Raw genomic sequence first — 52,682 nt, 5'->3', positions numbered from 1 at the left:
GATCGCGGCCGCTGCGATGAAGGCGTTCGAGGCCGACGGCATTACCGTGCAGCAGTTCAATGAGCCCGCCGGCGGCCAGGTGGTGTTTCATCTCCACATGCACGTGATGCCGCGCCACGACGGCGTGGCCATGCTGCCGCCCGCCAGCCGCAAGGAAGACGTCAAGGTCCTGGAAGAGAACGCGGCCAAGCTGATCGCGGCGCTGAAGGCGGGCTAGATATCAGCCCTGTAGCCCGGATGGAGCGAAGCGCAATCCGGGACCTTCCCCGCATTCCGCTGCGCTCCATGCGGGCTACGATCGCCGCCCCTCACTCCGTTTGAAAATCCCCTGCTTGCGGCGCGGCCAGCGGCGTGAATTCGCAACGATCTGGCTTGATGTCGATCAGCGGCGTGTTGTCGATGCAGTCGAGCCCGCGCACCAGAATGGCATTGCCCTCGATGCCGACGAGCTTGACGATCGAGGTGCCGATCGGGTTGGGCCGGACCGGTGAGCGCAGCGAAAACGTGCCGCGGGTCTTCTCGTTGTTCTTCGGGCTTTGCAGGACGATGTCGCGGCGCGACTTGTCGAGCCAGTAGAGCACTTCGAGATTGCTGTAGAAATCGACGCCCTTGATGGCCGGCACGAACGGCTCGAAGATCTCGAGCCGGCACACCGGGCCGTCCTGACGCCCCTGTCGCGGCGTCTCCATCCGCGAGGTCCAGGGCGTGCGGATGCGGCCGATGAAGACGAGGCCGGCATCCTCCGTCGACGGCAACTCGATGGCGATCTCACCCTCGCGGAGCTCGTTTTCGCGAACCATATTTCCCGTTCCTTGCTGTTCGGCGGTGGTTTTAGCCTAACCACCACTTGCCGGCCAGCATGAAGACTTCGCCTGTGACCACGCCCGCGAAGATCGAGCGGCGGGTCAGCAGGAAGGCGATTAGGCCTGCGGCGACCGCGCCATAGCGCAAGACGTCCGGCACGCTGGCGAGCGCCCCCGGCGGCTCCACCACGATCTGGGCGATGACGCCTGCCAGGATGGCGGTGGCGACCGCCCTCACCCAGACCAGCAGCTCCGAGCCCTCGTCGATGCCGCCGCCGAACCACAGGCCCAGCATGCGCCATATCTGGTTGGGAACAACGCCGGCAACGAACAGCACGACGAGTGCGTGCCAGTCGCCGATGAGCTGCGCAAAGCTCATGCGCGCACCTCCCGCCACCAATGCACGCCATAAGCGATCGTGCCGGCCAGCAAACCGCTGACGAGGATGTCGAGCCCGGAGTTCATCTTCGCGGCCAGCGGATAGAGCAGAGCCCCGAGCGTCAGCGCGACGACGTCGGCGACCTCGCGGCTGTTGCGCGCGGTCGAGAACAGGAACGACAGCGGCGTCAGCATCAGGATCGCGGCGCCTAGCGTCTGCGTCAGGTTGGCGGCAAGGAAATATCCGACCGTGTTGGCGGTGAGACACACGGAGACCAGACCAAAACCAAGTCCGTTGACGAAGGCGATGCGCCGCTCGCGCGGCACCTGCGGCAGGAAGCGATGGCATTCGACCCACAGCGTCACCGCCGTAAGATGCGCGGCGAAGAACAGCTCGCGCCGCTTGGTCGTCGGCGTGCGCATCAGGGGCAGCACCGAGACCACCATGGGAAACAGCCGGATCGCGCTGACGGTGACCGCGATCGCCGATTGGATGATGGTCGCGCCGGAGCCGAGCGTGGTGATCAAAATGATCTGCGCGGGGCCCGCCCAGACGAACAGCGTCGAGCAGAGCGCCCAGAGCAGGCTGAAATGGGTGTCATGGGCGAGCGCGCCGATGCCGAGATAGGTCGCGAACAGGACGAGCGTGAGGATCGTCTGCGTGATCGAACGCAGTCCCCACGCAAACGCGCGCCAGGAACTTTGCCATTGAGGGGAATCGAGCGGAGGAAGCGCCACGGGAGTCTTTGGCCGGATTGCGGAATCGTGCCCGCATAACGGGCAATGCCGTGGCTGGCGTCAAGGAAGCGCGCGGCGGGGCTGGCATGCGCGCGCGGGCAGACGCGCCTACCCGCTCACACCCCGGTTCTTCAGCACGAAGCAGGCACCTCCGGCTTTGCGGATGCGGTTGCACAGATCATCCGCCTCACTCCTCGTGTCCGCGCCGATGCGCACCTGGTAGAACGCGCGCGTACCGCGGCTGCGCATTACCGAGCTTAGCAAGCTCGGATCACGGTCGCCGATCACAGCGGTCAGCCGCGTGACGGCGCGGGAATACATCGCCAGCGCCCTGTTGCGGTCGAAGCCGGCAGCGAGCTGTACGCCCCAGACCTTTGCGGCAGCGAGCTCGACATGCTGTTCGAGCTCGGCGACGAAGGCATTCGGCGCGCGCTTGAGAAGCGCCATGAGATCGCGGCAGCTCGTCGGCGGCGATCTCGGCGGCCCTTTGCCGGTGCTACCGGCCTTGGCCCAGGCATCGACGCTCGTGCCGGTGATGGCATAGACGTAGTTGCGGGTCTGCTCCGGCATGCCGCCGGTGCCGGCGAGCCATTCCTGCACCCGGCGCGGCCCGGCGTTATAGGCGGCTGCGGCCAGGCCGAGATTGCCGAACTGGTTGCGCAGCTCGTTCAAGAACTCCGCCGACTTCGGCAGCGCCTGTACCGGATTGAAGGGATTGAGCAGCCCGCGCTCGCTCGCGGTGCCCGGCATGAACTGCGCGATCCCCTGCGCATGCTCGCCGCTGCGCGTCATGGGCCCCACGGCATCGGCCTGGAATCGGCTTTCCTGCCAGATCACGCGGGCGAAGAATTCCAGCGGCAGATTGCCATCCCGTGCGGCGGCCTCGACGATCAGGCAGATCGATTCCCGCGTGTCGCTCTCGCGCGCAGCGGCCGGCGTCGCCGGTGGCATCGCAAGCTCCTCGACGCTGGGGACGGCGATATTGGTCTTCGCGGGCGAGCTGTCCCACGCCGCCACCCGTGTCGCCGAGACGAGCAGTGCTGCAATGATGAGTGACGCAATTCGCGTCAGCCGTGCCCAAGCATCGCTGTGGCGCGCTCCGGCGCGGCATGCAACAAGATGATCTGCCATGTTGTGGCATCGTGTCATGGTTCGACGAGTTGCCAATATATGCTGTTTGACCCGCTTCTCCCAATGCGTTGCCCCGCCCCAGGGATCCGCGCGATCCTTGTCCTCCTAGCCCTCGTCCTGTCCGCCGCGCCGGCCATGGCGCAAGTCAACTGGCGGATGACCACGGAATATCCGCAAAGCAACATTTCCGGGATCGGGCTCACCAGTTTCGCCGATCGTGTCGCGGCGCGCACAAACGGTTTCGTGACCGTAGCTAACGCTTTCGACAACGAGCTCAAGATCAACTCGGGCGAAATGCCGCGCGCCGCGCTGGATGGTCGCATCGCCGGCGGCGACGCCTTCGCCGGCGCGCTCTCGGGCCTCGACCCGGTGCTCGGATTGTCCACCCTGCCCTTCCTGGTGCAGTCGGTCGACCTCACCCGCGCCGCCAATCTGCGGGCGCGCCCGCTCTATGAGAAGGCGCTCGCGGCGCGCGGCCTCAAGCTGCTCTACGTCACGATCTGGCCGGCCACGGGCCTTTGGTCGGACCATGCGCTGGAAGGCGCCGACGCCCTGCCGAAACTGAATTTGCGGGCCTACGACGCCAACTCCGGCGAGATCATGCGCGCGGCCGGCGCGAACGCACAGTTCCTGCCGATGGACGCGGCGCTCGCTGGCCTCAGGGAGCACCGGCTGAATGCGTTCCTCACCTCCGGCGACGGCGGCGCGGGACGCAAGCTCTGGGACTTCCTGCCCTACTTTACAGCGATCAACTACGCGATGCCGGTCTCGATCGCCTTCGTCCGAAGCGACGCATTTGCCGAACTGTCCGAGCCGATGCAGCGCGAGGTACTGGCCGCGGCGGCCGAGACCGAGCAAAGCCAATTCGCGCTATTGACCCATCGCACCCTCGAAAACTATGCGCGCATGCGCGACAACGGCGTCCGCATCGCCGAGCCGGCGCCGGCGTCCCTCGTCGCCGCGCTTCAGAAAGCGGCAACGCCCGCGATCGCCACCTGGGAGACGCAGGCAGGCGCCGATGCGACGGCGATCGTCGAATGGGCGAGACAGCAATAGGGCGAGACGTGGCGGCCGCCGGCATGCCACTGCGGTGCTGCGTTGACATGTCCGCCAGTCCCGCCTTTCACGCGCTTCTCGGTCCTATGTCGTGGCGGGCTTTTCAGCGCTGATTGCGCGGTCCAGGGCATCGATCAGCGTTTGAAGCTCGACGAACTTGTTTCGTGCTCGCTCGGCATTGTCACGATCAAAGGGAGCGGCCAGCACCTTCGCATGCGTATCCCTGTCCTCGATCATGCGATCGCGGGCCTTCTTCAATATGTCCAGTCGCTCGTTCATCCGTGCTCTCCGCCAATATCTGCTCGACCGCGACCAAATTCAGTCGAAACCGGCCGGAAGCTCGCCCTTTCGGAACAACACCGTAGGCTCATCGTCATAGTCACCCATCTCGGGATCGCCGCTGGACGAGAACGCGACGACGCCGAGTTTGCTCAAGGCCAGTCTCTCCGCCGTGCGCAGTGCGCCGCTTTCCGACTTGCAGACGATGGGGGAGTCGGCCTTCAGATTGCCACCCCTGCCGGCGTTGAACGCCTGCACGACGTAGGTTGTTTCGCGGACCATGACGGATCCCTCAGCAACCGCGACAGATATTCTTGAGTTTCGCCGCGGTGCGGGCTTCTTCCTCAAGGAACGGATCTTTATAGGGGGCTCGAGATACGTCCGTTTCTGACGCGGCGGGCTTCTTTGCTTGCGGCGGAAACGCAGCGTCGTAACAGGCGAGCCGTCCGCTCGTGCTTTCGATCGCGCGGCAGTCCGGCTCTTTCGCGACTGCGCCTTGCACGAATGTGCCAAGCGCCAATGCGACAATAAGCATTTTCATGCGGGTATCTTTCCTCGCGAAGGACCAGGCGCGCCGTTTGACGCCCCCCGCGCTCCTCATGCCTCGAACTGATCGAACTCGTCAGACAGCAGGACCCGGCCCTGCGGCGTGCATATCCGCACGTCGATATAGCCTTCCTGCAACAACTCCCTCGCCTTCTTCAGAGCGGCGGTCGCCGTGGTGCGGGCCAGGCTGACATAGCCGCTTTGATCGCGTCCGCTCACCAGATATTGGAGCGGCGTCCTATCCATGCAGAAAAGCCGCAGCAGCCACCAGGAGCAACAGAAACAGCGGGACGATCACCGGCGGCACGATCCAGTCGGCCAGATTAAATCGCGGCATGCACGCTCCTCCTCGTTCGGCGGGAGCGCTAGTGACCCTCAGTCACCGATAGATGCCATGGGAAGGGCGGTGATCGCAGAACTTTACGCTTATGCCCTGCCAATAGCGAGCTTTAAAACGGTACGCGACATCGACGCGGCGGCGTTGCCTTGAGGAGCGGCGTCGTTTAGGTCAAACAACGGCGGTATCAACACGGGCACGGCTGGCATGGCTACAATCTTCTTCGATCTCGACGGTACGCTGACCAACCCGAAGCCCGGGATCACCCGCTCGATCCAATACGCGCTGGAGCGGCTCGACCTTACCGTGCCGAGCGAGGACGAGCTGACCTGGTGCATCGGGCCGCCCCTGCACGCCAGCCTGAAGAAGCTCACCGGAAGCGACGAGCTCGCCGACCGTGCGCTACTGCTTTATCGCGAGCGATTTGCCGATATCGGCCTGTTCGAGAACGAGGCCTATGCCGGCATCATCGACACGCTGACGATGATCGCCGCAACCAGCCAGCGCATGTTCGTCGCCACCAGCAAGCCCGCGGTCTACGCCACCCGCATCGTCGATCATTTCAGCCTGAAACCGTATTTCGAGCGCGTGTTCGGCTCCGAGCTCGACGGCACGCGTGTCGACAAGCGCGAACTGCTGCGCTATGCGCTCGACGAAACGAAGGTCGATCCCTGCAGCGCGATCATGATCGGCGACCGCAGCCACGACGTGATCGGCGCCCGCACCAACGGCATGACCGCGATCGGCGTGCTCTATGGTTATGGCAGCGAGGCCGAGCTGCGGGATGCCGGCGCGCATCACATCTGCGCCGCGCATCCCGAGTTGCTCGGCCACTGCGCAGCCTAGGCGCTGACGGTCTCGACCGCCGCCAGCATGCCGGTCTTCGAATGGCAGTTCAGATATTCGAAGAACTGCTCGTCCGCGGCCGCCACCGTGACCTCGTGATAGAGCCGCAGCTTTGCCGACGGCCCGAGCGTCGACAGGTATTTCATCGCCGCGCCGAATATCTTGACATGGGTCGGATGCGACTCCGCCCAGCGCTCCAATGCGGCAAGGCTCCTCCACCAGCTCTGGCCGTAGGACTTTTCGCTCACGCTGCCGTCGGCGGAGAGCACCTGCATGTAACGGTTGGCGTAGCATCCGATCGCTAGCCCGTCGTCGCGCAGGAAATCCATACCCTCGCGCAGCACCGGCTCGACGTCGTCGAGGTAAAGCTTTCGCTCCGATGCCTCCGTATCGCTCCAGTCCTGCCCGGAGCGGATCAGGCAGAGATTGTCGTGCGCCTTCACCCGCAGCCGCGCGCCGTCGCGGATCAATTCCGGCGCGCCGCCCGGCGTCATCGGATCGGTCTGCGACAGCGGAATGCGATCGCGCATGCCGCCCCAATAGGCGTGCTCCTGCACCTCGCCGCTCATGTCGCCGGCGACTGCGGCCACGCCCTCGGGCCGGTCGAGCGAGGAGAACAGCGTCTCGTGCCGGGCGACCGTGGGACGCAGCACCTCGATGAAGGTGCCGATGCCCTCGCGCCGGTTCTCGGTCCAGGCTGCGCGCGCGGGTTCAAACCAGGTGTCGAAGCGCGCGATGTCGTCCCAATAGGCAACCGACACGACGGTCTCATAACCGGCGCGGTCGACGTAGCGGGCGCGATCCCAATGCGAAGGCCCGCCGTCGGCAGCAAACCGCGCCGCGATCTCGGCGAGTGCCGCCGTCGCAGCCGCCGGCGCCGCGCCGCGATACTGCACACCGAAATAGGCCATCACAACGCGGCTCACGGCGGGCTTGTAGCGCGCCACGAACGACGGATATGGCGGCTGGTAGTCGTCCGGCACGCGCTTGTGGCGCGTGCGCTGGGTCTCGAGATGCAGAGGAATTGCGGATTCCATGATCGTTCCCTCCCCTTGATCCCGGCGATCAGCTCGCCGCCGCCGCGATATCCGTGGGCTCAATGGTGTCGACCGGCAGCGCGAACTGCTCGACGCGCTGGTATCGCTTCTTGTTGAGCAGGAGCCGCGTCACGTCGGGCCGCGAATAATGCCCGGCGGGATCGGCAGCGTTCTTGGCAACACCGATGGCACCGAGATCGATCTCGGCCATCAGCAGACCCTCCTGGTCCGGCGCCAGCTTGTCACCGATCTGGCTGCCGTCGGGGCCGTAGATCGCGGCGAATCCGCCGCCGACATGCAGCAACGCATTCTTGTCGGGCCGGTCGCAGAGCTCGTCGATCATGGCCTGCGAGACCGTCGCGCATGGCGCGAGCACGAAGCAGGAGCCCTCCACCGCATAGACGCGCGAGGCGGCATTGTTGACCTCGGCGCCGAGCGCCGGCGCGAAGGGATCGTAGAGCGAGAAGCTCGGCCAAGCCGCAACATGCACCTGCTCGTTCTGGGCGTACATCGCGTATTTCGACAGTGGCTGGAGATGCTCCCAGCAGCACAATGCGCCGATGCGGCCAATGTCGGCTCTTGCATGGACGGCGAGATCGCTGCCGTCACCCTCGCCATAGACCGTGCGCTCGGCATGGGTCGGCCGCAGCTTGCGGCGCTTTGCGATGGTATCGCCGTCCGGCCCGATCAGCCATTGCGCCAGATAGAGACTGCCGCCGTCGCGCTCGGACAGGCCGAGCACGGCGGTGAGCTTTGCCCTGCGTACGGCGTCGCGCAGCCGCTCGGCCTGCGGACTGTCATAGGACAGCGAGTTGTCGAAGTAGCGCTGCACGAAGCCGCGGCCGATCGCCCAGGCCGGCGAGTCCATCCAGATATGCCAGGGGTAGCCGGGGATGAAGGCCTCGGGAAAGGCGATCAGCTTGGCGCCCTTCTCGGCGGCGTCCCTGATCAGCGCGATCGACTTGTCGATCGATGCGTCGAGATCCAGCCAGGCCGGCGCCGCCTGCACCACCGCGACCTTGTATTTCGGATGTTCGAAGCCCATTGCCGCCTCCATTGCCGGTTGATCGGAAGCCACGTCCGATGCAGTCTATTTGGCCAAGCCACCCGGCCGGGCGCTCGACCGCAGTGGAACAAAAACTCGACTGGCCGGGATCGCCGACGGGTACGGGACTTGCCTTCGGTCTGGCTGGATCTGCGCCAACATGCGGTTTTGCTGGATGTGACAGGGAGGCTTGCCGATGCCAATCCAGTTCACGACAGACGGCAGCCCTGGCTACCGGCGGCTGGCGCTGTGGCAGGACATCGTCTGCGACGTTTTCGTCGGGCTCGACTGCAAGTCCGACCTCGGCCGCGCCTTTCGCGGCTCGGTCACGCAGGCCCCGCTCGGCAGGGCCGTGTGCTCCGAGGTCTGCTCCGACCGCCAGCACGTATTCCGGACGCCATCCCGCATCGCGCGTTCGGATCAGGATTTTGTCCTGGTTGCGCTCGGCAATCGCGGCGATGGAGGCGTGGTGCAGGACGGCCGCGAGACCGTGATCCATCCCGGTGAGTTCGCGCTCTACGACACGACGCGTCCCTATGAGCTGAAGTTCAACCACGCCTTCACGCAGACCATCTTCAAGGTGCCCCGCGAAATGCTGCAACGCCGGCTTGGCGCCACCGAGACGCTCACCGCGATGTCGTTCGGCGCCGATGTGCCGCTCGAACGGCTCGCCTATGATTTCATCTTCAGGCTTTGCCAGAGCGCGGACCGACTTGCCCCGGACAACGCTGCGGCGCTGTCGGAGCAGGCCGTCGATCTGCTCGCGATGGCGCTGAGCGAACGGCTCGGCAAGACATCGCTGCCATCTTCCACCCACCGCTCCGCCCTGCTCTATCGCCTGAAGGCCCACATCCGCGCTCACCTGGCCGATCCCGACCTCTCGCTGTCGGAGGCCGCGGCTGCCCTCGGCATCTCGCCGCGATATGTGAACGATCTCCTTGCCGACGAGGATACCTCGTTCCAGCGCCATGTGCTTGCCGAGCGTCTCGCCCAATGCCGGCGTGACCTCGCCTCGCCCGTGCTGGCCCATCGCCATGTCAGCGAGATCGCCTTCGCCTGGGGCTTCAACGACCTCTCGCATTTCGGCCGCGTTTTCCGCGAGCATTTCGGAATGTCGCCGCGCGACTTCAGGCAGAGCCAGTTGCGGCACTGAGATCCAGCCAGCCATCACCTCGAGCCTTCGCTGCAGGCGAAGGCAAGGCTCGTCAATTCCAGATTGCCTTGTCCGGCTGCGCGCATCAGGCTGGCGTGCATGAGGACTCACGCCACCATAAGCGGATCGGAGCTGTTGCTGGGTGTGATCGCGATCAGGCTCGCGGTGCTGGTCCTGGTGGGCTGGGGCCTGACGCTGCTGCCGCGGCAGGCGCGTGACGGCGAAGCCGCCTGCTTCCCCTCGCCCGCAACCAGGGTCGAGGCTCAGTCATCGGTGAAGACGCCAGGCGCGCGCGTTGCCGATGCAGCATTCGATGACATGCGTCTGCACGACTAGGCCATTCCCGAGCAAGGCCGGTATGTGAGCGCGTGATAGGACGCGGCCCGCGCTTGCATTACCATCGCACCCCAAGGCCGCATCGATCAACCAGCGGCCAGCCGAGGAGCATATCGATGGAATACCGACGCTTGGGCCGATCCGGCCTCATGGTGCCCGCTTTGAGCCTGGGAACGGGCACCTTCGGCGGCGTCGGCCGCCTTGCTGCGTGGGGTACGACGGACGCGGCCGAGGCGCGGCGCCTTCTGGATATCTGCCTTGATGCCGGGGTGTCGATGTTCGACACTGCCAACGTCTATTCGCTCGGCGAATCCGAGCGCGTCCTCGGCGAGGCCATCAAGGGTCGCCGCGACAAGGTTCTGATCTCGACCAAGGCCACCTTCCGCTTCGGCGATGGGCCCAACGACATCGGCTCGTCACGGCAGCATCTGCTCGCGGCCATCGACGGTTCGCTGAGCCGGCTCGGCACCGATTACATCGACCTGTTCCAGCTTCACGGCTTCGACGCGTTCACCCCGCCTGAAGAGGTGCTTGCGACTCTCGACGTGCTCGTGCGCGCCGGCAAGATCCGCTATGTCGGCGTCTCCAACTTTTCGGGCTGGCACCTGATGAAGTCGCTCTCGGTTGCCGACAAGCATGGCTTCCCACGCTATGTCGCCAACCAGACCTACTATTCCCTGATCGGGCGCGACTACGAATGGGAGCTGATGCCGCTCGGCGTGGACCAGGGGCTGGGCGCAGTGGTCTGGTCACCGCTCGGATGGGGGCGCCTCACCGGAAAGATCCGACGGGGTCAACCGAAGCCCGAGGTCAGTCGCCTGCCCAAGACCGCCGATTTCGGCCCGCCCGTGCCCGATGAGCACGTCTATCGCGTCGTCGAGGCGATCGACGAGGTCGCCAAGGAGACGGGCAAGAGCGTCTCGCAGATTGCGCTCAACTGGCTGCTCCAGCGTCCGACGGTCTCGACGCTGATCATCGGCGCGCGCAACGAGACGCAGCTGCGCGAAAATCTCGGCGCGGTCGGCTGGACATTGACCAAGGACCAGATCGCAAAGCTCGATGCCGCGAGCAAGGTGACCTTGCCCTACCCGTACTGGCACCAGCGCGGCACCTTCTCCGACCGCAATCCGCCGGCGGTGTAGAGACGGTCAATTGCCCGACCGCTCGGCTCCCCGAGCCCTCGCAAAAGCGGTCCCGACCCGTTTTCCTGTGCCGGAAGGCCTGCTTCCGGCACAGGAACTGTCTGGGTCCTGCCGGGTTGCGATCCATCCTGCAATTTCCTAATCCGGGGATGAATCACGGCTCCAATCAGGCGCGCCTCCATCATGTCGTCTGCACCGATCGAGCATGCCGACGGCCTGCCGCAGCCGCAGCGCAACCAGGCGGTGCTGACGATTGCGCTCGGCATCATCATGGCGGTCGTCGACAGCGCCATCGCCAACGTGGCGCTGCCGACGATCGCAGCCGACCTCGATGCGAGCCCGGCCTTCTCGATCTGGATCGTCAATGGCTACCAGCTCGCGATCACGATCTCGCTGCTGCCGCTGGCTTCGCTCGGCGAGATCGTCGGCTATCGCCGCGTGTATCTGGCCGGGCTCGTACTGTTTACGCTCGCATCCGCCTTCTGCGCGCTGGCGCATACGCTGCCCTTGCTCACGATCGCGCGCATCATCCAGGGTTTTGGCGCCGCCGGCATCATGAGCGTCAACGCGGCACTGGTGCGCTTCACCTACCCACGGAGCCAGCTCGGTCGCGGCATCGGGATCAACGCGCTCGTCGTCGCCTTCTCGGCCGCGGTCGGCCCGACGCTCGCCGCGGGCATCCTGGCGGTCGGAACCTGGCCCTGGCTATTCGCCATCAACGTCCCGCTCGGTGCAGTGACGCTGGTGCTCGGCCTGCGCAGCCTGCCGCACACAAAACCCGCCGGCCGTTCCTTCGACTGGCAGAGCGCAGGCCTGTCCGCGATCACCTTCGGCATCGGCATCGCGGCCGTCGACAGCGTCGGTCATGGCGAGGCCGCCATCACCTGTCTCGTTCAATTCGCCATCGCCATCGTCGCAGGCGCGCTGCTGATCTACCGCGAAACCCACATGACCTCGCCGCTGCTGCCGGTCGACCTGTTGCGCATCCCGGTGTTCGCGCTGTCGATCGCCACCTCGATCGCCTCTTTCTGCGGACAGATGCTGGCCTTCGTCGCGATCCCCTTCTACCTCCAGAGCCGCTTCGGCTATTCCGCCGTGCATATGGGGCTCCTGATCACGCCGTGGCCGATCGCGGTGGCGTTCGCGGCCCCGCTCGCCGGCCGCCTGGTCGAGCATTATCCGGCCGGCCTGCTCGGCGGCATCGGGCTCACGCTGTTTGCCTGCGGCCTCGGCGCACTCGCCTTCCTGCCTGCAAGCCCGACGCCGGTCGACGTGATCTGGCGGATGGCGCTGGCGGGGGCCGGCTTCGGCCTGTTCCAGACCCCCAACAACCGCACCATGATCGCGGCCGCCCCGCGCGAGCGCGCCGGCGGCGCCAGCGGCATGCTGGGCACGGCGCGCCTTCTCGGCCAGACCACCGGCGCGGCGCTGGTGGCGCTGCTGCTCGGCCGCTATCCGACCGAGGGAACCAGGATCGCGCTCCTTGTCGCCGTCGGATTTGCGCTGTGCGGTGCAGTGCTGAGCATGCTGCGGCTGTCGCCCGCGGGAGCGCGCGGCGCCGAACACGTCCGGGTACAGGACGACCAGCGCCTGCGCGGCGAATAGCTCTCGTCCAGGTCAGCCGTCCTCACGCGCAACTTGTGCGTGGCTTAACTATCTGGAGCAATGCCTCCCGCTCCGGTTGCGCTTCATTGACGCGGGGAATAAGGGGCATTTCATGCGTTCATTTGGAATTGTGGCGCTCAGCGTCATGCTGGGCGGCTGCGCGTCTGTCACGCGTGGCACGACCGAAAACATCAGCATCTCATCGACACCGTCGGGCGTGGAAGCCGTCGTCAGCGGTATGGAAGTTCCGACCACCTGCACGACGCCGTGCTCCGTGGTCGTCAAGCGGAACGCCGACATTTCGATCACCTTCCAGAAGGAAGGCTATGAACCGCAGATCGTGCCGCTCAGCCGGGACATACCGACCTCCGGGGCCGCCGGCTTCGCCGGAAATCTTTTGCTCGGCGGTGTCGTCGGCATGGGCGTCGATGCTGCCACCGGGCGGCAACCGATCACAAGCCGAATCCTGTCATCGTGACCATGCAGCCGTCAGCTCCCGCCCGCGCACGGCCACCCGCGCCGAAGAAGCCGCGGCCGCCGGCGACGCCCGCACCCGACACCGGCACCTAGCGCCTCGCAACTGCCACGCAAACAAAAAGGCCGGCTTTTCAGCCGGCCTTTTCAATTCATATCGCTCGCAATCAAGCCTTGACCAGCGGGCCCTTCGAGGTCGGCCCCTTCGAGCCGCCGGAGCCGCCACCGCCCGGCTTGGACTTGCCCGGCGGACGCTTGCGGGCGCCGGGCAGCTTCTCCTGCTTCGGCGTGATCGGACCGTCGAGGAACTCGAACCCGATCTTGTCCTTGGTCTCGTCGGCCTCGTCCTTGACCAGGACAACGCGGACGTGGCCGCCACCCTTGAGCTTGCCGAACAGCACCTCGTCAGCCAGCGGCTTCTTGATGTGCTCCTGGATGACGCGGGCCATGGGCCGTGCGCCCATCTGCTCGTCGTAACCATGCTGGACCAGCCAGGTCTTGGCGGGCTCGGACAGTTCGATGGTGACGTCGCGATCGCCGAGCTGAGCCTCCAGCTGAAGCACGAACTTCTCCACGACCGTACCGATCACCTCGACGCTCAGATGGCCGAACGAGACGATGGCATCGAGACGGTTGCGGAATTCCGGCGCGAACTGCCGGTTGATCGCCTCGTGGTCGTCGCCTTCCCGCTTCGAGCGCGTGAAGCCGAACGCCTGCTTGGCGAGATCCGAAGCACCCGCGTTCGTGGTCATGATCAGGATCACGTTGCGGAAGTTGACCTGCTTGCCGTTATGATCGGTGAGCCGGCCGTGATCCATGATCTGGAGCAGCACGTTGTAGAGGTCGGGATGCGCCTTCTCGATTTCGTCGAGCAGCACCACGCAATGCGGATGCTGGTCGACGCCGTCGGTGAGCAGACCGCCCTGATCGAAGCCGACATAGCCGGGAGGCGCGCCGATCAGGCGCGACACGGTGTGCCGCTCCATGTATTCGGACATGTCGAAGCGCAACAGCTCGACGCCGAGCGACGCCGCGAGCTGCTTTGCCACCTCGGTCTTGCCGACGCCGGTCGGACCCGAGAACAAATAGCAGCCGATCGGCTTCTCCGGCTCGCGCAGGCCGGCACGCGCCAGCTTGATCGAAGCGGCCAGCGACTCGATCGCCTTGTCCTGGCCGAACACAGTGCGCTTCAGGGTCTGCTCGAGATGCTTAAGCACCTCGGCATCGTCCTTCGAGACGCTCTTCGGCGGGATCCGCGCCATCGACGCGATCGTGGTCTCGATCTCCTTGATGCCGATGGTCTTCTTGCGCTTGTTCTCGGCCACCAGCATCTGCGCCGCGCCTGACTCGTCGATCACGTCGATCGCCTTGTCCGGCAGCTTGCGGTCGTGGATGTAGCGCGAGGAGAGCTGCACCGCGGCCTCGATCGCCTCGTTGGTGTACTTCAGCCGATGGTAGTCCTCGAAGTAAGGCTTGAGACCTTTGAGGATCGCGATCGCGTCCTCGACCGTCGGCTCGTTGATGTCGATCTTCTGGAAGCGCCGCACCAGCGCGCGGTCCTTCTCGAAGTGCTGGCGGTATTCCTTGTAGGTGGTCGAGCCCATGCAGCGGATCGTGCCCGAGGCAAGCGCCGGCTTGAGCAGGTTCGACGCATCCATCGCCCCGCCCGACGTCGCACCCGCACCGATCACGGTGTGGATCTCGTCAATGAACAGGATGGCGTTGGGATGCGCTTCGAGCTCCTTCAGCACCTGCTTCAGGCGCTCCTCGAAGTCGCCACGATAGCGCGTGCCCGCGAGCAGCGTGCCCATGTCGAGCGAGAACACGGTCGCAGCCGCAAGAACCTCCGGCACCTCGCTGTCGACGATGCGCTTGGCGAGGCCCTCCGCGATCGCGGTCTTGCCGACACCGGCCTCGCCCACGAACAGCGGGTTGTTCTTCTGCCGGCGGCACAGCACCTGGATCGCGCGGTTGATCTCGGAATTGCGTCCGATCACCGGATCGATCTTGCCGTCGCGCGCCTTCTTGTTGAGGTTGACGCAATAGGTCTCGAGCGCTTCGCCCTTCTTCTTGGCGTCCTCGGTACCCTTTGCCTCGGTCTCCTCGTCGACGCCGCGCACCGGCCGCGCCTCGGAGACGCCCGGCCGCTTGGCGATGCCATGGCTGATGTAGTTGACGGCGTCATAGCGCGTCATGTCCTGCTCCTGCAGGAAATACGCAGCATGGCTCTCGCGCTCGGCGAAGATCGCGATCAGCACGTTGGCGCCGGTCACCTCTTCGCGGCCGGACGATTGCACGTGGATCACCGCGCGCTGGATCACGCGCTGGAAACCGGCGGTCGGCTTGGCGTCGTCGGCGCCATCCGTCACCAGATTCTCGAATTCGGTTTCAAGGTAGTTGACGAGGCTCGTGCGGAGCTTGTCGAGATCGACGCTACAGGCGCGCATGACGGCGGCTGCATCGGAGTCGTCGATCAGGGAGAGCAAGAGATGCTCGAGCGTCGCGTATTGGTGATGACGCTCGTTTGCGATCGCCAGCGCACGATGCAGGGATTGTTCAAGGCTTTGGGAAAAAGTCGGCATTCGCGTCCTCTATGGCCCCCACCATCATGATCGCCATCGCCCGGTCAGGCAACAACAACCTTTGTCACATATAGTTATACAAGACCGCGGCGAAAGACCGGTTCCGCGACTCAAATGGGCATTACGCGCCCACGGCATGCTCGATGCAAAACCCGTTCCGATTTGGGCAGAACTACCCATTTGGGCAGGATTGACGCCGCTGATTTTCGCGGGATCACGCAGCAGGATGTGCTGCCGTCACATACCGCACGAACAGAACCGATCTAAATAACTCTGGATGTGAACGCGCAGTTATTTCTTTTCCATCACGCATTGCAGCGGATGCTGGTGCTTGCGGGCGAAGTCCATCACCTGCGTCACCTTGGTCTCGGCGATCTCGTAGGTGAATACGCCGCACTCGCCGATGCCGTGATGATGGACATGCAGCATGATCTTGGTCGCGGCCTCGATGTCCTTCTGGAAGAACTTCTCCAGCACATGGACGACGAATTCCATCGGCGTGTAGTCGTCGTTCAGGATCAGCACACGATACAGGTTCGGCCGTTTGGTCTTTGGCTTGACCTTGGTGATGACAGACGTATTCGGCCCCGTCGGTCCGCCCGAACGGTTCTCGTCATTGCTCATACGAGGAGCGTGGGCAGCGGCTTGCGCGGACAGGTCTAGTCTGAAAGTCAGGTGCGGCATGGCTCAGGCGTTCAAATTCCCCACGGAAGCGAGTGACGGTCAGCCGCGCGGCCCCGCCCTTCGGAGCTTTGCACGGGCGCGCCGCCTTGTTGGATCACCGCTTCCAACCGGTCCGGTCAAGCCCGGCTCGATTGTAGGGAATATGGGCCCGCCCCCGGCTCGCCGCAAGCGTGCAACGGTCTGACCAATATGGTCGAGGCAGTCCCGATTCCCGGTCCGGCGATCCTGACCAAGGTTAGTCAATCCGGACCGATTTGACAAAAGTTTCGGCCGGCACCGTTTAGAACATCTTCACCAGGAACCCGGCCGTTAAGCGGCAGCGGCGGTTTCGCGGGATACCTCCGGTTTTCTACGGTGTCCAATCGAGCTGCCGTTCAATCGCGTGGCGCCTGGTGCGCATGCGCGTCACCATGCTGCTCGACAAGGCCGGCTCTATCGCCCAGGACGGCAAGATGTCGGCGATGCAGACGGCCGCGAAGAACCTGGTCGACCAGCTCAGTGGCCTAGTGCTCCCGCCGACGGTCTCAATGTGCAGAACCACTGGTGGTACAGCAATGCCTCGCAGATCGACACGCGGCGGAAGAAGCTGCGCGACGACACCGAGGCGGCGAGCATTGCGCGAGCGGCATCGACACGTTCTGTCCGGTGATGCCGGCGAGTCAGACCGTGTGGGGTTGACGTACGTCGCTGTCGAAGCTGCGCGTGGCGCGCTGAACCGGATCTCTGTCGCGACAACAAAAAAACCCGGCTGAACCAGCCGGGCTTTTCGATTCCAGGAGTTCCAGAGGACGTTAGTTGGCAGCCGGGGTGAACTTCGAAACGATGGTCTCGACCGGCTTGAACGCCTGCTTGGCGAGGTCGCTGTAAAGGCCGGCGATCTTCTGCGATTCCGCAACGAAGGTCTCGTAGCTGGAACGGGCGAAGTCGGTCTGCGCTTCCACGGCCTTGTCCAGCGACTTCACGCCGGAAAGCTTCTCAACGAAGGACTTGGTGTCTTCAAACGACTTCTTGGTGTAGTCGCCATACGCGCTGGCGATCGCCTGGAGGCCATGCTGCATCGAGGTCGCGGAAGCAACGCACTGCTCGAACTGCTCTTTCCCGTAGCTCTGAAAGTCTTCAACCTTGAACATCTCGGAATCCTTTTTCCCTGGCTTTGGTCCGGAAGCCCCGGCTCCCTGACTCCGCCCAAAAATAGTGCAGCGCACAAAAAAGTCAAGAATCTTGTGCGCCGCACAAAATTAGATGCAAATCGCTGAAATTCCCGGGGTTTCCCGCAATGGTTCCTTAAGCTTTTGGAAACCGCGGACCCCTACCCTGATTCCCTGGACGTGTTCAGCTTCCGCGAATGGTCAAAAGCCGTTCGAGAACATCACCTTAGCCAGAACAGCGGCTCAGGCCCAACGTTTCCCGCAGCGAACACCAGCGGAGGGACAGCCTGGGCAGGTAATGATCCCAGGTCCTGTGGGCACAATTTCGCCTCACGGGCCGGTGATCAAGTCAGAAACGGGGACGGGGTTTCATGCTTCGTAAAAACTTGTCTTCCTCGCGCTTGGCGCGGGTTGGCGTTTTCGGGCTTCTTACGGTCACCGCCGTAGTGATCTTCACCACCGATGCTGCCGAGGCACGGCGTCACCGGCGCAATTACGCGCACCACCGGGTGCAGCGCGATGTGTCCGAGAGCTCCAGCCCGAAATTCGCATCGATCATCGTCGACGGCAATTCCGGCTCCGTGCTGCAGGCAACGAGCCCCGACGGAATCCGCCACCCCGCCTCGCTCACCAAGATCATGACGCTCTATCTGCTGTTCGAGCGCCTGGAGTCCGGCAGGATGAAGCTCGACACCGAGATGCCGGTGTCGCAGCACGCCGCCGATCAGGATCCGACCAAGCTGAACCTGCGTGCCGGCCAGACCATCCGCGTCGAGGACGCGATCAAGGGTCTCGTCACCCGCTCCGCCAATGACGCAGCTGTGGTAATCGCGGAAGCGATCGCCGGCGACGAGGACGACTTCGCCACGATGATGACGCGCAAGGCGCGCTCGCTCGGCATGTCCAAGACGGTCTACCGCAACGCCAACGGCCTTCCCAACGACGAGCAGGTCACGACCGCGCGCGACCAGGCCACGCTCGGCCGCGCCATCCAGGAGCGCTTCCCGCGCTACTACCGTTATTTCGCGACCTCGACGTTCAATTGGCGCGGACAGTCGATCCGCAACCATAACCACCTGCTCGGCAGCGTCGAGGGCGTCGACGGCATCAAGACCGGCTACACCCGCGCCTCCGGCTTCAACCTCGTGACCTCGATGCGCCGCGGCAACCGCCACCTGATCGGCGTGGTGCTCGGCGGCCGCAGCGGCGGCTCGCGCGACGCCATCATGCGCAACCTGCTCGCGGAGAACCTCGAGAAGGGCGCAACCACCCACACCGTCGTCGCCGTCACCGAGCGCAACGGCGCAGACGCCAATACCGATGTCGCCGATGCATCGGAGACCCCGGCCCGTCCGCAGGTCCAGCAGGCTGCGGCCGCCCCTGCCCCCGAAACGGCCCCGCAGCGCCTCGCCTCGCGCCTCTCTGCGCTGGCGGCTGCGACCGCCGCGATGCCGCCGGCTCAAGCGAGGCCGGACACCAGCAAGCCCGAGGTTCGGCCGACTGAATCCAGGATCGAGCCCGCGCCGCTCACCAATGGCGTGATCTCGAGCCAGCCGCTCTCCATCATCCCCGGCTCGTCCGAGCCCATGAAGCCGGTTCGGGTGAAGACGGTTCAGGTCAAGGCCGGCACCGTGAAGGTCGCCTCCGCCGCCCCGGCCCAGGTCGCACCGCAGGTCACGAGCACGGTTGCGGCCCGCTCCGACGTCGCGGAGACCTCCGGCGCCGTCGTCGCCCGCGCCGATCTCATCAACAAGCCCGAGATGGCGAGCCAGCCGGAAGCGCCGAAGGCCGAGCTCGCCCGCACCGAGATGCCCCGTCAGCCGGCGGGCTTCGGCACCGGCAATGGCATCCTCGGCGTGCTGCCCGCCGCAACGGCCGCCGCGCCCACTCCGGCTGCTGCGAAGCTCGCTTCAGCCGATCCGGTGCCGCAGCCGATCCAGATGAGCGCCACCACCAAGCCGGTCGTCACCCATAGCGGCTGGATCGTCCAGGTCGGCGCACTCGAGAGCGAGAACGAAGCCCAGCAGCGCATCGACGCCGCGCGCAGCTCGGCCCGCGGCCTGCTCAGCAAGGCCGACCCGTTCACCGAACCGGTCCTCGCCAAGGACAATCGCAAGCTTTACCGGGCCCGCTTCGCCGGGCTCGAGCGGGACCAGGCCGAAGCCGTCTGCCGCGCCCTGAAGCGCGCCGACATCTCCTGCATCACCGTCCGCAACTGATCTGTCGTACCGCTCCAATCAAAATGCCCGCGCCTTGCGCGGGCATTTTTGTTTGGGGGATGCGGCGATGCCAGTTCCGCGACAACCTCTCGTCAAGGATTTACGGTTAAAACTTTACTCAAGGGATCGACCACGCCGACAAAGGCGGGCATCGGGCGACGGCAAACAGAGCAAGCGGAGCTTACGCGGTACGGGCGTTTGTAGCGTAGTGCCGGAGTTAGCCGTTATGCGTGCGAAGCAGAGTATCCTTGGCCTCGTTCACACGGGCAGCGAGATACGTCGAGCCCCCCTGGTCGGGATGGAGTTTCTTCATCAGGGACTTGTGCGCCCGGCTGATGTCGTCGCGCCCCGCGCCCGGCTGCAGGCCAAGGATCTGATAGGCTTCCTCCGCCGTCATTTTGCCGCTCGGCGCCGTGCGGCGCTGCCGCCCTGCCGCATCGCCCTGCGCGTTCTGACGCCAAGCGGGAAACCGGCGGTCCAGATAGCTTTCAAGTAGGGCCACGCTCTCGGCGTCGAACGCCGGAGCCATCGCCAGCAGGCCAGCGAGATCGAACTCGTCGAGATTGCGCCCGGCGTGAGGACCGGCGACGATCTGGCCGGCGAGCTGACCCGAATCGTGGTCGAGCCGCATGTCCAGGAATTGCGAGCGTACGCGCGAGGCCTGTCCGGCCGGGCGCGTTGCGCCGCCGCCGAATAGCCCGCCGATATTGCCGAAGCCGGCATTCGCCAGCGGCGTCCAGCCCAGAAGCCCGGCGCCGAAAATCCCGAGCGGGATCGCCACCGCCAGCTCGCCCCGCAGGCCAGTGAACGCCGCGACCGCGAGCGCCACCACGCCGCCGCCGAACTTGATGGTGCGCGCCAGCACCGCCGGATTGGCGGAGCGGAACATCTGGAGCAGCAGATAAAGAGTGATAACGGCGATGGCGCCGGCGATCAGTGTCATGGCCGGAATATAGTCGCCCTCACGGCAAAATGCATGGCGTCCGTCTCCGACGCGGGCCGCTACTTCATCTGCCCGATCAGCTTGGCCGCACCGCTCGCACTCTTGGCGAGCTTCAACAGCGCCTCGCGTCCGCCGGCGGCATAAGCCGCGGCCGCGCGCAGCAGCTCGCGAAGCTGCGCCGCCGCGCCGGGATCGAACCGACACCAGGCCCCGCCGGTCAGCCGCGCGATCTCGCGAAAGGCCTGCTCGGCCACGGCGTCGGCGCCTTCCTGAAACACGAACACGGGGACCTTGAGCATGCCGAGCTCGCCGGCCTTGACGCAGAGCTCGTCGACCTTCTCCTCCATGGCATCGCCGACGAAGACGACCGCACGCACGCCCGAAGCGACCGCCTCGCGCCGCACGTCGCTCAGCACCTTGCCGATCTGGGTGTCGCCGCCGCGACAGTCGATCTTGCTCATCAGCGTCGCCAGCTTGGCGCTGTCGGAGATCCAGCCCGTGGCGCGACACTCGTTCAAGCCGCGATAGTAGACGAGCCGGATGTCGAGGCTGCCGATCGCTGCGGCCTCGCGGAACATGTCCGCCTGGAGCGCGCAGGCCATGTCCCAGGTCGGCTGCCGGCTCATCGTCGCATCCAGCGCGAAAATCAGCCGCCCCTTCGCGCCGGGGGCATGCGGCGACAGCGCACGCGCCTTGGCGACGAACGCGGCAATGTCCTCCGCGGTGCTGGCTTGAGGCAGCGTGCCGCCGGTTTGGCTCGAGACGGCATCACGGCCACGCGGTTTGACGGGTTCGCCGGACATCCCTGCTCGCTTCTTGCGTGAGCGGCTAATGTGGATAGCGCCTGCGGCCCGGTCAATGTGCAAAGCCTCCGCGGACGGATGCCGACGGAGGCTTTGCGGGTCGTGCAGACGATCGGAGCGGTGTCGGTGTCGGCTGGCGTCGGTGTCAGCTCTTGGCAGGCGCCATCAGAGCAACCGGACCGGGCTCCAGGATATTGGGCGGGGCCGAGCGCGTATCGACGGGCGCCACGGCGCTGTCGCCGTCGCTCAGGAACTTGTCGAGCATGCTCTGGATCGAGTTCTTGGCCGCATCCGGACCGGTGTCGCGCATGTCGTTGTGCTGGAATTCGGTCTTCACGACCTGGATGCCGGCCTTCTCGCATTCCTCGTCGGTCGGGATGACACCCGCGTCGGTCTTGAACTGCGGATCCTGCGAACGGAACGACAGGATCTTGAACTTGCCGGCGGTGACGAAGGGCACGCGCAGATTGTCGAGCGTGACGACCTTCTTGACCTCATCCGGATACTGCTTGGCGAAATACATCGTGATGTCGCCGCCCATGGAGTGGCCGACCATCGTCACCCTGTCGTAGTCGGCGTTAGGCTGAATCTTCTTCATCTCCTGCATGGCGAGATGGATGTTGGCAACGCCGCGCAGGATCTGCGGCAACCGGCCGACATAGAGCTCACCGGGCTTGGTCACCATGGGAGGATCGGTCGGCAAATCATGCTGCGGGCTTACGACCATATAGCCGCGCGCCGCGAAGATGTTGGCGAGGAAGCCGTACTCGGTATTCTTGACGGTGTTGCCGTGGTTGATCACGGCAACCGGCAGCGTGATCATGCCGGCATTGGCCTGCATTTCCTTGTCGCGGCGAACCGCGATATCGACAGGCACGGGACGGTTGTCGCGCGAGGCGTCGTAGAAGGTGACGGTCTCGTGCTTGATCGCCCACTTGCTCGCCGTAACATAGGCGACGCCGCAGAGGGCACTGACCGAAACCAGAACGGCAATTCCACGCTTCATTTTCGTCCTCAGCCTCAGGCTCTTGCGGCCTGAATCCCTGTTGAAAATCGTGTTCTTCCGGGGCTCTTCGGCCCCTGGTCGCCTATTCCCTAATATATGTCACAGCCGCGTGACAGGAAGCTTAAATATTGTGAACCTTCAGCCCTTTCATTGTGCGGCGCACGCGTTTCTTGGGCATCCCGTTCTCAGGCGGCTACGTCAGGTGGCAGGCTACCATCCGACGCAACCGGTCTCGATTGGCTTCTTTTCACGGTAAACACAGGGTGAAAACGGCCAAGCCCGCACTCAGTTCCGGCGGGAACCGGCAGCTTCAATCGGCCGGAAGTAGCGATATACCGCCGCCTCAGGCGCCGAGGATGTCGTGGACTTCGAGCGGTTTGTCGACCTGGCTGAACCACTCGGCGCGATTTGCCGCACGGCGGCGGCCGCGTTCGTCGAGCGGCAGCTTGAGCTGGCGAAGCAGGCCCGTCACCTCTTCCCGCGCGGTGAGATGGCCAAGGTTGGGCCGCATACCGAGTGTGGCCTCGTCGATCTCATCGAGAGCGGTCAGGCCGCGCGGAAAAAATTCGCGATAGACGACGCGCTCGGCGAAGCCGTCGACGTAGCGAAAGCCGAGCCGTAGCGACAAATCCTTGAGGCCCTCGGCGACGAGCTGCTTGTTGCGGGAGCCGAGCATCGACAGGCGGTTGCGCACGACGATCCAATCGGTGCTGGAGCCGTCGAGCTGGCGCCGCTTGCGCCTGACATCCCGCACCATCTCGGCATAGTGGCTCTCGCCCGTCACTGCGTAGTTGGCGGGATCGACGGTGCCGAGCACGTCGAAATCGAGGAAGCTGTCGTTGATCGGCGTGACCAGCGTGTCGGCCATCGAGTGCGCCAGGCGCATCAGATAGCTGTCGGTGCCCGGCGTATCGATGACGATGAAGTCGAAATTGCTCTCGACCGCCGAGACCGCCTCCATGAACTGCAGGAACTCGGAATTCTCGTTCTCGGCGATCTGCATGGTCTCGCCGAGCTTGATGCAGCGATGCACCGGCAGCTCGAGGCCGAGGCCGGTGCGGCGCGCCCAGGCGGAACGGTTGCCGATGTAGCGGGTAAAGCTCTGCTGACGGCAGTCGAGGTCGATAGTGGCGACGCGCTGGCCGGCCTTCAACAGCGCGACCGCGATGTGCAGGCCGGTGGTCGACTTGCCGGAGCCGCCTTTTTCGTTGCCGAGCACGACGACATGCGCCGAGCCGGATTGGCCTTGGCTAGCCTGCACAAGCATAGCGATCCTCAACACCCCTGATGAATATCTTCGAGTTGGCCGCGTCTGCGGTCAAGTGAAATGCGTGACAGCAAATGCAAATCGCAGCGCGCCGTGTTCGAAATGAATCACGGCGCCATCTCGCCTGTGATTCAGCCATGCCGCGACATCGTGCGCGGCCTCGCGCGGGATGCTGTGCCGCATCCGAATGCATGGCGTCCACGATCGGCGCTTGTTAAGGTTAGCCGGCCGGGCGCCGGGACGCGCCCGCTTCCCATTCCCAACCCTGTCGAGTCCTGATGTCACGAAGCCCCTTGATCGCCCGCACGGTCCCCGCCTTGCGACGCGCCGTCGACAATCTTCGCAAGCGAAAGGCCACGATCGCGCTGGTCCCGACCATGGGGGCCCTCCATGACGGGCATGTGTCGCTGGTGCGCCTCGCCAAGCGGCGCGCGAGTCGCGTCGTGGTGTCGATCTTCGTCAACCCGACCCAGTTCGCCCCGACCGAGGACTTTGGTGCCTATCCGCGCACCTGGAAGTCCGATCTCGCCAAGCTCGCCGCCGAGGACGTCGACATCGTCTGGCACCCCGGCGCCGAGGCGATGTATCCGGAAGGCTTTGCCACCCGCATCGTGCCGGAGGGGCCGGCGCTGGCCGGCCTCGAGGACCGCTTCAGGCCGCACTTCTTCGGCGGCGTCGCCACCGTCGTCGGCAAGCTGTTCACGCAGTGCCGGCCGGATGTCGCGATCTTCGGCGAGAAGGACTTTCAGCAGTTGCGGGTGGTGACGCAGATGGCGCGCGACCTCGACCTCGGCGTCAAGGTGACCGGCTCCCGCACCGTGCGCGAGCGCGACGGGCTCGCGATGTCTTCGCGCAACGTCTATCTTTCGCCGGAGGAGCGGCAGACCGCGACCACGCTTTACCGCGCCATGAAGGACAGCGCCGGGCGCATCCGTGCCGGCGAAGCGATCGCATCCGCGATGGCGCGCGGCGCCGGGATGATCACGGCGGCCGGCTTTGTGCTCGACTATTTCGAGGCGCGCCATGCCGAGACGCTCGCGCCAGTCACCTCGCGCAAGGACGGCCCGTTGCGGATCCTGGTGGCGGCCAAGCTCGGCACGACCCGGCTGATCGACAATATCGCGGTGTAACCGGCAGGGTCGATCTTGCGCGTTCCCTCGCCCGCATGGATGATCGGCGCGAGGAAACGAGCCGGCCGGCAGGGGCATGTCATTCATCCGCACGATGATCGTGAACGGCGTGCTGGCGCTTGTCGCCGCGACTGCCGCCCAGGCACAACAGCGCCCGCCGATCGGCCTGTACGGGTCGCCGCCCGATGCGATGATCTTCTACGTCGCCCACGGCGCGGCCGGGGCCTGCGGACCGGGCTGCTCCGACTGGATCGCCGCCGAGGGCACGGTGCAATGGGACAGCTACAAGCGGCTGATCGCGATTCTCGATCGCCAGGCGGGACACAAGCTGCCGCTCGTCATCCATAGCTGGGGCGGCTCCAACCTCAATGTTGCGGTCAGCATGGGCCGCATCCTGCGCGACCGCGGCCTGGATGCCACCGCCGGCGCGACCGAGGTCGAGGCCTGCGCCGGCAAGCCGGAGGCCGATTGTTTTGCGCTGAAGCGCCCGGGCGGGCCGCTCGATGCCAAGGTGTCCTTGCCGGATCCGGCGTGCGATTTCGCGTGCGTCCTCATGCTCGCCGGCGGGGTGCATCGCAGCCTCCCGCAAGGTGCGACAGTGGTGCTGGCCGGCCGCTCCATCCGCAATCGCCGCGCGCCCAACGTGGCGCCCGAACAGCGCGAGAGCCTGACGGCGATCTTTGGCGAGCAGTATCGCAAGTACCTACACGAGATGGGCGTCGAGCCCGAACTGGTCGACATCATCGACGCCATCGGCGAAGGCGGACGTCCGGTCGTGATGCCGCCCTCCGACTGGGCGCGGCTGCACATCGTCACGCCGCCATGAGCGGCCGCGTCAGAGCAGTCCGAGATCGCGCAGTTCGCGCCGCATCGGCTCCGGCATCGCCGCGATCGAGCCGGCGGCCGACTTGCCGAGATCGGGCGGCACGGAATCATCGCTGAGATAGCGCCAGCCCTGGAACGGCCGCATCGGCCGCGGCGACACCGTGATCACCTTCGGCTGCATCACGATCCGGCAACGGCCGATGCCGTCCTTGTCGCGGAACGGCTCGATGCCGATGATCTTTTCACGCGCGGCGATCTCGCCCTTGATCACCCAGTAGAGCGATCCGCCCGCCAGGATCTCGGCGTCGCGCTTGGGCACCATGCGGGTGATGTGGATGTGATGTTGCGGCAGACCCTTCTTCTTGGCGGTCTGCATCCGTTCGGCGACCCACCCCTTCAATTCCTTGACGGAGTCGCAGCCGACGGCGAGCTTGATCAGATGTAGCGGCATGCCCCCAGCATTAGCCGGGCAGCCACGCATTTGGAATGCCGAACTATTCGTTATCCGCAGCTGCAGGAGCCGGGGCCGGAGCCGGCGGGGCGAGCGGAACCGGTGCTGCGGCCGGCGCACGCGCGGCCTTCGGTGCCGGCGGCTTCTTCGCAGCCGGCGCCGCTGGAGCAGCGGCCTGCGCCGAGGTCGGAGCGGACGCGCGCGGCGCCGCGGCTGCGCCTCCGACGGGTGTCGCCTGTCGCACCGCCGCCGTGGGCGGCTCCGGATTCATGATGCTCACCGGCGGCGTCGATGACGCGCTCGGGAACTCCGCATTGGTCGGCCTGCCCGTCGGCATCGATGGCGGCATCCCGGCAAGCGCCGCGGTGGCCGGCATCGCCGGGGCCGTTGCGGGCGCGTTCCAGCCCGGCGAATAGCGTGCGACCAGCGTGTCGTAGAGATGGGAATCCATGTTGGCGGCGACCCGCTGCTGATCGGTCAGCGAGCGGAAGGCGGGGCAGTCGAACTGTGTGCAGCCGTCGCGCGCAACCAGCACCTGCGCGACGAGGCCGTAGCGGTCGCGCTCTAGCGCCTTGCGCAGCACCTTCATGTCCAGCGTCAGGCTCCTCTCGGCGGTCGCGGCATCGCCGAGCGCGGTGAGCCGGTCGATCCGTGCGGCGGTGTAGGAGACGGCCGCAGCCGCTGCGTCAGGCGAGCCGAACAGCGCCTTCTCGCAACCAATCGCCACGGCATTGCCGGCGAGATCGTCGAGACAGGACAGCGCCGGCAGGCTGGCGACGACCGCGCTCTGCGCGCGCGCCTCGCCCGGCGGCGCCTCCTCCGCCGGACCATAGACGCGCACGGTGGCAGCCACGGCGATGGCAATGGAAAGCAGCGTGATGACAGTCAGCGCGCCGTTGGCAACCGATCTTTCGGCGCGCACCAGCGTAATCAGGAGAATCAGGCCGAGGAAGCCGGCGGCTACCAGGATCATCCACATCGGAAAGGCCTGCGGGCGCGAGATTTGGTCGAACGAAGTGGCCCATGCCCAGTTCATGCGCGACGCCCCCTCACGCGAGCAAAGAGCGAATGGTCAAAGCGAGCCCCCGCGAGTCGGCAACTGCCCCCGGTTCACCATGTCGAGGCGAAGGGGGCCTTTTGACGGCGAGCGAAGCGAATTCCTTCGCGATGTCAACGCGCGGCACCGTCATCCGTCAGGATTGGGCGAGCTGGCTTTCCTTGGCGACGCGCTCGAACGCTTCAGTCGAACTCTTGATGCGGTACTGGCAGTCGTCGCCATCCGTCGGCAGCAGGCGGATGATCTCGTATGAGCCACTCGCAGCCGGGCGCGCGACGTTGCTGGCAGTGAACAGTACGCGCGTTCCCACGGGGAATTTATGCTTCAACGCCCATCTCCATGACTCAAACAGCGCCGGCCGTGCCCAGGGTCCCACTGCGTCGGACCGGCTGAAAACCCGGCGTGACATATAGCACGCAATGCGGCGTTTTGGCCAGCGGTATACAGGCATGGCAAATAGGCCGATCCGGCAGTATTTTCAGGACGATAGTGCGGGAACTCGTGGGTGGAGGATACCGCTGGAACGGGGTCCCTCAGGCGGCGCGGGGCAGATGCCCCTCCGGGCTTGCCTGGTCCACGGCCTTGGGCAGTTCCTGGTCCAGAATCTGGCCGAGCTGGTCGACCGGGATGTTGTAGCGCGCCGCGAGCTGCCGAACCGTGTCGCTGCCGAGCACCGCGCGGAGCTGGTCAGCCGAGATCGGCAGGTTCTGGCCGTTGCCGAGCCAGGATTTGACCTGGTCACCGAAGCCGGACTGCTGGAGCTTCGCGACGATCGCGCTGAGGCCGCCCTGATTGTTGCTGCCAAGCACCTCGTTCAGCACCGCCGGCAGGACCGCGGCGCCGAGCTGGCCGAGCGCGCTGCGAAGCGCCGGGTTGTTTTCCAGCGAGTCCAGAATTCCCATGACCGTACCCTCTCCCAAGCGGTCCTTCCGCCGCGATTGAGCGCCGCCAGCCTGCACATCGTCAAGCGGCGCCCGATCACGTTCGCGGGTCAGACGTTCTCGAATTTCTCGATGACGAGCGTTTCGGCGATCCCGTCGCGGGTCCATTCCTGGAACGCCGGCAACGCCATCATCGTGTCCATGTAGGCCCTGGTCTCCGGCGTGACCTCGATCGCGTAGGTGCGGAAACGGTGCACGACCGGGGCGTACATCGCATCCGCCGCACCGAAGCGGCCGAACAGGAACGGTCCCTTGGCACCGTAGCGCGCCCGGCACTCCCGCCAGATCTCCTGCACGCGGGCGATGTTGGCCCTGGCGTCCGCCGACAGCGTCACGGCGCCCACGGGGCGGTGCAGGTTCATACCGCATTCGTTGCGCAAGGCCATGAAGCCGGAATGCATCTCGGCGCACACCGAACGGGCGTGCGCGCGGGCGGCCACATCGTTCGGCCACAGCTTCGCGTCCGGATAGCGCTCGGCGAGGTACTCGATGATGCTGAGCGAATCCCACACCGTGATGTCGCCGTCGACCAGCACCGGCACCTTGCCGGCGCGGCTGAAGGACAGGATCTGATCCTTGTCCGCGGGATTATCCGTGTAGAGCGGAATGACGGTCTCGACGAACGGGATGTCATTGGCGCGCAGTGCGAGCCATGGCCGCATCGACCACGACGAGTAGTTCTTGTTTCCGATCGCGAGCTTGAGCGCTGCCATGTCGCTGGTCCTTCCCTAGGTCCTTTGGATGCGGCTGCTTTTAGCGCCATCGCCTGCTGCCAATCAATCGTTGCCGCACCCGGCCGCGCATGGCAATCGTTGCGATCTTCGCGAGGAGTGAGACATGGGCAGGCATTGGGTCGACATCACCGCGGTCGGCTTCTTCATCATCGAATGGCTGGTCTATGCCCTGACGCTGGAGCACTCGGCCTATGGCCGCGACAGCCTGTCGGCGCGCATGAACCGCTATCGCGAGGTCTGGGTCCGCCGCCTGCTCGACCGCGACACCCGTATGGTCGACATGCAGATCATGGCCTCGCTCCAGAACGGCACCGCCTTCTTCGCTTCCACCAGCCTGTTCGCGCTCGGCGGCGCGCTGGCGCTGCTGCATGCCACCAACGACGCCATCACCATCCTCGCCAAGCTGCCGATCGATCTCAGCCCCTCGCCCGCGCTGTGGGAGCTGAAATGCGTCGGCCTCGTGCTGATCTGCGTCTACGCCTTCTTCAAATTCGCCTGGGCCTATCGCCTGTTCAACTATGTCGCGATCCTGTTCGGCGGCATGCCGCCGGCTGACCGGCGCGACACGCCCGAGGCCGAGGCCCACGTCATCCGCACCTCGCGCCTGTTCGAATCCGCCGGCCGCCACTTCAACCGCGGCCAGCGCGCCTTCTTCTTCGCACTCGGCTATCTCGGCTGGTTCGTCAGCCCCTGGGTGCTGTTCGTGACCACGGCGGCGGTGGTGATCGTGACCTGGCGAAGGCAGTTCGCATCGAGCGCATGGGCAGCGATGGCGCCGGAGGAGACGGATGGTGCGGAGACGCGGACGCGCGGTTATTGAGGCATCTGCTGCGCGCGAGCGAAGGGAGGCACGCGTTTTCTCCACACCGTCACTGCGAGCGCAGCGAAGCACTCCAGAATCTTTTTACGGTGACGGTCTGGATTGCTTCGCTATGTTGGCAATGACGACACGACTGGCTCCGTCATCCCAAGACGCGAGGCTCGCCCACTCGGCGATATCCCGGCCTACTTCCTGCGCATCGTCCCGGACCGGCAATCGAATCTGGCCACGGGCCGATCCATCTGCCAGAGCTCCACGTCGCGACCGTCGACGAGCCGCTCCGCGGAGCTGATCGCGGCTTCATCATCGATGCAATCCATGTGGATCATTCTGATGGGACGATCGTGTAGTCCCACGATCAATGCACGGTAAGCGGACATTCTTGTCTCCAGGTAAGGCGCGATAGCACGCGCGGGCCGGAAGAATGGCGCTGACGGCATTTGAATGCGATGGGGAGTGCATCGTCTGTTTATAAGCGCGGCATAAGTTGTCGGCAGCGCGCGGCCGAGGCCGGTCCTATGCCGATCCTATGCCGATCCTATGCAACCGCGATCGCGCCAATCTCGAAATCATACAGCATCCAGCACCATATCCGCTCCGTCGCGCAAGCTCGCGCGGCGTAGCGAACTGGTGAAATGATGTCGAATTCAGGGGTCAGCGACAGGATCATCGATCCGATGATGGCCATCGCGAACTGCTCGACGCGGCAACGCATCGTCGTGGTCGGCGCAAAGAGCATGGAATTGGTGATTGAGCTGCATCGTCGCGGTTATCTGCTGGCAGCGGCGGCAGGCAATTGCGGCCGGCCGGCAGGTCAATATGAAGTCGCGCTCGTGGATTGGCGGCGACGCACGCTTCACGCACTCGATGCGACAGTGGATTGGCTCGACGATTTCCTGAGCCCCCGCGCCGTGCTGGTGATCTGGCTCGACGCGCAGAAGGCAGCTGCGAAGGACACTCTTCGTGCCGCAGTAACGAAGCGCGGCTTCGTCGTCCTGCAGGGCGCCGAGCATCCATGTGGCAGCGTGCTTCTGGCACGGCGCTCCGAGGCCATCCCCCTTCGGCAGGCCGCGTGAACATCCCCCGGAACTCATGGATTCGATCCGATGCCAAAATCGAAAATTCGACGCGCCGTCATTCGCGAGTGGATGGCTCTCGCACCGGCGCAGCGACGCTCCGCCGAGCAGGCCGGCGCGTTTGCACGGCGCAGCATCGAAAGACATAGCTTGCCACGCAGCCGGAGAACGCCGCAGGCCGTGATCATGGCATGGCTGATGCCGCGAACCGGGAGGCCTTAGCTCGCAGGATGGGTAGACTGGAGCGAGCCGCCTATCCTCCGCCAAAATCCCGCGGTGAGAACGGCAGGTCTAATATCTTCCATTCGCCATACTTGTCGGCCGGCAGCATCTTGTAGGGCTGGCAGGCCTGCAGCGCTGCGGTCGCGGACTTCACGATGGCCACCCCCTTCGCGGATGGCGGAGCTTCGATCAGGATCGGCGGGCGCGCCAGCGTGCCGTCGGTGGCGAACACCGTGCGCAGCTTGATGTTGACGTTGTCGGTCGGGTCGACGCCGGCCGGCAGTTTGGCGCAGCTCTTCAGGTGGCGACGCAGCGCGGCGATGACCTCGGGTGGCAGCTTGGCTGCGATCGAATCCTTGGCATCGCCGCCATCGTCCTTGGGGGCGTCTTTCGGCAGCTCCAGCGGCAATTCCGGCGGCAGACCCAGCATGACGCCGTACTTGACCGTCACGTCAGGCTCCGGCGCCTGATAGGCCGGCGGCGCGGCCTGTGGCTGCTGCATCGCTTGCGGCGGCGGCTGTTGCGACGGCGGCTGCGGCATCGCCTGGGGCGGCGGTTGTTGCTGGGGTTGCGGAGGCGGCTGTTGCGACGGCTGCGGCTGTTGAGGCTGCGGCTGCACATTGGCCTCCCGCTGCTTCGGTGCCTGTGAGGGTTGCGGCTGCTTCTGCTGCGGTTCAGGCGAGGCCTGCGGTGACGGCGATGGCGCCGCGGCCTGCTGCTTGGTCGCAGGCTTCGGCGCGGCCTCCGCCTTGTCCTTGTCGGTGAAATCCAGCTTCGGCAGTTTCAGGTCCGGCAGCGGCTCCGGCGGCTTCTCCTTCGCCTGCTCCTGAGCCTTGTCCTCGGCCTTGGCCTCCTCCTCCTTCACCTGCTCCGGTGTGACGATGTCCACCGAAACAGTCTCGGGCGCCGCGGCGTGAAACGGATGGACTTCGCTGATCAGGATGATCAGCGCCACCAGCGTCAGATGCGCGACCGCCGACGCTGCAATGTCCGTCCGTATGATCTTCCGCAGTTCCATCGATCGATCTTGGGTTGCCACGCCGGTCCTAGCATACAGCGGCCCCCTCTCAATCCCATTTTGGCGCGAAGCCGAAATCGGTCAGGCGGCCCTTGGGATTTGCCAGCGCGGCGATCTGGGCCATCTCGTCGTCCGAGAGCTCGAAATCGAAAATATCGATGTTTTCCGACGGACGTTCGACGCGCGAGGTGCGCGGGATCGCAGCGACATTCTGTTGCACCAGCCAGCGCAGGCAGATTTGTGCCGGCGTCTTGCGATGCGCGCGGCCGAGCCCGGCGAGCGTCTGGTCGGCCTTGACGCGTCCCCTGGCGATCGGGCTGTAGGCGACCAGCGCGAGGCCATGCTGGTCGCAGGCTGCCCTCACCTTCGTCTGGTCGAGATAAGGATGATATTCGACCTGGTTGCAGACGAGCGGCTCCGGCGAGAGCGCCACCGCCTGCTCGATCAGCGCCACGGTGAAATTGGAAACGCCGATGTGGCGGGTCAGGCCCATGCGCTTGGCGTGCGACAGCGCACCCAGCGTCTCCTCCAGCGGCACGTGCGAATTGGGCCAGTGCAACAGCAGGAGATCGACGGAGGAGAGCCGCATGCGGGCCAGGCTCTCCTTGACCGAGCGTTCGAGATCATGAGGCGCGAAATGGTTGGTCCAGACCTTTGTCGTGAGGAAGATGTCGTCGCGACGCACGCCGGAGCCGCGCAGGCCATCGCCGACCTCGCGCTCATTGTCGTAGACCTGCGCAGTGTCGATGTGGCGATACCCGAGCCGCAGCGCCTGCTCGACCACGCGGCCGCAAGCGCGCCCGCTCAGCTCCCAGGTCCCGAGCCCGATCGCCGGTATCCTTGCGCCATTGGCCTCGACGAACAGCATGAGGAATCCTCTCTGTTGCGATCGCCTCAAAACATCATCCGGCGCTATTATGGACCCGGCCCGTGACAGTGCCAACGGACGACGCCGGCGCCGGACCGGATATTCAGGGCAATGCTAACGGGAGGTTCGCGCCCGACCTCGACGTCAGGCTTTGGCGAGCGCCCGGAACACGGTGTCCGGCGCATGCGCGATCACGGCGAGCAGCGCGCGGGCGGGTCCTCGCGGGGCGCGCTTGCCCTGCTCCCAGTTGCGGATCGTCTCGACGGGAACGCCGAGCTTGGCGGCGAACTCCATCTGGGTGAGGCAGGCGCGACGGCGCAGAGCGCGCACCGCAAGCGAGCTGGCATCTTCGCCAGGGGCGGCATTGGCCGCCGGCTGGACCGGCAATGGCTGGACTGGAAACGGCTGGACCGGAAGCTCCTGCCCATCCCGCAACTCGACGACCCGTCCGTCCGCCTTCAGCCGCAACCGCATGTTCATTCCCCCAAGCACGGGCAATGATGCAGCAGGTCGCTTAAGTTCGGATTAAAGATGATGGTGGGCGAAGACGGTCTCGTGCCTCGGACGCAGCGCAGCGCGCAGCGGTGTGCTGCTGAGCCGGGGCCCATTTCGCCACCACGTGCCGTGCTGCTTTCTGGGTCCCGGTTCTGCGCAGCAACGCGAAGGGCGTTGCAGCGCGCCCGGGACACGCGAGGACATAGCGCGCCTTACCTCAACCCGAACCACAGCGTCGCGATGCCGAGGAAGGAGAAGAAGCCGACGACGTCGGTCACCGTCGTGACGAACGTGCCTGACGCGACCGCCGGATCGGCCCTGACACGTTCGAGCGCCATCGGGATCAGGATGCCGCCGAGCGCGCCGGCGACGAGGTTGCAGATGATCGCAAGCCCGATGACGATGCCGAGGCCCGGGATCTTGAACCAGGCCACCGCCGCGATGCCCGTGATCAAGGCGAAGGCAAGGCCGTTGACGAGCCCGACCAGGCCTTCGCGCATCACCACGCGCCAGGCGTTGGAGGAGCCGAGCTCGCGCGTCGCAAGCGCGCGCACCGCGACCGTCATGGTCTGGGTCGCGGCATTGCCGCCCTGGCTCGCGACGATCGGCGCCAGCACCGCGAGCGCGACCATCTTCTCGAGCTGCCCCTCGAACAGGCCGAGCACCGAGGATGCAAGAAAGGCGGTGGCGAGATTGACCAGCAGCCAGTTGAACCGCGCCCGCGCAATGGTGAACACGGTATCGGAGAGCTCTTCGTCGCTGTTGACGCCACCGAGCGCCTTGAGGTCCTCGTCCGCCTCCTCCTCGATCACGTCGACGACGTCGTCGACGGTGATGACGCCGACCAGGCGATCCTGGGTGTCGAGCACCGGTGCCGCGACGAGATTGTACTTGCCGAACATGCGCGCCACCTCCTCCTGGTCCTCCAGGACGGAGACGCGGCGGCGATCCTCGTCGGTCAGCTCGGCAAGCGCCACCGGGCGGCGGGCGCGGAGCAGGACGTCGAGCGAGACCGCACCCTGCCAGTGCTGGTCCTTGTCCACGACGTAGATCTCGTAGAAGCGGTCGGGCAGATCCGGCGTCTCGCGCATGTAGTCGATCGCCTGCCCGACGGTGAAATCCTGCGGCACCGCGATGAACTCGGTCTGCATCCGGCGGCCGGCGGAATTTTCGGGATAAAGCAGGCTGCGCTCGAGCGCGACGCGCTCCTGCAACGGCAGCTTCTCGAGGATCTCCTCCTGCTCCGCCTCGTCGAGGGTTTCCAGCAGCTCGACCGCGTCGTCGGATTCGAGCTCGCGGACGCCTTCCGCAACGGTCTCCGGCGGCAGCTCCTCGAGGATCTCCTCGCGCACGCCCTCGTCGAGCTCGTTCAGTGCCGAGAAGTCGAAGTCGCGCCCGGTCAGCTCGACCAGGCGAACGCGGTGGTCGGGCGCGAGAGCTCCGATCAGATCGCCGAGATCCGCCTCGTGCAGCTCGGCAACGCAGGCGCGCAGCGCGGCGCTGTCGCCGGCCTCGATCGCATGGGCAATCTCCTCGACGAATTCGTGACGAATTTCGCCGTCTTCATTGCGCATCGGAACGTGGTCGAGTACCGAGGCCTCGGCGGATGGGGCACCGTCCATATGTTCATCCATGGCGCGCCTCGCCGTTTGACAGGTTGGAACGAGTGGTCTGAGCTGACGGTCAGGCAATACCCACAAGCGAACTGCGAGCGCAATGGCAAAGATGCTTCGGCTGAAATGGATGTCGATCTCGGCGGGAGCGGTCTTCGCGAGCCTCATCGGCATCGCCTCGTCGGAGGCCGCGGACTGCCCGCGCAAGGACGCGCTCGGCACCTCGCGCGTTCTGAGCGTCGACGCCAAGACCACGCCGCGCGTGGGCCTCAAGAGCTTTCCGCAGACGCTGCCGCTCGCCGATCACGAGGTCGTCCTGACCTTCGACGATGGCCCGCATCCGCCGACGACGTCGAAGGTGCTGGCGGCGCTGGCGCAGGAATGCGTGCGCGCCACCTTCTTCCTGATCGGCCTGCACGCCTCCGAACATCCTGACATGGTCAAGCGCATCGCGCGCGAGGGCCACACCATCGGCCACCACACCTGGTCGCACCCCTTCATGGCGCGGATCCCGTTCGAGAAGGCGAAGAGCGAGATCGACCGCGGCATCGCAGCCGACGAGATGGCGCTCAAAGGCGTGTCGACGACGACGCCCTCGACGCCGTTCTTCCGCTTCCCCTATTTCGAGGGGACGCCAGCGCAGCTCGACCTGCTCCAGTCACGCGGCATCGTCGTGTTCGGGGCCGACCTCTGGGCCAGCGACTGGAACGAGATGACGCCGGAGCAGGAATTGAAGCTCGTCACCGAGCGCCTCGCCGCCGCCGGCAAGGGCATCATCCTCTTCCACGACCCCAAGGCACGCACGGCCGCGATCATGCCGGCCTTCCTGCGGTACCTCAGGGACAACGGTTATCGCGTCGTTCACGTCGTGCCGGCGGGCACATCACAGAAGAGCGCCGATGCGCATTGATGCCGTAATGTCACGGCGGCGCAAAATGGGGTGATTTGGGCCCTATTAACAGTCTGTTCATGCTACGGCATGCAAGGATGTAGAGGGTATTGCGCCTGAACCGTTTCTGGGCGTCTCCGACCAATTAAGGCGGCAGTCGCGTAAGGAGGCAAACGAGGTTCATGATCGGAAGTAGCGTTGTTGTTCGGACGCGATCGTGGATCGTCCTCTGTCTGGGGCTGTTGGTCGTCGGTTCACCGGCGGCCCTTGCGGCGGACTGTCCCGGCCATCCGGATGCACTCGGGACCTCCCGCACCCTCGTGGTCGATCCGCGCGAGCATCCGCGCATCGGCACCATGCAGTACCGCGAAACGCTGCCGCTGAAAGACCACGAAGTCGTTCTGACCTTCGACGACGGTCCGTTGCCGAAATATTCGAACCAGATCCTCAAGTTGCTCGACGACGAGTGCATCAAGGCGACCTTCTTCATCATCGGCGAGCAGGCCAAGGCGAACCCGGAAGGCGTGCGCAAGCTGGTGGCCGCGGGCCACACTGTCGGCACGCACAGCATGAGCCATCCGCTGACGTTCGACCGGATGCCGATCGACAAGGCCGAAGCCGAGATCAACGGCGGCATCCAGTGGACCTCGGCCGCGATGACCGATCCATCCAAGCTCGCGCCGTTCTTCCGCATTCCCGGCTTGATGCGCGCCGAAGGCGTCGAAAACCTCCTGATCTCGCGCGGCATCCAGGTCTGGAGCGCCGACTTCCCCGCCGACGACTGGCGCCATGTGTCGTCCGACCGCGTCTATCAGCTCGCGATCCAGCGGCTGGAAGCCAAGGGCAAGGGCATCCTGCTGCTGCACGACATCCAGCCCCGTACGGTGGCGGCGCTGCCGAAGATCATCCGTGACTTGAAGGCGAAGGGCTATCGCATCGTGCATGTGGTGCCCGCGACCGCCGACCGGCCGGCAACGCCGACCACGCCGGTGGAATGGCTGCTGCATCCACCGACCGAGACCGTGCCGATCGCCCGCTGGCCGTCCGTGCCGAACTTCGTGTTCGCGCAGGCCAAGACGCTGCCGGCGCCCTCGCTTGCCGACCTCAACGCGCAGACCGAGCATCAGCCGCTGCTGCCGCACAAGACCATGGCGCTGGCGAATGTCGCGGCCACCCTGCCCGTGCCCGACCGCGATCTCTTTGCCATCCCCGAGGGCTCGGTCGAGGTCCTGCTGTCGACGACCTTGTCGCGGCGCGCCGCGACGCGGCTGGCGATGGCGGCCGAGACGCCCCGTGCAGCCAAGGGCAAGGCCGGCAAGTCGCGCGGACATCGGACCGCACACGCGGCGCCGGCCGGTGCGGAGCACACCGCGCAGGCTACGGGCACCGCACCCAAGAGCATTGTCCCCAAGAGCACTGCCAAGAGCACCGCCCCGAAGGGCGCGGCACCGAAGAGTGCCGTGACGCATCCGACCCGCGTCGCCAGCCTGAAGAAGCGCGCGCAGTAAGCTCTACTGGCGCATGATGTTGGCGACGCAGAGCAGCACGATCAGCGCCAGGAAGAACAGGTCCATATAGGACTTGAGCTCGCCGTCGCGGCGCAGCCGGGCAACGTCGGCCACGACCTGCTTGCGCGCGTTCGTTGCGCCCGAACCGTCATTGATCGGAGCCTGCAGGCGCTTGGTCTCCGCCTCCAGCTTCTCGATCTTCTGGAAGAAATAGAACGCACGCAGCGTCGAGGCCGCGCGCATGCCGGCATAGACCAGCACCAGGATCGCGAGGATCGCCCGGTTCTGGTATTTCTCCATGAAATTCAGGCTGAAATAGACCATCGCCATGAAGGCGAAGTTCGTCACGAAGCGGTAGACGAAGCTAAGAAAGACCATGCCGGCTCCAGCCCTGAGCGATGCGACCCGTCTACGCCATCTTTATTTCGACAAAGATACGATCGCCGGCCGCCTTTTAGCCACGGGCGTTCATAATGCAAGCGAGAGTACCGGGGCCTGCGTGTTCCACGTAAACGCGAGGTTGCCAGCTGCGCGATGGAGATTCGCCGGAAGCTACGGTACATTGGCACAGCCACCGCATGTGGGGTCTGCCGATGCCGAAAAAGGGAATCACGGGCCACGACGACTGGGTGCTGACCGAGGCCCTGGCGACCGCGCTTGTCGCGCTGGAGCAGCTCGAACCAAAACACCAGCCGAGCGCGCATATGGACGACATCCGCAAGATGCTGGCGAACGACAAGGAGCCGTCGGCGGTGAGCCTGCACCTCGCCCAGGCCAAATGCCGCCTGTTTCCGGACACGGACCCGCTCGAGATCTACCGGGAATACGGGATCGGCGACGAATATGGCTGAGAGGCCCGCGCGGGACCTTCGAGCGCGCTGCTGGCTGGAGCTGAGCGGCAGCCGATCGCTCCAACGATCATCCACCTCAATGTTCGCGTGAATTTCAGCTGAGCCGCAAAACGGCTTGACGTCGGCGCCGCCAACGAATGTAATGTTATAACATTACATATCCGGTCCCAATGCCCATCCCCAAGCGTCACCGTCCTATCCCCTTGAAAAGGCTCTTCGATCTCCATGCAAAAACTCCCCGTCACCGTCTTGTCCGGCTTCCTCGGGGCTGGAAAGACCACTTTGCTGAACCACGTCCTGAACAACCGGCACGGCCTGAAGGTGGCGGTGATCGTCAACGACATGAGCGAGGTGAACATCGATGCGGATCTGGTTCGCGATGGCGGTGCGAACCTGTCCCGGACTGACGAGAAGCTCGTCGAGATGACGAACGGCTGCATCTGCTGCACACTGCGAGACGACCTCCTGAAGGAGGTGCGCGCCCTCGCAGACAATGGCCGCTTCGATTATCTCTTGATCGAATCCACCGGCATCTCCGAACCGCTGCCGGTTGCGGCGACCTTCGATTTCCGTTCCGAAGACGGCGAAAGCCTCTCCGATGTGGCGCGCCTCGACACCATGGTCACCGTGGTCGACGCCGTGAACCTGCTCAAAGACTATTCGTCGACGGATTTTCTCGATCAGCGCGGCGAAGCGCTGGCGAACGACAAGCGCACGCTGGTCGATCTCCTCGTCGAGCAGATCGAATTTGCCGACGTCATCGTCCTCAACAAGGTCGATGACGCCTCGCCCGCACAACGCGAGGCAGCGCGAAAGATCATCCGCGCGCTCAATCCGGAAGCGGATCTGATCGAAGCCAACCACAGCCGGGTCGCCTTCGATCGCATTCTCGACACCGGCAGGTTCGACTTCGAAAAGGCCCAGCAGCATCCGCTCTGGTTCAAAGAGCTCTACGGCTTTGCCGATCACGTGCCGGAGACCGAGGAATACGGCGTGACCAACTTCGTCTATCGCGCACGCCGGCCGTTCGATCCCGAAAAGTTCGACAAATTCGTCAGGGAGCCCTGGCCCGGCGTCATTCGCGCCAAGGGACATTTCTGGCTGGCAACACGCCCGCAATGGCTTGGCGAGATCAGCCAGGCTGGCACGATCACGCGCACGCAGGCGCTTGGCTTCTGGTGGGCGAGCGTACCCGCGGAAAGATGGCCGGATGACCCGTCCTGGCGAAAGCAGCTGCGCGCGAACTGGAACGACGTCTACGGCGATCGCCGCCAGGAGATCGTGTTCATCGGCACCAGTATGGATGAAGGTTCGCTCCGCACCCGTCTGGATGCCTGCCTCGTCCCGGGAAAGCCGGCGATGAACGTCACGGAATGGGCGAAGCTCGAAGACCCCTTCCCGGTCTGGCGCCGCGCCGACGAAGCCGCGGAACGCAAATGACCAACGTCGCTCGATTCGTTCCGAAATCCGAGCTCGAGCGGCAGCGCCTCATCCGTGAGGCGCGTGCGATCTACGACAGCATATTTCCGCCGGTCACTTTGACCGGCGGACAAGCTGATGATCGCTTGGACCAACGAGCACCGCGCGAGGCAGTCGCCGAAATCCAGCCAAAACAGCGATAAGGATGAAGGTGGTGCGCTCGGAGGGCGCACCACCTTCCCGGCTCAGCCGCCATATTGCTGCTTCATGTATTTCAGGTAGTTGCCGAGGTGGTGCTGCCAGAAATAGTCCAGCTTCTGGCATCCCGGCGTCCCATCGGTCGGGTTGCCGCCCGGGTTGGCGAAGAGCGGCAGCAGCGCGCCGACGTCGGCATAGTTCAGCGAGGCCTGAAGCTGGTCGAGGATCTGTTGGATCAAGTCCGAGATCGTTGATCCCGTGATCGGTGTGGCGGTTGCCGCGCCGAGATCGGCGGCGGTCAAATGGATCGTCTCGGATGTCAGCCTCAGTGAGAGACTATCGACCCGCTGCCTGAGCCGCCTCACCGCATCGTCGCGAACGCGATTGACTGCGTTCTCACCGTCGGTGACCACGCCGCCGAGCGCGATCGTTGCTTCGGGATTGGGACTGCCGCCGAACCCACGCAGCGGATTTGGCGTGTTGAGGTCTGATATCCACTCCAGGGCAAACGGTGCCTGCGGCACCCAGTCCTGCGTCGACGTCACGGCCCAACCGTATCCGTCGACGGCGGCAAGCCGCGCGTAATCGTATGCGTAGTGGTCGTTGCCGGCCTTGGCAGGCGCGAAGGTATAGGTCTTGTAGGCCGGCCCCTTAAAAACATCCGTCGAGTGCCGGACCAGCGAGGTCAGCAGCGTGGCAATCGAGGCACCCTGGCTGTGCCCGGTGATGTAGACGTCGTTGCCCTGCTCCGCGAGCAGCCCCAAGGTCACGAACAACGGGCTATCGGTGGTGAACAGCATGAGCAGCAAACTCAGAGCGAAGCCCGAATGCACACCGGCTTTCACCGCACTGTCACCCTCATCGCGGGCAAGATAGAACGGCAGCGAGATCGGACCGAGCCTCACGTCAAAACGCGCGTTGATCAGGGGGAACAGCAAGTCGGCCAACACGCTGGCCGCACTTGCGACCGTGCCGCGCACTGCGATCGCGTATTGGGTGGTGTCACTCTGGTTCTGCCAGACCTGCCAGTAATTATCCAATAGCGTGGCACTCGTCGGGGTGAGGTCCTTGCGGATCGCCCAATTTGAGCTTGGATCGGGCACAGAGGGCACGCCGCAGGTTGCCACCGCTTCGGTCAGCGATGGCGTGCCGGCGTAGGCATGCTGCGCCATCTCAAGCAGAAGTTGCGCCTCCGCGAATTGGAATCCCGACTTGAGTGTCATGCTGCCCTCCTTGCAAAGGTGCTCGACTCCAGCCGCCCGTGTTCGGACCCGGAAGCCAGCGACCGATATTTCGTGTCTCTCGGAGTTCATCAATTATAAGATGTGATAGCATAGAAACGCAATAAGAAGGTGTCGATCGACCAGCGCCCCTGGCAGACTACGTCCAGGAACAATTGCGTGAGCAGGGAGGATCCCGCGGTGTGGCCGGTGTTCCAGGCTTTGCCCGCTCCAACTCATTCCAACCGGACGCGCACTGTTCTAACGAAAGCGACATGAGGCATCTGCGGATTCATCGGCCACAGGTTTCGATGATCACGCCGGAGGAAGTCTATAATTTCAGTTTCGACACAATCGATTGGGAACCGCCGCCGCGCCAGGCTGCCGTGGTCAATCTCGGCAAATCAGATTGGCTGAATAGATTCGCTCAGACGCATCTCGTCCGATGCAGCCTCTTTCGTCTGATGTTCTATGATCAAGATCATCGACTTGATCTGAGAGGGCACTTCGGCAGAAACAGGCCCCTACCCCGGCTAAAGCGCCGCGATCCGCCGTTTGGCGCGCTCGGAGGGCGGTCGCATTTATTGAAGTTTCAATGGCTTGCGGAAATAGGCAAAGAGTTCAGGTGGATCTCCAGCTGATAGGTGCTTCTTCCCGTGGATTGACCGAACCTCACAATGGCTTGCGGGACTTCAGCTTGCGGGACTTCGCCACGCAGCGTAACTTTCAACTCCACGTAGCTTATTCGAAAGTAATCTAACGGGTTCGGCCTAGCGGGAGATAGCGATGGCGGATGTCCCATGGCACCTTTCCGGTGACTACTTCGAGAATTGCAGTTGCAGCATCGTGTGTCCCTGCCTCGTGTCGGCGGCTCCGCCGCTGACCGCGCGACCGACCGAGGGCTTCTGTAACGTACCGCTGATCTTCCACGTCGAGAGCGGCCGCTATGGCGACATCGAGCTCGATGGACTCAATGTCCTGGTTATCCTCCACGCGCCGGGGATCATGGCAGACGGAGATTGGTCGGTGGCCGCCTATATCGACCAGCGCGCCAACGATGAGCAGACCGAGGCTCTAGCTGCAATCTTCACCGGCGCCGCCGGTGGTCCGATGGCCGCATTCACACCGCTGATCAGCAAGAACCTGGGGGTTCGCAAGGTCCCGATCACATTCCGAATTGAGGGCAAGACGCGGTCCGCGGAAATCCCAGGCATCCTGCACATGTCCGTCGACCCGTTGCCGACCATGCATCCGAGCGGAGAAATGTGGGCCAACATCGGCCATCCAGTCAGCCCTGACAGGATGGTGATGGCAGTCGGCGCCGCCGGTAATACGTTCAGCGATCATGGCATGCGCTGGGACAATTCCGGCAAGAACGGCCTCTATGCGCCGATCCGCTGGTCGAACCAGGCGTGATGCAACTCCTGATCCGGCCTTGCGAGAAGGCCGGCAACACTTATCGCAAATGACCGACGGCCCCCTGGAAACCGTGCTGCGGCGCGATCGCTGGATCGTCGGCGGCGCGATCGGGATCATTGTCGCGCTGGCATGGAGCTATGTGCTCTGGCTTGCCAAGGACATGGACATGGGCGGCATGGACATGACCGGGTTCCGCATGATCCCGGCCGGGATCGGAATCATGTTGCCGGCGAGCGAGCCATGGCGAGCGATCGAGTTCGCTTATGTGTTGCTGATGTGGGTGGTTATGATGGTCGGAATGATGGCCCCCTCGGCAGCGCCCATGATCCTCCTGTACGCCCGCGTGGGTCGACAAGGGAAAGCGCAGGGCAAGCCGTTCGCTGCGACCGGCTGGTTTGCGGCCGGTTATCTCCTCGCCTGGGGCGGCTTTTCGCTGGCAGCAACCCTACTCCAATGGGCGATCGAGCGGGCAGTCCTGCTGGATTCCCGGATGACGATCGCCAGCAATCTGCTCAGTGCAATCATGCTGATCGCGGCGGGAGTCTATCAATGGACACCGCTCAAGGACGTCTGTCTCGCCCAATGCCAGTCGCCATTTCTTTTCCTGATGCGCCACGGCGGCTTTCGCGACGACCTGCGAGGCTGCCTGCTGCTGGGGCTGCGGCACGGAGGCTATTGTGTCGGCTGCTGCTGGGTCTTTATGGCGCTTTTGTTCGTGGGCGGGGTGATGAACGTGCTTTGGATTGCGCTTTTGGCCCTGCTCGTCCTGTTGGAGAAGCTTACGCCGATTGGACGATGGATCGCGCGCGCCGCCGGCATTGCGAGTGCGGCCACCGGCGTCTGGCTACTGGTGTCGTTGCCGCGGTGATCAGCAACCTGCTTGATGTTCAGTTCGAATTGCCATCGGCAACACCGCAAGTGCAATTCGACCTTACTGTCCCTCACCAAAAAGCATCCCAGCGTTCGCTGCAGGCAACATGCGAGAATCGGGGGTTACGAGAATATTTTTCGTGTCAATGGCTTATCGCCTTTGAATCCCGGCCTATCGCGCCGCGGGCGCCGGAGCGGCGTCGACAAAGCCGACGACAGACTTGAAGCGGCCGTCGTCGGCAATGAAGGCGAAGTCGGTGCCTTTGATGTAGAGCGGTGCATCCGCAGTGGCGCCCGCGACCCAGGAGAAGCGGACATGGTCATGATGGGCTTCAATACCGCTCGCGAGATTGAGCCGGTAGCCAGGAAACTGGCCCTGGGCCTTCGCGATCATGCCGTCGATGGAGTCGTGCCCGCGCCCATCACGAACTCTGTCGACATAGGTGCCGTCCTCGGTCCATGTCGCGGCGACGAGATCGCGCCGTCGCTTCGCGTCCCGCTCGTTCCACGCCGCCAGATACCGCACGACGATGTCGTTAACGCCGACCATCTTGTCTCTCCCATCGCTTGCTCGCTCGGCTGCGACCGCGCCTGACGAAAGCCGCGCGCCAAGCGCGGCCATCGTTGATGCCATCAGAAGATTACGCCTGTTCATTCTGTTCTCCCTCGAGCTGCCCCTGCATCGTTCGCGGCGAGCCCCTCGCTGCTGCGCCAGGGTGCGCCGTGCAGTGGAGAGAGTCGATGATCTCGCAAGTCAAATTGTCTGCTCGGAGAACGCGTGCCGCCTCTGCCCCTCGACGACACACGTGGAGCCCGACCAGACAGGTCAACCAGCCCTGGAGGTGAGCGGATTGCTCGCAACCGACAATCTGGTCTCCTCGACCATGTCGTTCACAATGGCGATCGTGGCCTCGTCAGCCGGAAACAGCATTTCGAGAGCAAGCTCCGACAGCGTGACATCTGCGGGTGCACCGAAAACGGTCGTGGTGTTCAGGAACGAGACTCCGCCGAGACGGGTTTGAACACGAAGTGGCGAAACATATCGCTGAGGACCATCTCGCGATGCGAGCGCCACGCTCCCCTTGGGAGCCGGGTAGGACGATACTTCGGTCAAAAGAGCCTGGATGACGGGATCCGCCCTCGCCTCGATCTGCTGCTTCAGCACCGTGACGGTGTGGGCGCGCCACTCGACGAAATTCTCGATGCGCGGTCCCATGCCATCGGGATGCAGGATGAGGCGCACGGCGTTGACCGGACTGCGAAGCAGTTCCGGAGAACACCCCTCGTAAAGCTGCGGCAGCGCCGCGTTCGACAGGACGACGTTCCAGTGTCGGTCCAGCACATACGCCGGATAAGGAAGGTGGACCCGGAGGACCTGCTCCATCGCGGATTTGGCGGATGACATCTCTTCGAGAGACCTCTCGGCGAAGGCGGGCGAAAAGCCTGCGGCGAGCAGAAGCACGTTTTGATCCCGCAACGGCAGGTTCAACTGCTCAGCCAGGCGGTGGACCATCTCCCTGCTCGGACGCGAACGACCCGTCTCCAGATATGACAGATGCCGGGTCGAGCTGTTTGCGGCCAGCGCAAGCGCCGTCTGCGACAGCCCCCGGCTGACCCGCCACCTCCGTAGCAATACGCCGAATTCAACTGCGCGGCCGGACATGCGACATCCTACCAAGCGCCGCGTCCGCCACACCATGACCTCCGAGGTCATATTCGCGCCGCACGTCAGCGTGTTTTTGACCTGCGAGGTTATCGACCGAGCGCGGTCGCGTGAAGCACCCTTCCCGGGCCTGGCGAAGGTCCGAGCCATGGCGCTGAGGCAGGACCAATCATGCCGAGGAGATCATCATGGAAAGCCCAAGCAGTCTGGCCGACCGTTACGTCGCCGTCTGGAACGAGACCGATACGGAGCGGCGCAAGAGCCGGATCGCGGAACTGTGGGGCCCCGAGGGGCGGCACTATGTTGGCGACCGCAAGGTCGAAGGCCGGGAAGCCCTCGAGCGACGGGTGCGCGAATCCCATGAGAAGAACGTCAGGAACAATCGCAACCGGTTTCGAGCGGCCGGCGATGCACGCCGGGTGCACGACACCGTGGTCTTTCACTGGGAAATGCTTCCAGCCGGCGGAGATTCCGTTCTGGCCCGCGGGCTCGAATTCCTCGTCGTCGACGACAGCGGAAAAATCGTCGCCGACTACCAGTTCTTTCCAGCCTAAGGGACGACCGCCGTGCAAACGCTGGTCCGTCGCCGGCAATCACGCCCGAACACATGCCGAGGAGAAGCACCGTGCCGGTCACCTATGTCATCAAGTTTGACGTCGTGCCCGAGCAGCGCACGAATTTTCTGCGGCTGCTCGGGGCGGTGCTCGACGCGATGAGAAACGAGCCGACGTTTCATCAAGCGGTCCTGCATCGCGATCCGGCGTCCGAAAATCGCTTCATGCTCTACGAGACCTGGGAGAGCCATGACGAGGTAGTGAACGTTCAGATCAAGCGACCCTATCGAGACGCCTGGAATAAGGCACTTCCCGCACTGCTCGCACGCGATCGCGATATCGAGGTTTGGGAGTCGCTGCGGAGCGACTATGCTCGAAGTCTTCTGAGCTCCAATTGACGGCGTTACAGCGTCGCCAGCGGAGACTCTACCGCACGAGCGCGGCGTGCCACCTGGTATCCCGTCTCCGGCGTCTGCATCAACTTCCAGGGGGCTTGTTGGCGCAATTCGCGCCGCAAAAGGGCGGCTTTCAAGCCACCCGGAAACAACACTTAGATTTCAATTGGTTACATGCCTTGGTGCGCTCGGAGGGAACCATGGGGCGGCACTACCAGTTGATTTCATTAGAGAATTTAGGTCTAAGCCTTAGTTCTGTATCCCAAATTGATCCCAATTTGTATCACAGAGCGCACCCCTAATCTTGGGTCGCCACACGCCGCTTCCATCCCTGCGGCGGCGGGACCGCATCGTGGCACTTCGCGAGGGTTTCAAGCCATGCGGCAACGCTCGCCGGGATGTCGGCCTGCCCTGCCGCCCAGCGCCGCACTAGCCGGTCGTCGCAGTCGAGGATCGTGGCGAGGCCCCGCTGCGTCCACCGCAGCGAGGCCAGACATTCGGTGAACCGTTCGCCGGTCATCCGACCAGCTTCATGAAGGCCGCGCCAGCGCCGAACAGCGCGGCACCGGCGGTCAGCGTCGTGACGACAAGCTGCCAAGGAGCGAGGACAATATCGCGCGACAGCTTGCCGCGCTCGGCCATCAGCTTGTGTTGCTCGGCGACGAACTTGCGGGTCTCTTCCTGCATGCGCTCGATGCGCGCGACCTGCTCTTGCTGATCCATCGTGGTAGCTTCCGACATTGGGGTTTCCCTCACAAGAGGCCGGGGACAATTCCGCTCAGCCATGTCCGCAATATGCGGACAAGAGGCGCGACTGTCAAGACTCCATTTCCGCCCGCCGGTCACTACATCCGGCATATGCAAAAGCGTTTCGAGTATTGCATTCCGAAGGCCGCCCAGGTCGTCCCGGCCGGTGGCGATTGGCTCCACGAGATCAAGATGGACGGCTATCGCGGCCTTCTGGAACGCGACGGCGATCACGTCCTGCTACGGTCCAGAGCCGCTCTCGATTGGACATGGCGCTACCCCCTGATCGTTGAGGCCGCCTTGAAGCTCCGCACCAAGCGCTTCGTGCTCGACGGCGAGATCGTGATCCTCACGGAGCAAGGCGACGCCGACTTCGACGCCCTGCATTCCAACAAGCGGAACTCGGAAGCCCAACTTTACGCCTTCGACTGTCTGGCGCTCGCCGGTGACGACCTTCGGGAGCTACCCTTGTTCGAGCGCAAGGATCGCCTGGGGCGGCTGCTCACTGATCCAAACGCGGCGATCTTCGCTGCCCCGTTCCAGCCGGGCGAGCTAGGCCCCGGCCTGTTCCAGGCGGCGTGCAAGGCCGGGCTCGAAGGCATTGTCTCGAAGCAACGTGAGACGCGCTACCGGCCCCGCACATGCGATTGGCGCAAGATCAAGAACCGCGCCCACCCTGCTTTCTCGCGGGTGTTCTAGGCGGCTCCGTGGTCGTGCCGGGCGCGCAGAGGCAGATCAGGTTCGGCCGCCGCGTCGCGCCGCTCCCGACACGGCACGGTTGGCAGAAGAGCACCCTCGCAAGCGAGTGGATCGGCTTCTCACGCGGCCAGACGAGATCGGGCAAGGACACGCGCTCGAAGTGGCGGCAGGACGCACACTTCACTTCGAGCAGCGTGAAGCCCGCTTGGATCGCCGCCGCGATAGAGGGTGAAGGATCAGCCTCGCCGCCCAGGAAGCGCCGCGCGTTCCACTCTTCGCAGGCCAGCCGGTGCGCGGCCTCATAGGCGGCCGTCATCCGCACTTCCAACTCCGCGTGCAGCCGCTCGGTGCGCGCAAGCTCGCGAGCGTAGTGCTTACGGTCGCCGCCCGAGAGCGGCATCATGCGGATGATGCGGGCCATGTGTCGATCCTATCGCCGGACGAACGCGAGTCCCAGCCGCTAGGTTTCGTGGTTAAGGACCGTCTAAACACAATGAGACCCGCGCGGGTCTCCCCGGCGGGTCTCGGAAATGCCGTGTCGCCCACGGCCACCTTATCGTTCTCTAGACATTTTTGCGGATCGCGGTCGTCGGAACGGTTGCGACACTGTTGCATTGCCGGGCGGGTACGAAGGCCGCCGTCAGAACGAGATCGGGTCTCAGATTTCAGTAGGCTCGATCAAGGACATGAGAACGGGTTTACTTCTTCATGACGGTGCTCCAAGTCAGTTGCAGAAGTCGTCCCGCCTCAACGGCGATGGCTTACAGTAGCGATTAGGAGGCCCGTGACATGCCCATTCGAGTAGCCCTTGCAACCGCCGCCGTGATCGCCACGGTCGTCTCCGCGCACGCGGCAAAGCGATTGGAAGTCGGGCAATCCGGCGTGCTGCACACGACCGCCCTGGCCTGCCCTACGCTCGAAGGTTTGCAGGCCGTGTTGAAGACGGCGAAGGCGGACTTTGATGCGGGTCTCGCGAAGGGCGCGGCCGAAGGATGCAAATCATACGGCAAGGGGATGGATATCTTCGTTGTCGAAGTCCCCAACGCTCACGTCGCCTGCATTCGGCCGAAGGGAGAGAAGTCCTGCGTCTGGACGACGCAGGATCGCGTTTACGCAATCGACTGACTAGGCTCCGGGGCGAGCGGCGTATTCGAGCGCCGCCGTTCCGAGGTTCACGGCGAGAGCCGTCCCAACCACGTTGACAATGTTGTCCGGCGACATGGTGCCGCGCGTGCCAAGCTGCGTGTTGTTCGCACCGCTCGCGAACATCGCCGAGAGCGAGCGACGCACATAGTCGGCTCCGAAGGTGAAGTTCGTCGCCGTTCCGTTGAGCAGCCGCATCGCCATGTTGGCGGTGACAGCGGGGTCAATCGACTTCCCGGTCCACGCCATGTTAGCAACCTGCCCGTTGATCGAGGCGTCTGCGTCGCGCGTGATGAGAGTGAAGTCAGCGCTCGTATTGCCGTCTCCACGGTCGAGGATCAGACGGTAGGGCTGACGCCCACCCGCCACCGGAGGACCGACGATCTCGCCCGCCTTGAACACGCGGGAGTAGCGCCACTGAGTAATGGCCGGAATCGTGTAGGTCTGCATCTCGTTGACGTTGTACGGGGCCGCCGAATTGGGCGCGCTGCCGAACATATGATAGTAGCCGTCGCTGACGACCTTGAGTGACGTGCCACTGACCAGCAAGCCCTCAACGGCGTGCGCGCTATCGAGTAGCCAGCGATTGACAAGTTGGTCCTTGGCGATGTCCCAAGCGAGCAACATGCCCGGCGACCCGTTCGCGCCAGCGGTGAGCCAGAGATATCCGGCGGCCCCTCGCGACGGGTCCGGGCAGATATGGTCGATGGGTCCTCCCCATCCGCCGTTGAAGTCGGCGTATCGCAGCATCACGCCGTTCAGAGTCACGCACCACACATCGCCGTTGGCCGCGTCGCCAGCCCATAGCGCCTGACGAGTGTCATCCCAGGCGAGCGCGTTAGGGACGAACGGCAAGACCAGCGGAGCACGCGGGATAGAGCCGTCGCGATTCATGAAATAGACGTTGTTGTTCGCGCCGCTGACATAGGCAAGACAGCGCAGCGCACCCGCCGTCACGAACGCGACACCTTGCAAACCGCCGATGCCTTGCACCGTCTGGATTTGCGAAACCAAGCTCGAACCGTCCGCCGACAGCCGCACGATGCTGGTCGGCGTCGTGACGCCGCCAGAGCCGCGAGTCCCCCCGAAGTTGCCGACCCAAACGTCGGTGCTATCGGGGTCCTGGCAAAAGCCCGTGCAGGTAAATCCTTTCCCGGCCTCACCGCCGGGAATGTCGGGGAGCGGCTGTCTCGTCCCAACAGCCAACGTCGTGCCATTCGAGAATACGCGCGGGATCGCCGCTCCCGTGCCGCCCGTAAGCCATGAGAACTTCGACACGTCCTCAGAATAGGCCAGGAAGTTCGGCGGCAGGACAATCCCAGCGAGCGGATACGACAACCCGATGCCGAACCCGAGCCGCATCAGACTGCCCCTTCCAAGCCCGTAGCGGTCGCAGCCGTTACGTGCGTAGCCCAAATGGTCCGCGTTTCACCGGCGGCGAAATTCATCACGCGGCTCGCGCCCCCGCGCTTCAGCGTCACGGTCACGGTGCCAGCGGTGTTCGCGCGGATCGCTCGGATCGGCTGAGCAAGGGGACTTGCACCCGGCACAATAGGCACCCAATCGATTGCGGGACCATCGAAGGGGACGGCAAAGGGATTCTCGCGGGACACGGGGCTTCTCCATTAAGATCAAAGACAGGAGAGCCCGCTTCGCGCGGCAACGCGAGATCAGTTCAGTAGCATTTATCCCAGCCTTCGTCCGCCTCGACGGACTCGATGAAATACTGACAGATGCACGATCTGATCGAGCGCATGCCGTCGCTATTGCCGAACGCACACCATGCGGTGATGCGCCAACCGAGTTGCCACGCCTCGCCCTGGGTCTCCACAGCCATAAATCAACGGTAGAACGGACCATGAACACAGGCCAAGGTCCCACGCATGTTGTGACATAGTGGGTTTAGCTGGTGAATTATTGCAACTACGGTGGGTGCAATTATGACGGATGGTACGCAAAGTCCGTGGACTCATCGCGCTCATGTGACCCGAATCCCGCATGGATGAAAATTCTGTCAAGTTGATTCGGGAAAGCTTCGGAAAGCGGGTCCGAGAACTGCGGCAAAAAGCGGCCCTCTCTCAAGAGGAGCTGGCGGATTTGGCGGGTCTGGACCGAAGCTACATCGGGGGTGTTGAACGCGGCGAACGCAATGAGCCTCGTCAACATCTACAAGATTGCCCGAGCCGTTTGCGGCGTGTTTGTCCGCCTCGGCGGGGCTTCTCTGCGGCCGATATGAAGGCTAAAGCTAAAGGTATTGAGTCGGGGGTCAGCCGTGTCTTCTCTTTATTCGAAACTAAAAAAAGACAGCGTAAACTGGGCAAACGAAGAGGAACTGCGAAAGAGTTGGCTCAAGCATATCGAGAATGAACTTGAAATCGTGTTCCACGCGGAGCGGGAAAGAAACGATGCTTCTTACAATCAAGTCATAATTGAATTTAAAGATAAAGGTCTCTTCAAAGGGAGCATTAAAAGCAATGCTTTCAAAGAAGCGATCAACGAACGATTAGACAAGTACATTGTCCGACGAGCAAAATCGGAGGGGCTTGCGCCCGAGGACTACATCGGAATCGCTACTGATGGGGACCACATTTGCTTTGCCTTCCATAAGGATGGCGTGATCTCTCACCGCAATCTTCTCCCTTTCAATCAGGCGTCTGTTGAGCTTGTCGCTCAAGCGTGCCGTGATGCAAAGCGCCGCGCTGTAACTGCAGGCAATCTTATTGAAGACTTCGGTCACGGATCGCAGGTGGGCACCGAAATGATGGCGGCGCTTGCGAGCGAGTTAGAACGCAACGTCAAGCTGACCTCCAATAACAAAATCAAAATGCTGTTCGAAGAATGGCGCGCGCTATTCGGGCAGGTCGCCGATTTGTCGGCAGCGCAAGCTGAGGAAATCCAGCGAGCAATACCCCTTAACTGACGATCACTCTCTCGCCAGACTATCAACTACTCAGGCCGACGGCTCCCCGCTCCGTGTCAAAAAGCGGTCAAAGCGTTCGCTAATACGGTCGAGCGACCGCACCAACCGCTCTTCGAGCCGGTCGATCAAATTGATGGTCGCGTATTCCTGTGCGACCCTCTCGCGGAACTGCGCGAGATCGCGTTCGGTCGCGGCGGCGAGCCGCTGCGCTTCGGCGGCTGCCGCCTTCGCCTCATTGGCGATGGCCTGCCCGGCTTTCGCCGATGCCTCGTTCTTCGTGTGCGCAACCGCGTTGCGGATCAGAAGCGCGATGATCGCGCCAGCGCCGGTGCCGAGCAGGCCGAAGAGCCATTCGGGGATAGTGATCATTTGCCTTGGGCCGATGCGTTGAGGCGCACATTGCGCACGTTGGAACGGGAGATGCGGAGCCGCTTGTTCGCTTCCTTGCGCGCCGCCTCTTCGAGCTTCCACGCCACTCGCGCGTCCATGCCGGGCGCGGTCTTCGGCGCGGGCACTTCGTCGAGAACGAGCGTGGACTCGTGCGGCACGGCGAAGTCGGGCGACGGCCTAGCGCTTTCCGTGGTCTTGCACGCCGCCAGTGAAATCGTCAGGAGTGAGCAGGCAAGCAGCGTTCGGGCGAGCCTTGAGGCGTTCTTCATAGTCATCGATTTCGTCCTGTGCATCTTGGGCGCGCTGCGCCGCTTCGTCGCGTTGCTTCACTGCGGTCTCGGCCGCGTCGAGCGCCAGATTCAAGCTCGACCTTTGCCGCGCGAGCAGGTCGTCTCGAACCGCGACCGCCTCGCGCAATGCCTTGGCTTCGGCACGGCCATCCGCGAAGCGGTAGCCGACAAGGAACGCTTGCGCCGAAAGGAAGACGTAGACGAGAACCGCCGCCACGCTTGCGTAAGGCGCTACGGCCGGGAGCTTGCTGATGATCGGGAAGTGGCCGACGATCATGCAGACGAAGACGAGAGCCGCGAGCGTAAGGATCACCACGTCGGAGGCCGCAATCTGCCAAAGCAGATCGCCGAGCCCGAGCTTGTCGTTCAAGCTCACAAAGAACTGCCTGATCATTTCTTCTCCATCCAAATCCAGAGGGCGAGGCCGATCAGGATGAAGGTGCCCAGGGCGACGATGACCTTCCAATCCTGAAGCACGCCCAGGAAGGACGTGACAGACAGGCCGCCGAACAGGCCGGACACCGCCGTGATCTTGCTCTTGATGAACGCCTTCAGCTTGCCGGGCGCGGTCGCACTCTCGTCACGGACTGTCATTCGGCTTGCAATATTGACCCCCTAAGCCGGGGGATCGGCGTCCAAAATTGACCCCCTACAGGTTGGTCTGTTGCGCTGCCTGCTTCGTAACAAAGCAGGTGGTGG

Annotated in this window: 65 protein-coding genes and 1 pseudogene (1 of these 66 running past the window's edge); 27 read left to right on the top strand and 39 right to left on the bottom strand. The window is 64.2% G+C overall.

All coding sequences use genetic code 11. From position 1 onward, the window contains the following. Nucleotides 1–217, top strand: the 3' portion of a protein-coding gene (locus QJT78_RS20240) for an HIT domain-containing protein (protein WP_028150556.1). Its footprint begins 212 nt before the window's first position; only the last 217 of its 429 coding nucleotides appear in the window; its start codon lies off the left edge, out of view; it ends in the stop codon at nt 215–217. A 91-nt stretch (nt 218–308) separates the two neighbouring features. On the opposite strand, the gene tsaA is transcribed toward QJT78_RS20240, so the two are convergent. The 4 genes from tsaA to QJT78_RS20220 form a co-directional block, all read right to left on the bottom strand. Next, on the bottom strand, nt 309–800 hold the full coding sequence (tsaA, locus tag QJT78_RS20235; RefSeq protein ID WP_028150555.1) for a tRNA (N6-threonylcarbamoyladenosine(37)-N6)-methyltransferase TrmO: 492 nt from the start codon (nt 798–800) through the stop codon (nt 309–311). 31 nt (nt 801–831) lie between these two features. Beyond that, nucleotides 832–1,182 carry an AzlD domain-containing protein gene (locus QJT78_RS20230; RefSeq protein WP_028150554.1) on the bottom strand — a complete coding sequence of 117 codons (351 nt, stop codon included), beginning with the start codon at nt 1,180–1,182 and terminating at the stop codon, nt 832–834. Then, on the bottom strand, nt 1,179–1,919 hold the full coding sequence (locus QJT78_RS20225) for an AzlC family ABC transporter permease (protein ID WP_028150553.1): 741 nt from the start codon (nt 1,917–1,919) through the stop codon (nt 1,179–1,181). The genes QJT78_RS20230 and QJT78_RS20225 overlap by 4 nt, the downstream gene beginning before the upstream one ends. 108 nt (nt 1,920–2,027) lie before the next feature. Further along, nucleotides 2,028–3,050 (bottom strand): lytic transglycosylase domain-containing protein, encoded by a 1,023-nt coding sequence (locus QJT78_RS20220; RefSeq protein ID WP_281460284.1) that lies wholly within the window; start codon nt 3,048–3,050, stop codon nt 2,028–2,030. A gap of 39 nt (nt 3,051–3,089) precedes the next feature. Here QJT78_RS20220 and QJT78_RS20215 point away from each other — a divergent pair, with 39 nt between their 5' ends. After that, nucleotides 3,090–4,106: a TRAP transporter substrate-binding protein gene (locus QJT78_RS20215; RefSeq protein ID WP_028150551.1), complete on the top strand. Its 1,017-nt coding sequence runs from the start codon at nt 3,090–3,092 to the stop codon at nt 4,104–4,106. A gap of 84 nt (nt 4,107–4,190) precedes the next feature. Here the strand turns inward: QJT78_RS20215 and QJT78_RS20210 are convergent, their stop codons facing one another. Genes QJT78_RS20210 through QJT78_RS20195 form a run of 4 tightly spaced genes read right to left on the bottom strand, consistent with a single transcriptional unit; the run spans nt 4,191 to nt 5,177 of the window. Continuing rightward, complete coding sequence (locus QJT78_RS20210; protein WP_028150550.1) at nt 4,191–4,385, bottom strand: hypothetical protein; 195 nt, start codon at nt 4,383–4,385, stop codon at nt 4,191–4,193. A 39-nt stretch (nt 4,386–4,424) separates the two neighbouring features. Continuing rightward, nucleotides 4,425–4,667 carry a hypothetical protein gene (locus QJT78_RS20205; protein WP_028150549.1) on the bottom strand — a complete coding sequence of 81 codons (243 nt, stop codon included), beginning with the start codon at nt 4,665–4,667 and terminating at the stop codon, nt 4,425–4,427. A gap of 10 nt (nt 4,668–4,677) precedes the next feature. After that, nucleotides 4,678–4,926 carry a type VI secretion system-associated protein TagO gene (locus QJT78_RS20200; protein WP_028150548.1) on the bottom strand — a complete coding sequence of 83 codons (249 nt, stop codon included), beginning with the start codon at nt 4,924–4,926 and terminating at the stop codon, nt 4,678–4,680. A gap of 56 nt (nt 4,927–4,982) precedes the next feature. Next, the gene (locus QJT78_RS20195; protein ID WP_028150547.1) at nt 4,983–5,177 is read right to left on the bottom strand and encodes a hypothetical protein; all 195 of its coding nucleotides are present in this window, start codon (nt 5,175–5,177) and stop codon (nt 4,983–4,985) included. Between the two features lie 298 nt (nt 5,178–5,475). On the opposite strand from QJT78_RS20195, the gene QJT78_RS20190 reads away from it, so the two are divergent. Beyond that, the gene (locus QJT78_RS20190; protein ID WP_038944170.1) at nt 5,476–6,114 is read left to right on the top strand and encodes an HAD family hydrolase; all 639 of its coding nucleotides are present in this window, start codon (nt 5,476–5,478) and stop codon (nt 6,112–6,114) included. Here the strand turns inward: QJT78_RS20190 and QJT78_RS20185 are convergent. Together QJT78_RS20185 and QJT78_RS20180 are read right to left on the bottom strand one after the other, a co-directional pair. After that, nucleotides 6,111–7,151, bottom strand: a complete 1,041-nt coding sequence (locus QJT78_RS20185; protein ID WP_028150546.1) for a phenylacetaldoxime dehydratase family protein — start codon at nt 7,149–7,151, stop codon at nt 6,111–6,113. The two genes, QJT78_RS20190 and QJT78_RS20185, sit on opposite strands and share 4 nt — an antisense overlap. Nucleotides 7,152–7,179: 28 nt before the next feature. Continuing rightward, nucleotides 7,180–8,196, bottom strand: a complete 1,017-nt coding sequence (locus QJT78_RS20180) for a carbon-nitrogen hydrolase family protein (protein ID WP_038944171.1) — start codon at nt 8,194–8,196, stop codon at nt 7,180–7,182. Between the two features lie 196 nt (nt 8,197–8,392). Between QJT78_RS20180 and QJT78_RS20175 the strand changes: the two genes are divergently transcribed. From QJT78_RS20175 to QJT78_RS20155, 5 genes and pseudogenes are all read left to right on the top strand, one after another. Continuing rightward, a complete protein-coding gene (locus QJT78_RS20175) occupies nt 8,393–9,349 on the top strand; it encodes a helix-turn-helix domain-containing protein (RefSeq protein WP_038944172.1) in 957 nt (318 codons plus the stop codon). Nucleotides 9,350–9,448: 99 nt separating this feature from the next. Then, nucleotides 9,449–9,685, top strand: coding sequence for a hypothetical protein (locus QJT78_RS20170; protein WP_028150544.1), 237 nt, complete (start codon nt 9,449–9,451; stop codon nt 9,683–9,685). Nucleotides 9,686–9,801: 116 nt separating this feature from the next. Then, nucleotides 9,802–10,827, top strand: coding sequence for an aldo/keto reductase (locus QJT78_RS20165; protein ID WP_014494659.1), 1,026 nt, complete (start codon nt 9,802–9,804; stop codon nt 10,825–10,827). A gap of 183 nt (nt 10,828–11,010) precedes the next feature. Continuing rightward, nucleotides 11,011–12,432, top strand: a complete 1,422-nt coding sequence (locus QJT78_RS20160; RefSeq protein ID WP_049807810.1) for an MFS transporter — start codon at nt 11,011–11,013, stop codon at nt 12,430–12,432. Nucleotides 12,433–12,544: 112 nt separating this feature from the next. Then, nucleotides 12,545–13,002 (top strand): annotated as a pseudogene (locus QJT78_RS20155) (PEGA domain-containing protein). Between the two features lie 71 nt (nt 13,003–13,073). Here QJT78_RS20155 and clpA read toward each other — a convergent pair. From clpA to QJT78_RS20140, 3 genes are all read right to left on the bottom strand, one after another. Then, a complete protein-coding gene (gene clpA, locus QJT78_RS20150) occupies nt 13,074–15,488 on the bottom strand; it encodes an ATP-dependent Clp protease ATP-binding subunit ClpA (protein ID WP_014494656.1) in 2,415 nt (804 codons plus the stop codon). A gap of 291 nt (nt 15,489–15,779) precedes the next feature. Beyond that, nucleotides 15,780–16,112, bottom strand: coding sequence for an ATP-dependent Clp protease adapter ClpS (clpS, locus tag QJT78_RS20145; protein WP_014494655.1), 333 nt, complete (start codon nt 16,110–16,112; stop codon nt 15,780–15,782). 851 nt (nt 16,113–16,963) lie between these two features. Further along, nucleotides 16,964–17,302 carry a phasin family protein gene (locus QJT78_RS20140; protein WP_014494653.1) on the bottom strand — a complete coding sequence of 113 codons (339 nt, stop codon included), beginning with the start codon at nt 17,300–17,302 and terminating at the stop codon, nt 16,964–16,966. 389 nt (nt 17,303–17,691) lie between these two features. On the opposite strand from QJT78_RS20140, the gene QJT78_RS20135 reads away from it, so the two are divergent. Further along, on the top strand, nt 17,692–19,539 hold the full coding sequence (locus QJT78_RS20135) for a D-alanyl-D-alanine carboxypeptidase (protein WP_028150541.1): 1,848 nt from the start codon (nt 17,692–17,694) through the stop codon (nt 19,537–19,539). 217 nt (nt 19,540–19,756) lie between these two features. Here QJT78_RS20135 and QJT78_RS20130 read toward each other — a convergent pair whose 3' ends face one another. The 4 genes from QJT78_RS20130 to QJT78_RS20115 all read right to left on the bottom strand — a co-directional run bounded on the left by QJT78_RS20130 (nt 19,757) and on the right by QJT78_RS20115 (nt 23,558). After that, a complete protein-coding gene (locus tag QJT78_RS20130; RefSeq protein WP_028150540.1) occupies nt 19,757–20,482 on the bottom strand; it encodes a DnaJ domain-containing protein in 726 nt (241 codons plus the stop codon). Between the two features lie 59 nt (nt 20,483–20,541). Further along, entirely contained in the window at nt 20,542–21,285 is a 744-nt protein-coding gene (locus QJT78_RS20125; protein WP_028150539.1) for a hypothetical protein, read from the bottom strand. A 145-nt stretch (nt 21,286–21,430) separates the two neighbouring features. Further along, nucleotides 21,431–22,291, bottom strand: a complete 861-nt coding sequence (locus QJT78_RS20120; RefSeq protein WP_028150538.1) for an alpha/beta fold hydrolase — start codon at nt 22,289–22,291, stop codon at nt 21,431–21,433. Nucleotides 22,292–22,634: 343 nt separating this feature from the next. Then, the gene (locus QJT78_RS20115) at nt 22,635–23,558 is read right to left on the bottom strand and encodes a division plane positioning ATPase MipZ (RefSeq protein ID WP_038944176.1); all 924 of its coding nucleotides are present in this window, start codon (nt 23,556–23,558) and stop codon (nt 22,635–22,637) included. A gap of 278 nt (nt 23,559–23,836) precedes the next feature. On the opposite strand from QJT78_RS20115, the gene panC reads away from it, so the two are divergent. Continuing rightward, nucleotides 23,837–24,688 (top strand): pantoate--beta-alanine ligase, encoded by an 852-nt coding sequence (panC, locus tag QJT78_RS20110; protein ID WP_028150537.1) that lies wholly within the window; start codon nt 23,837–23,839, stop codon nt 24,686–24,688. Between the two features lie 76 nt (nt 24,689–24,764). Further along, nucleotides 24,765–25,514, top strand: a complete 750-nt coding sequence (locus QJT78_RS20105) for a hypothetical protein (protein ID WP_038944177.1) — start codon at nt 24,765–24,767, stop codon at nt 25,512–25,514. A 9-nt stretch (nt 25,515–25,523) separates the two neighbouring features. On the opposite strand, the gene QJT78_RS20100 is transcribed toward QJT78_RS20105, so the two are convergent. From QJT78_RS20100 to QJT78_RS20080, 5 genes are all read right to left on the bottom strand, one after another. Then, nucleotides 25,524–25,964, bottom strand: a complete 441-nt coding sequence (locus tag QJT78_RS20100) for a DUF1489 domain-containing protein (RefSeq protein ID WP_028150535.1) — start codon at nt 25,962–25,964, stop codon at nt 25,524–25,526. A 43-nt stretch (nt 25,965–26,007) separates the two neighbouring features. Next, nucleotides 26,008–27,000 carry a hypothetical protein gene (locus tag QJT78_RS20095; protein WP_028150534.1) on the bottom strand — a complete coding sequence of 331 codons (993 nt, stop codon included), beginning with the start codon at nt 26,998–27,000 and terminating at the stop codon, nt 26,008–26,010. 157 nt (nt 27,001–27,157) lie between these two features. After that, the gene (locus tag QJT78_RS20090) at nt 27,158–27,349 is read right to left on the bottom strand and encodes a hypothetical protein (protein WP_014494643.1); all 192 of its coding nucleotides are present in this window, start codon (nt 27,347–27,349) and stop codon (nt 27,158–27,160) included. A gap of 205 nt (nt 27,350–27,554) precedes the next feature. Further along, on the bottom strand, nt 27,555–28,070 hold the full coding sequence (locus QJT78_RS20085; protein WP_335337549.1) for a YidB family protein: 516 nt from the start codon (nt 28,068–28,070) through the stop codon (nt 27,555–27,557). After that, complete coding sequence (locus tag QJT78_RS20080; RefSeq protein ID WP_028150532.1) at nt 28,013–28,675, bottom strand: glutathione S-transferase family protein; 663 nt, start codon at nt 28,673–28,675, stop codon at nt 28,013–28,015. The genes QJT78_RS20085 and QJT78_RS20080 overlap by 58 nt, the downstream gene beginning before the upstream one ends. A gap of 124 nt (nt 28,676–28,799) precedes the next feature. Between QJT78_RS20080 and QJT78_RS20075 the strand changes: the two genes are divergently transcribed. Continuing rightward, nucleotides 28,800–29,516, top strand: a complete 717-nt coding sequence (locus tag QJT78_RS20075; protein WP_028150531.1) for a DUF599 domain-containing protein — start codon at nt 28,800–28,802, stop codon at nt 29,514–29,516. Between the two features lie 538 nt (nt 29,517–30,054). Here QJT78_RS20075 and QJT78_RS20070 read toward each other — a convergent pair. Beyond that, entirely contained in the window at nt 30,055–30,204 is a 150-nt protein-coding gene (locus tag QJT78_RS20070; protein ID WP_155257864.1) for a hypothetical protein, read from the bottom strand. Here QJT78_RS20070 and QJT78_RS20065 point away from each other — a divergent pair. Next, nucleotides 30,194–30,592, top strand: coding sequence for a hypothetical protein (locus QJT78_RS20065; protein ID WP_135214881.1), 399 nt, complete (start codon nt 30,194–30,196; stop codon nt 30,590–30,592). The two genes, QJT78_RS20070 and QJT78_RS20065, sit on opposite strands and share 11 nt — an antisense overlap. A 253-nt stretch (nt 30,593–30,845) precedes the next feature. On the opposite strand, the gene QJT78_RS20060 is transcribed toward QJT78_RS20065, so the two are convergent. From QJT78_RS20060 to mgtE, 4 genes are all read right to left on the bottom strand, one after another. Continuing rightward, a complete protein-coding gene (locus QJT78_RS20060) occupies nt 30,846–31,832 on the bottom strand; it encodes a hypothetical protein (protein ID WP_028150527.1) in 987 nt (328 codons plus the stop codon). A 49-nt stretch (nt 31,833–31,881) separates the two neighbouring features. Beyond that, a complete protein-coding gene (locus tag QJT78_RS20055) occupies nt 31,882–32,700 on the bottom strand; it encodes an aldo/keto reductase (RefSeq protein ID WP_028150526.1) in 819 nt (272 codons plus the stop codon). Nucleotides 32,701–32,844: 144 nt separating this feature from the next. Then, the gene (locus QJT78_RS20050) at nt 32,845–33,180 is read right to left on the bottom strand and encodes a helix-turn-helix domain-containing protein (RefSeq protein ID WP_028150525.1); all 336 of its coding nucleotides are present in this window, start codon (nt 33,178–33,180) and stop codon (nt 32,845–32,847) included. 227 nt (nt 33,181–33,407) lie between these two features. Beyond that, nucleotides 33,408–34,829 (bottom strand): magnesium transporter, encoded by a 1,422-nt coding sequence (gene mgtE, locus QJT78_RS20045; RefSeq protein ID WP_028150524.1) that lies wholly within the window; start codon nt 34,827–34,829, stop codon nt 33,408–33,410. A gap of 82 nt (nt 34,830–34,911) precedes the next feature. Between mgtE and QJT78_RS20040 the strand changes: the two genes are divergently transcribed. Both QJT78_RS20040 and QJT78_RS20035 read left to right on the top strand, forming a co-directional pair. Then, complete coding sequence (locus QJT78_RS20040; protein WP_038944181.1) at nt 34,912–35,718, top strand: polysaccharide deacetylase family protein; 807 nt, start codon at nt 34,912–34,914, stop codon at nt 35,716–35,718. Nucleotides 35,719–35,879: 161 nt separating this feature from the next. Next, the gene (locus tag QJT78_RS20035; protein ID WP_028150522.1) at nt 35,880–37,205 is read left to right on the top strand and encodes a polysaccharide deacetylase family protein; all 1,326 of its coding nucleotides are present in this window, start codon (nt 35,880–35,882) and stop codon (nt 37,203–37,205) included. A 3-nt stretch (nt 37,206–37,208) separates the two neighbouring features. On the opposite strand, the gene QJT78_RS20030 is transcribed toward QJT78_RS20035, so the two are convergent. Beyond that, entirely contained in the window at nt 37,209–37,583 is a 375-nt protein-coding gene (locus tag QJT78_RS20030) for a hypothetical protein (protein WP_014494631.1), read from the bottom strand. 215 nt (nt 37,584–37,798) lie between these two features. Here QJT78_RS20030 and QJT78_RS20025 point away from each other — a divergent pair, with 215 nt between their 5' ends. The 3 genes from QJT78_RS20025 (at nt 37,799) to QJT78_RS20015 (ending at nt 39,678) form a co-directional block, all read left to right on the top strand. Then, entirely contained in the window at nt 37,799–38,056 is a 258-nt protein-coding gene (locus QJT78_RS20025) for a hypothetical protein (protein WP_240537674.1), read from the top strand. 225 nt (nt 38,057–38,281) lie between these two features. Next, nucleotides 38,282–39,496 (top strand): zinc metallochaperone GTPase ZigA, encoded by a 1,215-nt coding sequence (zigA, locus tag QJT78_RS20020; protein ID WP_028150521.1) that lies wholly within the window; start codon nt 38,282–38,284, stop codon nt 39,494–39,496. Further along, entirely contained in the window at nt 39,493–39,678 is a 186-nt protein-coding gene (locus QJT78_RS20015) for a hypothetical protein (protein ID WP_049807812.1), read from the top strand. The genes zigA and QJT78_RS20015 overlap by 4 nt, the downstream gene beginning before the upstream one ends. A 42-nt stretch (nt 39,679–39,720) precedes the next feature. Here QJT78_RS20015 and QJT78_RS20010 read toward each other — a convergent pair whose 3' ends face one another. Next, on the bottom strand, nt 39,721–40,896 hold the full coding sequence (locus tag QJT78_RS20010) for a hypothetical protein (RefSeq protein WP_028150520.1): 1,176 nt from the start codon (nt 40,894–40,896) through the stop codon (nt 39,721–39,723). A gap of 272 nt (nt 40,897–41,168) precedes the next feature. Here QJT78_RS20010 and QJT78_RS20005 point away from each other — a divergent pair, with 272 nt between their 5' ends. The 3 genes from QJT78_RS20005 (at nt 41,169) to QJT78_RS19995 (ending at nt 43,180) form a co-directional block, all read left to right on the top strand. Beyond that, nucleotides 41,169–41,534, top strand: a complete 366-nt coding sequence (locus QJT78_RS20005; RefSeq protein ID WP_155257863.1) for a hypothetical protein — start codon at nt 41,169–41,171, stop codon at nt 41,532–41,534. Nucleotides 41,535–41,679: 145 nt separating this feature from the next. Next, nucleotides 41,680–42,309: a DUF1326 domain-containing protein gene (locus QJT78_RS20000; protein WP_028150518.1), complete on the top strand. Its 630-nt coding sequence runs from the start codon at nt 41,680–41,682 to the stop codon at nt 42,307–42,309. A gap of 49 nt (nt 42,310–42,358) precedes the next feature. Continuing rightward, nucleotides 42,359–43,180 (top strand): DUF2182 domain-containing protein, encoded by an 822-nt coding sequence (locus QJT78_RS19995; RefSeq protein ID WP_028150517.1) that lies wholly within the window; start codon nt 42,359–42,361, stop codon nt 43,178–43,180. Between the two features lie 174 nt (nt 43,181–43,354). On the opposite strand, the gene QJT78_RS19990 is transcribed toward QJT78_RS19995, so the two are convergent. After that, nucleotides 43,355–43,837, bottom strand: a complete 483-nt coding sequence (locus tag QJT78_RS19990; protein ID WP_240537872.1) for a nuclear transport factor 2 family protein — start codon at nt 43,835–43,837, stop codon at nt 43,355–43,357. 171 nt (nt 43,838–44,008) lie between these two features. Next, nucleotides 44,009–44,845 carry a helix-turn-helix transcriptional regulator gene (locus QJT78_RS19985; RefSeq protein ID WP_049808127.1) on the bottom strand — a complete coding sequence of 279 codons (837 nt, stop codon included), beginning with the start codon at nt 44,843–44,845 and terminating at the stop codon, nt 44,009–44,011. Between the two features lie 188 nt (nt 44,846–45,033). Between QJT78_RS19985 and QJT78_RS19980 the strand changes: the two genes are divergently transcribed. Together QJT78_RS19980 and QJT78_RS19975 are read left to right on the top strand one after the other, a co-directional pair. After that, nucleotides 45,034–45,399 (top strand): nuclear transport factor 2 family protein, encoded by a 366-nt coding sequence (locus tag QJT78_RS19980; protein ID WP_038945843.1) that lies wholly within the window; start codon nt 45,034–45,036, stop codon nt 45,397–45,399. A 71-nt stretch (nt 45,400–45,470) separates the two neighbouring features. Then, entirely contained in the window at nt 45,471–45,797 is a 327-nt protein-coding gene (locus QJT78_RS19975) for a putative quinol monooxygenase (protein ID WP_085965825.1), read from the top strand. Between the two features lie 295 nt (nt 45,798–46,092). On the opposite strand, the gene QJT78_RS19970 is transcribed toward QJT78_RS19975, so the two are convergent. Beyond that, nucleotides 46,093–46,314: a hypothetical protein gene (locus QJT78_RS19970; protein ID WP_038945916.1), complete on the bottom strand. Its 222-nt coding sequence runs from the start codon at nt 46,312–46,314 to the stop codon at nt 46,093–46,095. Next, nucleotides 46,311–46,535: a hypothetical protein gene (locus tag QJT78_RS19965; protein ID WP_038945915.1), complete on the bottom strand. Its 225-nt coding sequence runs from the start codon at nt 46,533–46,535 to the stop codon at nt 46,311–46,313. The genes QJT78_RS19970 and QJT78_RS19965 overlap by 4 nt, the downstream gene beginning before the upstream one ends. Nucleotides 46,536–46,733: 198 nt before the next feature. Between QJT78_RS19965 and QJT78_RS19960 the strand changes: the two genes are divergently transcribed. After that, the gene (locus tag QJT78_RS19960) at nt 46,734–47,240 is read left to right on the top strand and encodes a DNA ligase (protein WP_335337568.1); all 507 of its coding nucleotides are present in this window, start codon (nt 46,734–46,736) and stop codon (nt 47,238–47,240) included. Here the strand turns inward: QJT78_RS19960 and QJT78_RS19955 are convergent. Then, nucleotides 47,200–47,661, bottom strand: coding sequence for a hypothetical protein (locus tag QJT78_RS19955; protein WP_281460283.1), 462 nt, complete (start codon nt 47,659–47,661; stop codon nt 47,200–47,202). The genes QJT78_RS19960 and QJT78_RS19955 overlap by 41 nt on opposite strands. A 401-nt stretch (nt 47,662–48,062) precedes the next feature. Between QJT78_RS19955 and QJT78_RS19950 the strand changes: the two genes are divergently transcribed. Next, entirely contained in the window at nt 48,063–48,365 is a 303-nt protein-coding gene (locus tag QJT78_RS19950) for a hypothetical protein (RefSeq protein ID WP_038944533.1), read from the top strand. Here the strand turns inward: QJT78_RS19950 and QJT78_RS19945 are convergent, their stop codons facing one another. Further along, on the bottom strand, nt 48,366–49,745 hold the full coding sequence (locus QJT78_RS19945) for a hypothetical protein (RefSeq protein WP_281460282.1): 1,380 nt from the start codon (nt 49,743–49,745) through the stop codon (nt 48,366–48,368). A gap of 636 nt (nt 49,746–50,381) precedes the next feature. Here QJT78_RS19945 and QJT78_RS19940 point away from each other — a divergent pair. Further along, a complete protein-coding gene (locus QJT78_RS19940) occupies nt 50,382–50,750 on the top strand; it encodes a helix-turn-helix transcriptional regulator (RefSeq protein ID WP_281460281.1) in 369 nt (122 codons plus the stop codon). Next, on the top strand, nt 50,656–51,303 hold the full coding sequence (locus tag QJT78_RS19935; protein ID WP_049807873.1) for a hypothetical protein: 648 nt from the start codon (nt 50,656–50,658) through the stop codon (nt 51,301–51,303). Before QJT78_RS19940 ends, QJT78_RS19935 begins: the two co-directional genes overlap by 95 nt. A gap of 30 nt (nt 51,304–51,333) precedes the next feature. Here the strand turns inward: QJT78_RS19935 and QJT78_RS19930 are convergent, their stop codons facing one another. From QJT78_RS19930 to QJT78_RS19915, 4 genes are read right to left on the bottom strand one after another with little or no spacing between them, the layout of a single operon-like run. Next, nucleotides 51,334–51,672 carry a hypothetical protein gene (locus tag QJT78_RS19930; RefSeq protein ID WP_038944528.1) on the bottom strand — a complete coding sequence of 113 codons (339 nt, stop codon included), beginning with the start codon at nt 51,670–51,672 and terminating at the stop codon, nt 51,334–51,336. Beyond that, entirely contained in the window at nt 51,669–51,851 is a 183-nt protein-coding gene (locus QJT78_RS19925; protein ID WP_240537697.1) for a hypothetical protein, read from the bottom strand. Before QJT78_RS19925 ends, QJT78_RS19930 begins: the two co-directional genes overlap by 4 nt. Nucleotides 51,852–51,870: 19 nt before the next feature. Further along, nucleotides 51,871–52,377 (bottom strand): hypothetical protein, encoded by a 507-nt coding sequence (locus tag QJT78_RS19920; RefSeq protein ID WP_038944526.1) that lies wholly within the window; start codon nt 52,375–52,377, stop codon nt 51,871–51,873. Beyond that, nucleotides 52,374–52,577: a hypothetical protein gene (locus QJT78_RS19915; RefSeq protein WP_281460280.1), complete on the bottom strand. Its 204-nt coding sequence runs from the start codon at nt 52,575–52,577 to the stop codon at nt 52,374–52,376. The genes QJT78_RS19920 and QJT78_RS19915 overlap by 4 nt, the downstream gene beginning before the upstream one ends. Nucleotides 52,578–52,682 lie beyond the last annotated feature (105 nt).

Source organism: Bradyrhizobium sp. Mp27, from assembly GCF_029953005.1.
Classification (GTDB): domain Bacteria; phylum Pseudomonadota; class Alphaproteobacteria; order Rhizobiales; family Xanthobacteraceae; genus Bradyrhizobium; species Bradyrhizobium barranii.
Note: the sequence above shows the minus strand (reverse complement) of the source record. Positions and strands in the feature narration are given on the sequence as shown.

Coding starts and splice junctions, on each gene's coding strand:
- tsaA (WP_028150555.1), bottom strand. CDS start 800: ATGGTTCGCGAAAACGAGCTCCGCGAGGGTGAGATCGCCATCGAGTTG.
- QJT78_RS20230 (WP_028150554.1), bottom strand. CDS start 1,182: ATGAGCTTTGCGCAGCTCATCGGCGACTGGCACGCACTCGTCGTGCTG.
- QJT78_RS20220 (WP_281460284.1), bottom strand. CDS start 3,050: ATGGCAGATCATCTTGTTGCATGCCGCGCCGGAGCGCGCCACAGCGAT.
- QJT78_RS20215 (WP_028150551.1), top strand. CDS start 3,090: ATGCTGTTTGACCCGCTTCTCCCAATGCGTTGCCCCGCCCCAGGGATC.
- QJT78_RS20210 (WP_028150550.1), bottom strand. CDS start 4,385: ATGAACGAGCGACTGGACATATTGAAGAAGGCCCGCGATCGCATGATC.
- QJT78_RS20205 (WP_028150549.1), bottom strand. CDS start 4,667: ATGGTCCGCGAAACAACCTACGTCGTGCAGGCGTTCAACGCCGGCAGG.
- QJT78_RS20200 (WP_028150548.1), bottom strand. CDS start 4,926: ATGAAAATGCTTATTGTCGCATTGGCGCTTGGCACATTCGTGCAAGGC.
- QJT78_RS20195 (WP_028150547.1), bottom strand. CDS start 5,177: ATGGATAGGACGCCGCTCCAATATCTGGTGAGCGGACGCGATCAAAGC.
- QJT78_RS20190 (WP_038944170.1), top strand. CDS start 5,476: ATGGCTACAATCTTCTTCGATCTCGACGGTACGCTGACCAACCCGAAG.
- QJT78_RS20185 (WP_028150546.1), bottom strand. CDS start 7,151: ATGGAATCCGCAATTCCTCTGCATCTCGAGACCCAGCGCACGCGCCAC.
- QJT78_RS20180 (WP_038944171.1), bottom strand. CDS start 8,196: ATGGGCTTCGAACATCCGAAATACAAGGTCGCGGTGGTGCAGGCGGCG.
- QJT78_RS20175 (WP_038944172.1), top strand. CDS start 8,393: ATGCCAATCCAGTTCACGACAGACGGCAGCCCTGGCTACCGGCGGCTG.
- QJT78_RS20170 (WP_028150544.1), top strand. CDS start 9,449: ATGAGGACTCACGCCACCATAAGCGGATCGGAGCTGTTGCTGGGTGTG.
- QJT78_RS20165 (WP_014494659.1), top strand. CDS start 9,802: ATGGAATACCGACGCTTGGGCCGATCCGGCCTCATGGTGCCCGCTTTG.
- QJT78_RS20160 (WP_049807810.1), top strand. CDS start 11,011: ATGTCGTCTGCACCGATCGAGCATGCCGACGGCCTGCCGCAGCCGCAG.
- clpA (WP_014494656.1), bottom strand. CDS start 15,488: ATGCCGACTTTTTCCCAAAGCCTTGAACAATCCCTGCATCGTGCGCTG.
- clpS (WP_014494655.1), bottom strand. CDS start 16,112: ATGAGCAATGACGAGAACCGTTCGGGCGGACCGACGGGGCCGAATACG.
- QJT78_RS20140 (WP_014494653.1), bottom strand. CDS start 17,302: ATGTTCAAGGTTGAAGACTTTCAGAGCTACGGGAAAGAGCAGTTCGAG.
- QJT78_RS20135 (WP_028150541.1), top strand. CDS start 17,692: ATGCTTCGTAAAAACTTGTCTTCCTCGCGCTTGGCGCGGGTTGGCGTT.
- QJT78_RS20130 (WP_028150540.1), bottom strand. CDS start 20,482: ATGACACTGATCGCCGGCGCCATCGCCGTTATCACTCTTTATCTGCTG.
- QJT78_RS20125 (WP_028150539.1), bottom strand. CDS start 21,285: ATGTCCGGCGAACCCGTCAAACCGCGTGGCCGTGATGCCGTCTCGAGC.
- QJT78_RS20120 (WP_028150538.1), bottom strand. CDS start 22,291: ATGAAGCGTGGAATTGCCGTTCTGGTTTCGGTCAGTGCCCTCTGCGGC.
- QJT78_RS20115 (WP_038944176.1), bottom strand. CDS start 23,558: ATGCTTGTGCAGGCTAGCCAAGGCCAATCCGGCTCGGCGCATGTCGTC.
- panC (WP_028150537.1), top strand. CDS start 23,837: ATGTCACGAAGCCCCTTGATCGCCCGCACGGTCCCCGCCTTGCGACGC.
- QJT78_RS20105 (WP_038944177.1), top strand. CDS start 24,765: ATGTCATTCATCCGCACGATGATCGTGAACGGCGTGCTGGCGCTTGTC.
- QJT78_RS20100 (WP_028150535.1), bottom strand. CDS start 25,964: ATGCCGCTACATCTGATCAAGCTCGCCGTCGGCTGCGACTCCGTCAAG.
- QJT78_RS20095 (WP_028150534.1), bottom strand. CDS start 27,000: ATGAACTGGGCATGGGCCACTTCGTTCGACCAAATCTCGCGCCCGCAG.
- QJT78_RS20085 (WP_335337549.1), bottom strand. CDS start 28,070: ATGGACCCGCGACGGGATCGCCGAAACGCTCGTCATCGAGAAATTCGA.
- QJT78_RS20080 (WP_028150532.1), bottom strand. CDS start 28,675: ATGGCAGCGCTCAAGCTCGCGATCGGAAACAAGAACTACTCGTCGTGG.
- QJT78_RS20075 (WP_028150531.1), top strand. CDS start 28,800: ATGGGCAGGCATTGGGTCGACATCACCGCGGTCGGCTTCTTCATCATC.
- QJT78_RS20065 (WP_135214881.1), top strand. CDS start 30,194: ATGATGGCCATCGCGAACTGCTCGACGCGGCAACGCATCGTCGTGGTC.
- QJT78_RS20070 (WP_155257864.1), bottom strand. CDS start 30,204: ATGGCCATCATCGGATCGATGATCCTGTCGCTGACCCCTGAATTCGAC.
- QJT78_RS20060 (WP_028150527.1), bottom strand. CDS start 31,832: ATGGAACTGCGGAAGATCATACGGACGGACATTGCAGCGTCGGCGGTC.
- QJT78_RS20055 (WP_028150526.1), bottom strand. CDS start 32,700: ATGCTGTTCGTCGAGGCCAATGGCGCAAGGATACCGGCGATCGGGCTC.
- QJT78_RS20050 (WP_028150525.1), bottom strand. CDS start 33,180: ATGAACATGCGGTTGCGGCTGAAGGCGGACGGACGGGTCGTCGAGTTG.
- mgtE (WP_028150524.1), bottom strand. CDS start 34,829: ATGGATGAACATATGGACGGTGCCCCATCCGCCGAGGCCTCGGTACTC.
- QJT78_RS20040 (WP_038944181.1), top strand. CDS start 34,912: ATGGCAAAGATGCTTCGGCTGAAATGGATGTCGATCTCGGCGGGAGCG.
- QJT78_RS20035 (WP_028150522.1), top strand. CDS start 35,880: ATGATCGGAAGTAGCGTTGTTGTTCGGACGCGATCGTGGATCGTCCTC.
- QJT78_RS20030 (WP_014494631.1), bottom strand. CDS start 37,583: ATGGTCTTTCTTAGCTTCGTCTACCGCTTCGTGACGAACTTCGCCTTC.
- QJT78_RS20025 (WP_240537674.1), top strand. CDS start 37,799: ATGCCGAAAAAGGGAATCACGGGCCACGACGACTGGGTGCTGACCGAG.
- zigA (WP_028150521.1), top strand. CDS start 38,282: ATGCAAAAACTCCCCGTCACCGTCTTGTCCGGCTTCCTCGGGGCTGGA.
- QJT78_RS20015 (WP_049807812.1), top strand. CDS start 39,493: ATGACCAACGTCGCTCGATTCGTTCCGAAATCCGAGCTCGAGCGGCAG.
- QJT78_RS20010 (WP_028150520.1), bottom strand. CDS start 40,896: ATGACACTCAAGTCGGGATTCCAATTCGCGGAGGCGCAACTTCTGCTT.
- QJT78_RS20005 (WP_155257863.1), top strand. CDS start 41,169: ATGAGGCATCTGCGGATTCATCGGCCACAGGTTTCGATGATCACGCCG.
- QJT78_RS20000 (WP_028150518.1), top strand. CDS start 41,680: ATGGCGGATGTCCCATGGCACCTTTCCGGTGACTACTTCGAGAATTGC.
- QJT78_RS19995 (WP_028150517.1), top strand. CDS start 42,359: ATGACCGACGGCCCCCTGGAAACCGTGCTGCGGCGCGATCGCTGGATC.
- QJT78_RS19990 (WP_240537872.1), bottom strand. CDS start 43,837: ATGAACAGGCGTAATCTTCTGATGGCATCAACGATGGCCGCGCTTGGC.
- QJT78_RS19985 (WP_049808127.1), bottom strand. CDS start 44,845: ATGTCCGGCCGCGCAGTTGAATTCGGCGTATTGCTACGGAGGTGGCGG.
- QJT78_RS19980 (WP_038945843.1), top strand. CDS start 45,034: ATGGAAAGCCCAAGCAGTCTGGCCGACCGTTACGTCGCCGTCTGGAAC.
- QJT78_RS19970 (WP_038945916.1), bottom strand. CDS start 46,314: ATGACCGGCGAACGGTTCACCGAATGTCTGGCCTCGCTGCGGTGGACG.
- QJT78_RS19965 (WP_038945915.1), bottom strand. CDS start 46,535: ATGTCGGAAGCTACCACGATGGATCAGCAAGAGCAGGTCGCGCGCATC.
- QJT78_RS19960 (WP_335337568.1), top strand. CDS start 46,734: ATGGACGGCTATCGCGGCCTTCTGGAACGCGACGGCGATCACGTCCTG.
- QJT78_RS19955 (WP_281460283.1), bottom strand. CDS start 47,661: ATGGCCCGCATCATCCGCATGATGCCGCTCTCGGGCGGCGACCGTAAG.
- QJT78_RS19945 (WP_281460282.1), bottom strand. CDS start 49,745: ATGCGGCTCGGGTTCGGCATCGGGTTGTCGTATCCGCTCGCTGGGATT.
- QJT78_RS19940 (WP_281460281.1), top strand. CDS start 50,382: ATGGATGAAAATTCTGTCAAGTTGATTCGGGAAAGCTTCGGAAAGCGG.
- QJT78_RS19930 (WP_038944528.1), bottom strand. CDS start 51,672: ATGATCACTATCCCCGAATGGCTCTTCGGCCTGCTCGGCACCGGCGCT.
- QJT78_RS19920 (WP_038944526.1), bottom strand. CDS start 52,377: ATGATCAGGCAGTTCTTTGTGAGCTTGAACGACAAGCTCGGGCTCGGC.
- QJT78_RS19915 (WP_281460280.1), bottom strand. CDS start 52,577: ATGACAGTCCGTGACGAGAGTGCGACCGCGCCCGGCAAGCTGAAGGCG.